General features: G+C 65.7%; 47 protein-coding genes and 1 tRNA gene (1 of these 48 running past the window's edge). 22 read left to right on the top strand and 26 right to left on the bottom strand.

The window, feature by feature from the left end:
* The 12 genes from ACE3P2_RS04540 to queA form a co-directional block, all read right to left on the bottom strand.
* Nucleotides 1-1,597 (bottom strand): retention module-containing protein (locus ACE3P2_RS04540; RefSeq protein ID WP_374261536.1); only part of this gene is annotated, 1,597 nt, incomplete at its 3' end.
* Nucleotides 1,598-1,859: 262 nt separating this feature from the next.
* Nucleotides 1,860-2,489, bottom strand: a complete 630-nt coding sequence (locus ACE3P2_RS04535) for a response regulator transcription factor (protein WP_374261534.1) — start codon at nucleotides 2,487-2,489, stop codon at nucleotides 1,860-1,862.
* 20 nt (nucleotides 2,490-2,509) lie between these two features.
* Complete coding sequence (locus ACE3P2_RS04530; RefSeq protein WP_374261532.1) at nucleotides 2,510-3,949, bottom strand: HlyD family type I secretion periplasmic adaptor subunit; 1,440 nt, start codon at nucleotides 3,947-3,949, stop codon at nucleotides 2,510-2,512.
* 4 nt (nucleotides 3,950-3,953) lie between these two features.
* Nucleotides 3,954-6,158, bottom strand: a complete 2,205-nt coding sequence (locus ACE3P2_RS04525) for a type I secretion system permease/ATPase (protein ID WP_374261530.1) — start codon at nucleotides 6,156-6,158, stop codon at nucleotides 3,954-3,956.
* 212 nt (nucleotides 6,159-6,370) lie between these two features.
* The gene (locus tag ACE3P2_RS04520; protein WP_374261528.1) at nucleotides 6,371-6,685 is read right to left on the bottom strand and encodes a hypothetical protein; all 315 of its coding nucleotides are present in this window, start codon (nucleotides 6,683-6,685) and stop codon (nucleotides 6,371-6,373) included.
* 47 nt (nucleotides 6,686-6,732) lie between these two features.
* Complete coding sequence (ispH, locus tag ACE3P2_RS04515; protein WP_374261526.1) at nucleotides 6,733-7,665, bottom strand: 4-hydroxy-3-methylbut-2-enyl diphosphate reductase; 933 nt, start codon at nucleotides 7,663-7,665, stop codon at nucleotides 6,733-6,735.
* Between the two features lie 17 nt (nucleotides 7,666-7,682).
* Nucleotides 7,683-8,114 (bottom strand): peptidylprolyl isomerase, encoded by a 432-nt coding sequence (locus ACE3P2_RS04510; RefSeq protein WP_374261524.1) that lies wholly within the window; start codon nucleotides 8,112-8,114, stop codon nucleotides 7,683-7,685.
* Nucleotides 8,111-8,605 (bottom strand): signal peptidase II, encoded by a 495-nt coding sequence (gene lspA / locus ACE3P2_RS04505; RefSeq protein ID WP_374261522.1) that lies wholly within the window; start codon nucleotides 8,603-8,605, stop codon nucleotides 8,111-8,113. The genes ACE3P2_RS04510 and lspA overlap by 4 nt, the downstream gene beginning before the upstream one ends.
* 26 nt (nucleotides 8,606-8,631) lie before the next feature.
* Nucleotides 8,632-11,436 carry an isoleucine--tRNA ligase gene (gene ileS / locus ACE3P2_RS04500; RefSeq protein ID WP_374261520.1) on the bottom strand — a complete coding sequence of 935 codons (2,805 nt, stop codon included), beginning with the start codon at nucleotides 11,434-11,436 and terminating at the stop codon, nucleotides 8,632-8,634.
* Between the two features lie 22 nt (nucleotides 11,437-11,458).
* A complete protein-coding gene (locus ACE3P2_RS04495) occupies nucleotides 11,459-12,391 on the bottom strand; it encodes a bifunctional riboflavin kinase/FAD synthetase (RefSeq protein WP_374261518.1) in 933 nt (310 codons plus the stop codon).
* Nucleotides 12,392-12,466: 75 nt separating this feature from the next.
* On the bottom strand, nucleotides 12,467-13,585 hold the full coding sequence (tgt, locus tag ACE3P2_RS04490; protein WP_374261516.1) for a tRNA guanosine(34) transglycosylase Tgt: 1,119 nt from the start codon (nucleotides 13,583-13,585) through the stop codon (nucleotides 12,467-12,469).
* A complete protein-coding gene (gene queA, locus ACE3P2_RS04485; RefSeq protein WP_374261514.1) occupies nucleotides 13,582-14,610 on the bottom strand; it encodes a tRNA preQ1(34) S-adenosylmethionine ribosyltransferase-isomerase QueA in 1,029 nt (342 codons plus the stop codon). Before queA ends, tgt begins: the two co-directional genes overlap by 4 nt.
* Nucleotides 14,611-14,669: 59 nt before the next feature.
* Here queA and ACE3P2_RS04480 point away from each other — a divergent pair.
* Together ACE3P2_RS04480 and ACE3P2_RS04475 are read left to right on the top strand one after the other, a co-directional pair.
* Nucleotides 14,670-14,754: transfer RNA gene (locus ACE3P2_RS04480), tRNA-Leu, on the top strand.
* A gap of 144 nt (nucleotides 14,755-14,898) precedes the next feature.
* On the top strand, nucleotides 14,899-15,852 hold the full coding sequence (locus ACE3P2_RS04475) for an alpha/beta hydrolase (protein ID WP_374261513.1): 954 nt from the start codon (nucleotides 14,899-14,901) through the stop codon (nucleotides 15,850-15,852).
* Between the two features lie 47 nt (nucleotides 15,853-15,899).
* Here ACE3P2_RS04475 and ACE3P2_RS04470 read toward each other — a convergent pair whose 3' ends face one another.
* Nucleotides 15,900-16,796: an adenylate/guanylate cyclase domain-containing protein gene (locus tag ACE3P2_RS04470; protein ID WP_374261512.1), complete on the bottom strand. Its 897-nt coding sequence runs from the start codon at nucleotides 16,794-16,796 to the stop codon at nucleotides 15,900-15,902.
* A 259-nt stretch (nucleotides 16,797-17,055) separates the two neighbouring features.
* Here ACE3P2_RS04470 and ACE3P2_RS04465 point away from each other — a divergent pair, with 259 nt between their 5' ends.
* A complete protein-coding gene (locus tag ACE3P2_RS04465) occupies nucleotides 17,056-18,300 on the top strand; it encodes a nitronate monooxygenase (RefSeq protein WP_374261510.1) in 1,245 nt (414 codons plus the stop codon).
* A 52-nt stretch (nucleotides 18,301-18,352) separates the two neighbouring features.
* Here the strand turns inward: ACE3P2_RS04465 and ACE3P2_RS04460 are convergent, their stop codons facing one another.
* A complete protein-coding gene (locus tag ACE3P2_RS04460) occupies nucleotides 18,353-19,342 on the bottom strand; it encodes a CoA ester lyase (protein WP_374261508.1) in 990 nt (329 codons plus the stop codon).
* A 115-nt stretch (nucleotides 19,343-19,457) separates the two neighbouring features.
* Nucleotides 19,458-20,450: a malate dehydrogenase gene (locus ACE3P2_RS04455; RefSeq protein WP_374261506.1), complete on the bottom strand. Its 993-nt coding sequence runs from the start codon at nucleotides 20,448-20,450 to the stop codon at nucleotides 19,458-19,460.
* A 228-nt stretch (nucleotides 20,451-20,678) separates the two neighbouring features.
* Here ACE3P2_RS04455 and ACE3P2_RS04450 point away from each other — a divergent pair, with 228 nt between their 5' ends.
* The 19 genes from ACE3P2_RS04450 to moaE all read left to right on the top strand — a co-directional run bounded on the left by ACE3P2_RS04450 (nucleotide 20,679) and on the right by moaE (nucleotide 40,287).
* Nucleotides 20,679-21,407 carry a GntR family transcriptional regulator gene (locus ACE3P2_RS04450; RefSeq protein WP_374261505.1) on the top strand — a complete coding sequence of 243 codons (729 nt, stop codon included), beginning with the start codon at nucleotides 20,679-20,681 and terminating at the stop codon, nucleotides 21,405-21,407.
* A gap of 119 nt (nucleotides 21,408-21,526) precedes the next feature.
* On the top strand, nucleotides 21,527-21,916 hold the full coding sequence (gene sdhC, locus ACE3P2_RS04445; RefSeq protein WP_374261503.1) for a succinate dehydrogenase, cytochrome b556 subunit: 390 nt from the start codon (nucleotides 21,527-21,529) through the stop codon (nucleotides 21,914-21,916).
* Complete coding sequence (gene sdhD / locus ACE3P2_RS04440; RefSeq protein ID WP_374261501.1) at nucleotides 21,910-22,257, top strand: succinate dehydrogenase, hydrophobic membrane anchor protein; 348 nt, start codon at nucleotides 21,910-21,912, stop codon at nucleotides 22,255-22,257. Before sdhC ends, sdhD begins: the two co-directional genes overlap by 7 nt.
* Nucleotides 22,258-24,051, top strand: coding sequence for a succinate dehydrogenase flavoprotein subunit (gene sdhA, locus ACE3P2_RS04435; RefSeq protein ID WP_374261499.1), 1,794 nt, complete (start codon nucleotides 22,258-22,260; stop codon nucleotides 24,049-24,051). It abuts the gene before it with no gap.
* A gap of 19 nt (nucleotides 24,052-24,070) precedes the next feature.
* Nucleotides 24,071-24,784, top strand: a complete 714-nt coding sequence (locus tag ACE3P2_RS04430) for a succinate dehydrogenase iron-sulfur subunit (protein WP_374261497.1) — start codon at nucleotides 24,071-24,073, stop codon at nucleotides 24,782-24,784.
* Complete coding sequence (locus ACE3P2_RS04425) at nucleotides 24,781-25,017, top strand: succinate dehydrogenase assembly factor 2 (protein ID WP_374261495.1); 237 nt, start codon at nucleotides 24,781-24,783, stop codon at nucleotides 25,015-25,017. Before ACE3P2_RS04430 ends, ACE3P2_RS04425 begins: the two co-directional genes overlap by 4 nt.
* A gap of 53 nt (nucleotides 25,018-25,070) precedes the next feature.
* On the top strand, nucleotides 25,071-26,366 hold the full coding sequence (gene gltA, locus ACE3P2_RS04420) for a citrate synthase (protein WP_374261493.1): 1,296 nt from the start codon (nucleotides 25,071-25,073) through the stop codon (nucleotides 26,364-26,366).
* Between the two features lie 161 nt (nucleotides 26,367-26,527).
* The gene (locus ACE3P2_RS04415) at nucleotides 26,528-29,353 is read left to right on the top strand and encodes a 2-oxoglutarate dehydrogenase E1 component (RefSeq protein ID WP_374261491.1); all 2,826 of its coding nucleotides are present in this window, start codon (nucleotides 26,528-26,530) and stop codon (nucleotides 29,351-29,353) included.
* Between the two features lie 36 nt (nucleotides 29,354-29,389).
* The gene (gene odhB, locus ACE3P2_RS04410; RefSeq protein ID WP_374261489.1) at nucleotides 29,390-30,571 is read left to right on the top strand and encodes a 2-oxoglutarate dehydrogenase complex dihydrolipoyllysine-residue succinyltransferase; all 1,182 of its coding nucleotides are present in this window, start codon (nucleotides 29,390-29,392) and stop codon (nucleotides 30,569-30,571) included.
* 80 nt (nucleotides 30,572-30,651) lie between these two features.
* Nucleotides 30,652-32,073, top strand: a complete 1,422-nt coding sequence (gene lpdA, locus ACE3P2_RS04405) for a dihydrolipoyl dehydrogenase (protein ID WP_374261487.1) — start codon at nucleotides 30,652-30,654, stop codon at nucleotides 32,071-32,073.
* A 102-nt stretch (nucleotides 32,074-32,175) separates the two neighbouring features.
* Complete coding sequence (zapE, locus tag ACE3P2_RS04400) at nucleotides 32,176-33,288, top strand: cell division protein ZapE (protein ID WP_374261485.1); 1,113 nt, start codon at nucleotides 32,176-32,178, stop codon at nucleotides 33,286-33,288.
* Between the two features lie 6 nt (nucleotides 33,289-33,294).
* Nucleotides 33,295-34,083: a hypothetical protein gene (locus ACE3P2_RS04395; RefSeq protein ID WP_374261483.1), complete on the top strand. Its 789-nt coding sequence runs from the start codon at nucleotides 33,295-33,297 to the stop codon at nucleotides 34,081-34,083.
* A 9-nt stretch (nucleotides 34,084-34,092) separates the two neighbouring features.
* Nucleotides 34,093-36,051: an ATP-dependent DNA helicase gene (locus ACE3P2_RS04390; RefSeq protein WP_374261481.1), complete on the top strand. Its 1,959-nt coding sequence runs from the start codon at nucleotides 34,093-34,095 to the stop codon at nucleotides 36,049-36,051.
* A gap of 69 nt (nucleotides 36,052-36,120) precedes the next feature.
* Nucleotides 36,121-36,372 carry a hypothetical protein gene (locus tag ACE3P2_RS04385; RefSeq protein ID WP_374261479.1) on the top strand — a complete coding sequence of 84 codons (252 nt, stop codon included), beginning with the start codon at nucleotides 36,121-36,123 and terminating at the stop codon, nucleotides 36,370-36,372.
* A 21-nt stretch (nucleotides 36,373-36,393) separates the two neighbouring features.
* Nucleotides 36,394-37,773: a hypothetical protein gene (locus tag ACE3P2_RS04380; protein WP_374261477.1), complete on the top strand. Its 1,380-nt coding sequence runs from the start codon at nucleotides 36,394-36,396 to the stop codon at nucleotides 37,771-37,773.
* On the top strand, nucleotides 37,770-38,264 hold the full coding sequence (gene mobB / locus ACE3P2_RS04375) for a molybdopterin-guanine dinucleotide biosynthesis protein B (RefSeq protein WP_374261475.1): 495 nt from the start codon (nucleotides 37,770-37,772) through the stop codon (nucleotides 38,262-38,264). The genes ACE3P2_RS04380 and mobB overlap by 4 nt, the downstream gene beginning before the upstream one ends.
* Nucleotides 38,261-39,484 carry a gephyrin-like molybdotransferase Glp gene (gene glp / locus ACE3P2_RS04370; RefSeq protein ID WP_374261473.1) on the top strand — a complete coding sequence of 408 codons (1,224 nt, stop codon included), beginning with the start codon at nucleotides 38,261-38,263 and terminating at the stop codon, nucleotides 39,482-39,484. Before mobB ends, glp begins: the two co-directional genes overlap by 4 nt.
* 10 nt (nucleotides 39,485-39,494) lie before the next feature.
* Nucleotides 39,495-39,749, top strand: coding sequence for a molybdopterin converting factor subunit 1 (gene moaD, locus ACE3P2_RS04365; RefSeq protein ID WP_374261471.1), 255 nt, complete (start codon nucleotides 39,495-39,497; stop codon nucleotides 39,747-39,749).
* A 73-nt stretch (nucleotides 39,750-39,822) separates the two neighbouring features.
* Nucleotides 39,823-40,287 carry a molybdopterin synthase catalytic subunit MoaE gene (gene moaE, locus ACE3P2_RS04360; RefSeq protein ID WP_374261469.1) on the top strand — a complete coding sequence of 155 codons (465 nt, stop codon included), beginning with the start codon at nucleotides 39,823-39,825 and terminating at the stop codon, nucleotides 40,285-40,287.
* A 90-nt stretch (nucleotides 40,288-40,377) separates the two neighbouring features.
* On the opposite strand, the gene ACE3P2_RS04355 is transcribed toward moaE, so the two are convergent.
* The 11 genes from ACE3P2_RS04355 to ACE3P2_RS04305 form a co-directional block, all read right to left on the bottom strand.
* Nucleotides 40,378-41,364, bottom strand: coding sequence for an N-acetylmuramidase domain-containing protein (locus tag ACE3P2_RS04355; protein WP_374261467.1), 987 nt, complete (start codon nucleotides 41,362-41,364; stop codon nucleotides 40,378-40,380).
* A 28-nt stretch (nucleotides 41,365-41,392) separates the two neighbouring features.
* The gene (locus ACE3P2_RS04350; protein WP_374261465.1) at nucleotides 41,393-42,445 is read right to left on the bottom strand and encodes a hypothetical protein; all 1,053 of its coding nucleotides are present in this window, start codon (nucleotides 42,443-42,445) and stop codon (nucleotides 41,393-41,395) included.
* Complete coding sequence (locus tag ACE3P2_RS04345; protein ID WP_374261463.1) at nucleotides 42,442-42,717, bottom strand: hypothetical protein; 276 nt, start codon at nucleotides 42,715-42,717, stop codon at nucleotides 42,442-42,444. The genes ACE3P2_RS04350 and ACE3P2_RS04345 overlap by 4 nt, the downstream gene beginning before the upstream one ends.
* 654 nt (nucleotides 42,718-43,371) lie before the next feature.
* The gene (locus ACE3P2_RS04340) at nucleotides 43,372-45,171 is read right to left on the bottom strand and encodes a TRAP transporter large permease subunit (protein ID WP_374261461.1); all 1,800 of its coding nucleotides are present in this window, start codon (nucleotides 45,169-45,171) and stop codon (nucleotides 43,372-43,374) included.
* 461 nt (nucleotides 45,172-45,632) lie between these two features.
* The gene (gene dctP, locus ACE3P2_RS04335) at nucleotides 45,633-46,673 is read right to left on the bottom strand and encodes a TRAP transporter substrate-binding protein DctP (RefSeq protein WP_374261459.1); all 1,041 of its coding nucleotides are present in this window, start codon (nucleotides 46,671-46,673) and stop codon (nucleotides 45,633-45,635) included.
* Between the two features lie 10 nt (nucleotides 46,674-46,683).
* The gene (locus ACE3P2_RS04330; RefSeq protein ID WP_374261457.1) at nucleotides 46,684-47,595 is read right to left on the bottom strand and encodes a TRAP transporter TatT component family protein; all 912 of its coding nucleotides are present in this window, start codon (nucleotides 47,593-47,595) and stop codon (nucleotides 46,684-46,686) included.
* A gap of 99 nt (nucleotides 47,596-47,694) precedes the next feature.
* Nucleotides 47,695-48,312 (bottom strand): YitT family protein, encoded by a 618-nt coding sequence (locus ACE3P2_RS04325; protein WP_374261455.1) that lies wholly within the window; start codon nucleotides 48,310-48,312, stop codon nucleotides 47,695-47,697.
* A gap of 73 nt (nucleotides 48,313-48,385) precedes the next feature.
* Nucleotides 48,386-49,054 carry a hypothetical protein gene (locus tag ACE3P2_RS04320; protein ID WP_374261454.1) on the bottom strand — a complete coding sequence of 223 codons (669 nt, stop codon included), beginning with the start codon at nucleotides 49,052-49,054 and terminating at the stop codon, nucleotides 48,386-48,388.
* Nucleotides 49,055-49,206: 152 nt separating this feature from the next.
* Nucleotides 49,207-50,613, bottom strand: coding sequence for an alkaline phosphatase (locus ACE3P2_RS04315; RefSeq protein WP_374261452.1), 1,407 nt, complete (start codon nucleotides 50,611-50,613; stop codon nucleotides 49,207-49,209).
* Between the two features lie 14 nt (nucleotides 50,614-50,627).
* Nucleotides 50,628-52,070 carry an alkaline phosphatase gene (locus ACE3P2_RS04310; protein WP_374261450.1) on the bottom strand — a complete coding sequence of 481 codons (1,443 nt, stop codon included), beginning with the start codon at nucleotides 52,068-52,070 and terminating at the stop codon, nucleotides 50,628-50,630.
* Between the two features lie 208 nt (nucleotides 52,071-52,278).
* Nucleotides 52,279-52,502, bottom strand: partial view of a phasin family protein gene (locus tag ACE3P2_RS04305; protein WP_374261448.1) — the 3' portion only. Its footprint extends 280 nt past the window's final position; the window shows 224 of its 504 coding nt (coding positions 281-504); the start codon falls outside the window, past its right edge — the gene reads right to left on this strand; it ends in the stop codon at nucleotides 52,279-52,281.

Here is a 52,502-nt window from a genome sequence, read left to right as displayed (position 1 = left end):
TGACCGGGCCATTGACGTTGGCGGCCGGGGTGAAGGTCAGGGTGCCGTCGGGGTTCACCACGACGGTGCCCTTGGCCGGGTCGACGCTGGCCGAAGTGACGGTGAGCGTATCGCCATCCGGATCGGTGTCGTTGCCGAGCACGTTGAAGGTGACGGGCTTGTCCTCGTCGGTGGTGGCCGTGTCGGGGGTGGCGACGGGGGCGGTGTTGATCGGCGCGATATTGATCGTGGCGGTGGTGGTGCTGGTGCCGCCCTGGCCGTCGGAGATGGTGTAGGTGACCGTGACCGGGCCATTGACGTTGGCCGCCGGGGTGAAGGTCAGGGTGCCGTCGGGGTTGACGACGACGGTGCCCTTGGTCGGGTCGACCGATGCGCCGGTGACGGTGAGCGTGTCGCCGTCCACGTCGGTGTCGTTACCGAGCACGTTGAAGGTGACGGGCTTGTCCTCGTCGGTGGTGGCCGTGTCGGGGGTGGCGACGGGGGCGTCGTTGATCGGGGTGACGTTGACGATGGCGGTGGTGGTGCTGGTGCCGCCGTGGCCGTCACTGACGGTGTAGGTGACCGTGACCGGCCCATTGACGTTGGCCGCCGGGGTGAAGGTCAGGGTGCCGTCGGGGTTCACCACGACGGTGCCCTTGGCCGGATCGACCGATGCGCCGGTGACGGTGAGCGTGTCGCCGTCCACGTCAGTGTCGTTGCCGAGCACGTTGAAGGTGACGGGCTTGTCCTCGTCGGTGGTGGCGGTGTCGGGGGTGGCGACGGGGAGATCGTTCACCGGGGCGACGTTGATGGTGACCGTGGTGGAGGCGGTGCCGCCCTTGCCGTCGCTGACGGTGTAGGTGACGGTGTCGGTGCCGTTGAAGTTGGGGTTGGGCACATAGCTCAGGGTGCCGTCGGGATTGATGGTGACCTTGCCGTTGGGCGCGCTGGCATTGATGACGGTGAGCGTGTCGCCGTCCGGATCCGTGTCGTTGCCGAGCACGGGGAAGCTCACCGGGGTGTCTTCGGTGGCGGCGACCGCCGGGTCGGGATTGGCGACCGGCGGGTTGTTGGTGGCGGCGACGGTCGGCGTGGTGAGCTGGGTCGCGCCGGTGACGGGCAGGAAGTCGATGCCGTCGGCGCTGGAGGTGTAGTTGAAGGCGAGCGGGGTCACGTCTTCGAGGACGCGCACGAGGCGGACGAAGTCGTGGGTCTGGTCGCCCAGGCCGCCCCCGGCGATGCCGGCGGCCGGGTCTTCGAGGCCGTCGAAGGGATCTTTACCGCTATTGAGGGCCTGGATGACCTTGTCGGCTTCGGCGCCCTGGCTGGAAACCACGTTTTCGGTGCGCTCGGGGGCGCTGGTGGCGAAGAACTCGTCGTTCAGGAGCAGCTCACGCTCGGGGCCGACGCTGACCTTGGCGCCGGTGGGTAGCTGCAGTTCGACGACGGCGCCGGCGGCCGTGACGATGATCTCGCCTTCGCCGACCACGTCGCCCGGTTTGATGGCGGTGAGCTTGCCGCTGCTGTCGCGCAGGTAGGCATCGCCCTGGACGAAGACGACGGTGCCTTTGGCGGTGGCGTTCTGGGTGGCGTTTTGCGGGGCGGACGGGGTGGCCATGACGGTCTCCGGAGACGGGTTTTTCGGTTGAGTGGCAATTTACGGCGTCGCCCGGGTCTTCTGTATTGTCCACGAGGACAGGGGCCGTGATGGATGCCACGGGGATGGGCAGATGCCCCCAACCGTGATGGCGCGGGCTTGAGGACGATGGGGTGGGGGCGTGTTGCCGATGCCGTGTGCCACGGCGGCGCCGCGGCGGGTGAGGCGCCGCGGGCATGGGTGGTCGAGCGCGCGGGCGCTGTGGCGGCGAGGCCGCCGTCGCTCAGCGGACGCCGTGGACGCGCAGGGCGAGCTGCAGCCGGTCGGCGACGTCGAGCTTCTCGAAGATGGCCTTGAGGTGGGCTTTGACGGTGCGTTCGGTGATGCCGAGGGCGTCGGCGATGGCGTGATTGCTCTCGCCGAGGGCGGCGTGCTGGGCGACTTCGCGCTCGCGTTCGGTCAGCGGGCTGGCCCAGTCGGCAAGGCCGATGCGGGGCAGGCGGGTGTCCACGAGGCGCAGCAGGCGCGACAGCAGGGCGCGGCCGACCCACAGCTCGCCGCTGGCGATCACGTCGAGGGCCTGGCGCAGGGTGTCCACCGGGGCGTGGGAGTGGCAGTAGCCGCTGGCGCCGGCGTTGAGGACGGCGAGGCCTTCGTCGTCGCCGGGTTGGGACGAGGTGGCGAGGATGGCGAGGCCGGCGGCGTTGCGCTGCCAGCCCGGGCGGGTCCACAGGGGCGCAGTGCCGCCCTTGGCACTGGCCAGGTCGACGACCACGAGCCGGTGGCCGGCTGCCCGCCAGACGTCGAGCCCGTCGAGGCTGCGGGCGCGCACCGGAGAGGTGGCCAGGGGTTGCCAGCGGTCGGCGAGCAGGTCGTCGTCGGTGAGGAGGAGAAGCGGCTGCTGGGCGTTCATGGGCGGTTCGGACGAAAGCGTCAGCGCTCGGTCAGGGCGTTGGCCTTGGCGCGCAGGACGGGTTTCATCAGGTAGCTGAGGAGGGATTTCTTGCCGGTGAGGATGTCCACTTCGGCGACCATGCCGGGGATGATCGGCATGTGGGCGTCGCCGATGGTGCTTTGCTTGGTGCGTACCCGCACGATGTAGAAGGCATTGCCTTTTTCGTCGGTGATGGTGTCGGCGCCAATGTGTTCGAGGGTGGCTTCGAGTCCGCCGTAGATCGAGAAGTCGTAAGCGGTGAACTTGACGAGGGCCGGCTGGCCGGGCCGCAGGAAGGCGATGTCCTTGGGCTGGACGCGGGCTTCGAGGAGCAGCGCGTCGTCGCTGGGGACGATTTCGATGATCTCCTTGCCGGGCTGCACCACGCCGCCCACGGTGTTGGCGAAGAGCTGCTTGACGGTGCCGTTCATCGGCGCGCGGATTTCGGCCTGCTTGACGCGGTCGGCGAGGCCTTCGCTGCCGGCGGAGAGGGCGGCGATCTTGGCGTTGGTCTCGGAGAGGTCGCTGCGGGCCTGGTTGCGCAGGTTGAGCTCGACTTCCTCGATCTTGCGCTGGGCCTCGGAAATGGAGGCCTGGATGCGCGGGATCTGGGCGCCGGCGGCGTCGCGCTCGCCCCGGTAGCGGGCCACGTCGCGCTCGAGGCGCAGGAGTTCGACTTCGGACACCGCGCCGGTCTTGGCGAGGGGGCGCGTCACTTCGAGTTCCTTGGCGGTGAGGTTGTAGCTCTGGGTGGCCTGTTCGCGTTTGGCGGTGACTTCGTTGAGTTCCTGCCGGCGCTGGGAGAGCTGCTGGCGCGCGACACCGACCGCGGCGTCGAGTTCGAGGCGCTTGGACTCGTAGGCGCTGCGCTCCTGCTCGACGAGGTCGGGGGCTTCCTTCAGGATCTCGGCGGGCGGCACGAAGGGCTTGCCGCTGGCCACAGCCGAGAGGCGCGCGGCCTTGGCGATCAGGGCGATGTACTGGGCGCGGTTTTCGCGCAGGGATGACACGAAGCGGGTCGGGTCGACCTTCAGCAGCAGCTGACCGGCCTTCACCTGCTGGCCTTCCTTGACGAGAATCTCGGACACGATGCCGCCGTCGAGGCTCTGCATCACCTGCACCTGGCGAGAGGGAATCACCTTGCCCTCGCCGCGGGTGACCTCGTCGAGCTGCGCGAAGGCGGCCCAGACGATGAGCACGACGACGGCGGCAAAGGTGGACAGCACCGCGATGCGGCTGCCGCGCAGTTTTTGCTCGGACATGGCCCATTCGGCGTCGGCCATGTAGTCGGCGTCGTCGTGGATTTCCTTCTTCTCGGCGCCGTCGAGGATGCGGTCGAAGGTGCGGGAGGCGCGCTGGTAAAGGGCGTCGTAGGCGGGCTGGATGAGGGCGGCGAGGCGCTGGATGAGGGCGGCGAGGCGCTGGATGAGTGCTTTCATGGTCTTACCCCGCCCGTCCGATGCGGCCCTGCTGGAGGGCTTCGACCACCTGGGCCTTGGGTCCGTCGGCGACGATCTGCCCCTGGTCGAGGACGATCAGGCGGTCCACCAGATCGAGCAGCGAGGTGCGGTGGGTAACGAGAATGATCGTCTTGCCGTCGGCAAAGCGACGCAGGCGCTGCTTGAGGCCTTCCTCGCTCTGGTGGTCCATGCTGCTGGACGGCTCGTCGAGGAGCAGTACTGGCGGGTCGTTGAGCACTGCGCGGGCAATGGCGACAGCCTGGCGCTGGCCGCCGGAGAGCGATTCGCCGCGCTCGCCGATGGGCATTTCGAAGCCCTCGGGGTGGGTGTTGGCAAATTCGCGCACGCCGGCGAGATCGGCCGCCGCGATGATCGCGCTGTCGTCGGCGAAGGGGGCGCCCATGGCGATGTTCTGCTTGAGGGTGCCGTAGAAGAGCGTGACGTCCTGGGGCACGAAGCCGATGGAGCGGCGCAGCTCGGCGGGATCGATCTGGCGCGAGTCGATGCCGTCGATCAGCACGGCGCCCTCGGTGGGCTGGTAGAGGCCGAGGACGAGCTTTTCGATGGTTGTCTTGCCGGAGCCGATGCGGCCGATGATGCCGACCTTCTCCCCCGCCCTGAGGCGGAAGCTGACTTTCTTGAGCACCGCCTGGTCGCGTCCGGGGTAGCAGAAGCTGACGTCCTTGAACTCGATCTCGCCGCTGAAGCTGGGGCGATGGACGAAGCTGGCGCCCTCGGGGCGTTCGACCGGCAGGTTCATGTGGGTGCCGACGGAGGTCAGCGAGGTGCGGGCGTTCTGGTATTGCATCATCAGGCCGGCTACCTGGCCCAGCGGCGCCATCGCGCGGCCGGAGAGCATCGAGGCGGCGATGATGCCGCCCATAGTCATGTTGCCTTCCGAGAGCTCATAGACGCCGACGATGATGACGGCGATGTTGACTAGCTGCTGCATGAGCTGCGCGAAATTGACGGTGCCCGCCGACAGGAGCTTGAGCCGGCCGCCGATCTGCGCGATGAAGAGGGTGGCGCGTTCCCACTGACGCTGCACGCTGCTTTCGGCGCCGAGGGTCTTGAGCGTTTCGAGGCCGACGAGGCTTTCGACCAGGGTGGCATTGCGCTGGGCGCTGGCGCGATAGGTGGTTTCGGTGAGTTCGTGCATCTTGTCCTGGGAGACCAGGGTGACGAACAGCACCAGCAGCATGCCCACCAGCGGCGGCAGCAGCAGCCACGGGGAGATCCACACCATCACGACCAGGAAGAGCAGCACGAAGGGCAGGTCGATCAGGGTTGTGACGGTGGCCGAGGCGATGAAGTCGCGCACGCCCTCGAAGGCCCGCAGGTTGGCGGCGAAGGAGCCGACCGAGGCCGGCCGGGCATCCATGCGCAGGCCCAGCACCCGTTCCATGATGCGCGCCGAGAGCTGGACGTCGATGCGCTTGCCGGCGGTGTCGACGATGTAGGCGCGCAGGGTGCGCAGCATGAAATCGAAGCCGAGCACGAGGATCGCCCCGACGGCCAGCACCCACAGGGTTTCGACCGCGTGGTTGGGCACGACGCGGTCGTAGACCGTCATCGAGAACATCGGGATGGCCAGCGCGAAGAGATTGACCACCAGCGCGGCGAACAGGGTGTCGCGGTAGAGGCGCCAGTTTTCGAAGACCGTGCCCCAGAACCAGTGGCTGGCGCGCACGGCCTTGACCTGCGGAGCGCGGGCTTCGAAGCGGAAGCGCGGCCGCACGAAGCAGGCGAGGCCGGTGTACAGCGCGGCGAGTTCGTCGGCGCCCAGGATGTCGGCCGATTCGCCGGCTTCGGGGAAACGCACCCGGGCGCGGCCGTCGGGCAGGCGTTCGAGCAGGATGCAGGCGCGGCGGTCGTGGAGCAGCAGGATCGCCGGTAGCAGGGCCGGATTGATCGCGTCGACGGGCTTGCGCACGATGCGTGCGGTGAGTCCGGCGCGGGCGGCGGCGCGGGGCAGCAGCGACGGCGTCAGGCGGTTGTCCACCAGCGGCAGGCCGGCGGCAAGGGCAGCCCCGGTGAAGGGGTTGCCGTGGAGCTGGGTGAGGATGACCAGCGCATCGAGGAGCGGGTCTTCGTGGGTGGCGGCTTCGCCCGGATGCCATTGGGCGTCCAGTGGTACGGGGCCATTGGCTTTGGGGGCGGGGGGGGAGGAGGGCGCGGCGTCGGTCATCGGCACAATCTTGGGTGGTCGTCTCTCGTCCCGGCTGGCGACATGCCAGGCCCGGTGAAAACCGCCGGCGAGCCGGCGAACGTCCGGATTGTAGGGATTACGGGCGAGACCGGGGGAACTTGAGCCTTCAGGCGCATGCCGCAGTCGAACGGGATGGCCGGGGTGGGCGAAAAAGTAAGATGGCATGTCCGGCGAAGGCCGGACATGCCGGGTCAGATCACGTCGTCCGGCCCGAGGAGGTTGAGGCCCTGGCGCAGCCGGGCCCGCGCGCCCTTGCGGGCCAGGAGCTTGCGCTGTGCGTCGGGCGGCAGATCGGTGAGGCGCAGCAGGCCACGGTCGATGAGCACGTCGACGACGTCCTCGATGACACGGATCAGGTCGGCGTCGAGGCGGGCGAAGTCGCTGCCGTCGCCGGCGAGGGCGGCAAGATCGGGGTGACCCGCCGGGAGCGGCTCGTCGTGGCCGGGGCCGGGCTGGGCGAAGATTGCGACGACCTGACCAGCGGCATCGCGTTGAACATAGGGCATGGTGACTCCCGAATGGGAAGGGCGGCCGCCGGCGGGCGGCCGCGGGGTCAGGCCGCGGGGGCCTGGAGTTCCTTGGGCAGCGGAAAGGTGATCTTCTCGGGCACGCCTTCGAGCGGCCGCACGCTCGCCGCGCCGAGCGCCTTGAGGCGCGCAATCACCGATTCGACCAGCACCTCGGGCGCCGAGGCTCCGGCGGTGACGCCGACGCGCTGCTTGCCGGCGATCCAGGCGGGGTCGATGGCGTCGGCGTCGTCGATGAGGTAAGCGGGCACCTGCAGCAGCTCGGCCACTTCACGCAGGCGGTTGGAGTTGGAGCTGTTCACCGAGCCGACCACCAGTACCAGATCGGACTGGGGCGCCATGAACTTGACTGCATCCTGGCGGTTCTGGGTGGCGTAGCAGATGTCGTCCTTCTTGGGGCCGACGATGTTCGGAAAGCGCTCGCGCAGGGCGGCGACGATGGCGCCGGCGTCGTCCACCGACAGGGTGGTCTGGGTGACGTAGGCGAGCATGTCGGGGTTGTTGACCTGCAGCCCGGCCACATCGGCGGCGTCTTCGACGAGATAGATGCCGTCCTTGATCTGACCCATGGTGCCTTCCACCTCGGGGTGGCCCTTGTGGCCGATCATGATCAGCTCGCGGCCCTGGTCGCGCATGCGGGCGACTTCGAGGTGCACCTTGGTGACCAGCGGGCAGGTGGCGTCGAACACGCGCAGGCCGCGCGCTTCGGCTTCGCTGCGCACGGACTGGGGCACGCCGTGGGCGCTGAAGATGACGGTGTTGCCGGCGGGAACGTCGGCGAGGTCTTCGATGAAGATGGCGCCCTTGGCGCGCAGGCCTTCGACGACGAAGCGGTTATGCACGACTTCGTGGCGGACGTAGATCGGGGCGCCGAACTGGGCCAGGGCGCGTTCGACGATCTCGATGGCGCGTTCGACGCCAGCGCAGAAACCGCGGGGATTGGCGAGCAGGACTTCCATGGGGCTCCTCGGGCGGCTCAGTTGATGCCGATGACTTCGACTTCGAAGCGGATGGCCTTGCCGGCCAGGGGGTGGTTGAAGTCGATGGTGGCGTGGGTGTCGCCGACTTCGCGGATCAGGCCCGGGTAGCGGGTGCCGTCCGGTGCGGTGAATTCCATGATGACCAGCGGTTCGACGGCGGCGCCGTCGGGGAAGTCTTCGAGGCGGACTTTTTCGATGAGTTCTTCCCGATGGCTGCCGAAGGCGTCTTCGGGCTGGAGCAGGAAGGTGTGGCGCTCGCCGACGGAGATGCCGGCGAGGCAGCGCTCGAGGGTGGGCAGCAGGTCGCCACGGCCCAGCTGCATGGTGGCGGGCGTGGTCTCGAAGGTGCTGATCAGCGACTGGCCGTTGTCGAGGGAGATGCGGTAGTGCAGGGTGACGAGGCTGTCGGGCTGGACGATCTGGGTCATGAGAGTTTCTCTTGGGCGGGGGCGTGGCGGTGTTCGAGGAGCTGGGCGAGGACCATCAGCACCACGCCGACGCAGATGGCGGAATCCGCCACGTTGAAGGCCGGCCAGGTGTAGCGGCCGATGTGAAAGGACAGGAAGTCGACCACTGCGCCGAACACGAAGCGGTCGATGACGTTGCCGACGGCCCCGCCGATGATCAGCGAGAAAGCCAGCGGCTGGACGAACTCGTGCTGATGGCGGGCCAGCAGGCGCAGCAGCCAGCCGCAGATGCCGGCGGCCAGCGCGACGAAGAACCAGCGCTGCCAGCCGGCCTGGTCGGCCAGGAAGCTGAAGGCGGCACCCGGGTTGAAGGCCAGGACGAGATCGAACCAGTCGGTGACGCGGATCACCTCACCGTTGCGCAGCGCGCCGCGCACGAGGTGCTTGGTCCACTGGTCGACCAGTACGACGATGGCCGACAGGCCGATCCAGTTGCCGAGGCGTAGTTTCAAGGGCGAGGCTCCTGTGCGAGGCGGGGTCAGGCGGCGGAGCGGGCTTCGCCCTCGCCGTACAGGTTGGACGTGCAACGGCCGCAAAGTTCCGGATGGGCCGGGTCGTGGCCGACGTCGGCACGGTAGTGCCAGCAGCGGTCGCACTTGGCGTGGGTCGAGGGGGTGACGACGATGGCCTCGGCGGCTTCGTCGGCGGCCTTGACCACGCTGGCCGCGGAGCAGATCAGCACGAAGCGCAGGTCGTCGCCCAGGCTGGCGAGCACGTCGTGACGACCGCCGGCGGCGCGGATCTGCACGTCGGCCTGGAGGGACGAGCCTACCTGGCCGGCGGTGCGGACGTTCTCGATTTCCTTCATGACGTCGGCGCGGATCGCGCGGATGAGGTTCCACTTGTCGAGCAGAACCGCTTCGCCGTCCTGGGCCGGCGCCTTGTAGAAAGTGTGCAGCATCACGCTGTCGTCGGCGTTGCCACCGACGATCTGCCAGATTTCCTCGGCGGTGAAGGAGAGGATCGGGGCCATCAGGCGGGTGATCGACTGGAGCACGTGCCACAGGGCGCTCTGGGCCGAGCGGCGGGCGATGGAGTCGGCTTTGGTGGTGTAGAGGCGGTCCTTGAGGACGTCGAGCCAGAAGCCGCCGAGGTCTTCGGAGCAGAAGGTCTGCAGTGCCTGGACCACCCGGTGGAACTCGAAGCGGGCGTAGTCGGCTTCGGCCTGGGCCTGCATCTGGCGGGTCAGGGCGAGGGCGTAGCGGTCGATCTCGAACCATTGGTCGACCGGCAGGAGATCCTTCCCGGCGTCGAAGTCGGCCACGTTGGCGAGCAGGAAGCGCAGGGTGTTGCGGATGCGGCGGTAGGATTCGACGACGCGGGCGAGGATTTCCTTCGACATCGCCAGCTCGCCCGAGTAGTCGGTGGCGGCGACCCACAGGCGCAGGATCTCGGCGCCCATCTTGTCGGTGACTTCCTGCGGCAGGATGGTGTTGCCGAGGGACTTGCTCATCTTGCGGCCTTGCTGATCGACGGTGAAGCCGTGGGTGAGCAGGGCCTTGTAGGGCGGATGGCCGTCGATGGCGGCGCCGGTGAGCAGGGACGAGTGGAACCAGCCGCGGTGCTGATCGGAGCCTTCCAGGTAGAGATCGGCGCGCGGACCGGTGGCGTGGCCGTCGTTGTGGGAGCCGCGCAGCACGTGCCAGTGGGTGGTGCCGGAGTCGAACCAGACGTCGAGGGTGTCGCTGATCTTGTCGTACTGGCCGGCTTCGGCGCCGAGGAGTTCGGTGGCGTCGAGCTTGAACCAGGCTTCGATGCCTTCCTTCTCGACGCGCTGGGCAACGGCTTCCATCAGCTCGACGGTGCGCGGGTGCAGTTCGCCGGTTTCCTTGTTGAGGAAGAAGGGAATCGGGACGCCCCAGTTGCGCTGACGCGAGATGCACCAGTCGGGACGGTTGGCGATCATCGACTGCAGGCGCGGCTTGCCCCAGGCGGGATAGAAGGCGGTGGCCTCGACGCCCGCGAGAGCCTTTTCGCGCAGGGACTTGCCGTCGCTGGGCAGGCGGTCCATGCCGACGAACCACTGGGCGGTGGCGCGGTAGATCACCGGGGTCTTGTGACGCCAGCAGTGCATGTAGCTGTGGGTAGTGGTGCCGTGAGAGAGCAGGCTGCCCACTTCGGCGAGCTTGTCGCAGATGGCCTGGTTGGCTTTCCAGATCGACTGACCGCCGAAGAAGGGCAGCTCGTCCACGTATACGCCGTCGCCCTTGACGATGGAGATGATCTCGTCGTTACCGCGGCCGTAGGCGCGCCAGGCGTTGAAGTCGTCCACACCGTGGGCCGGGGCGCAGTGGACGATGCCGGTGCCGGCATCCAGGCCCACGTAGTCGGCCAGGAATACCGGCGAGACGCGATCGAAGAAGGGGTGACGGAACTGCAGGTTCTCGAGGGCCTTGCCGGGGGCGGTGGCGATCACCACGCCATCGCGCGCGTAACGCTTGAGGCTGTCGGCGACGAGTTCTTTGGCCAGCACGAGCAGCCGGTCGCCGACGTCCACCAGAGCGTATTCGTGTTCGGGATGAATGTTGAGCGCCTGGTTGGCGGGAATCGTCCAGGGCGTGGTGGTCCAGATCACTGCGCAGGCGGGCTTGGGCAGGGCCGCCAGGCCGAAGGCGGCGGCGAGCCGGGGGGCGTCGGTGTCGCTGATCGGGAAGGCCACGTCGATGGTGGGCGATTTCTTGTCGGCGTATTCGACCTCGGCTTCGGCCAGGGCGGAACCGCAGTCGAAACACCAGTTGACCGGCTTGAGGCCCTTGAACACGTAGCCCTGCTTGACCATCTCGGCCAGGGCGCGGATCTCGCCGGCCTCGTTGGCGAAGTTCATGGTGAGGTAGGGGTTGTCCCAGTCGCCCAGCACGCCCAGGCGGATGAATTCCTTCTTCTGCACTTCGACCTGTTCGGCGGCGTAGGCGCGGCACAGCTCACGCACCTTGTCGGCGGGCAGGTTCTTGCCGTGGGTGACTTCGATCTTGTGCTCGATGGGCAGGCCATGGCAGTCCCAGCCGGGGACGTAGGGGGCGTCGAAGCCGGCGAGGGTCTTGGAGCGAACGATGATGTCCTTGAGGATCTTGTTCAGCGCGTGGCCCAGGTGAAGGTGGCCGTTGGCGTACGGGGGGCCGTCGTGCAGGATGAACTTGGGCCGGCCGGCCGAGGCCTTGCGGATCTTCTGGTAGAGCTTGCGTTGCTGCCAGTCGGCGATCCAGCCCGGCTCGCGCTTGGCGAGGTCGCCCCGCATGGGGAAGGGAGTGTCGGGCAGGTTGAGGTCGTTGCGCTTCTGGGACATGGTTCGTTGCGGCCTGTGGAATTCAGAGAGGATTCTGGGCGAAATAGGCGCGCGCCTCGTCGGCGTCGCGGGCGATCTGGGCGGTGAGGGCGTCGAGGCTGTCGTAGCGCACCTCGTCACGCTGCTTGCGCAGGAAATTGACGCGCAGGTGGGCGTCGTAGCAGTCGGCGTTCCAGTCGAAGAGGTGCACTTCGAGGCTGGGCCGGCCGGCGTCGTTGATGGTGGGGCGGACGCCGACACTGGCGACGCCGGGCCACGGTTTGTCGGCGAGGCCGTCGACGCTGACGGTGTAGATGCCCATCAGCGGCGGGCTGCGGTGCTTGAGCTGGATGTTGGCGGTGGGAAAACCGATGGTGCGGCCGATCTTGTCGCCGTGCAGGACGCGCCCGCTCATGCTGTAGGGGCGCCCGAGCAGACGCGCGGCGTGGGGCATGTCACCCTCGGCGAGCGCTGCGCGCACGGCGGAGCTGGAGACGCGCTCGCCTTCGTGGACGACGGTGTGCATGGCTTCGACCTGAAAACCGACATCGTCGCCGACCGCCTTGAGCATCTCGAAGTTGCCCTTGCGGCCCTTGCCGAAACAGAAATCGTCGCCGATCAGCAGATGGCGGACGCCCAGGCCGCGAATCAGCATTTCGTCGATGAAGGCTTCGGGGGTGAGCTCCGCGAGCTTCTGGTTGAAGCGCGCGATGTAGAGCCGGTCGACGCCCTGGGCTTCGAGGAGCAGGATTTTCTCGCGCAGCGAGGTGAGCCGCCGGGGGCGATTCTCGTGGGCGAAGTATTCGCGCGGGTGCGGCTCGAAGGTGAGCACGCCGGAGGGCAGGCCGGTGGCCCGGGACTTTGCCGTGAGCTTTGCCAGCAAGGCCTGATGGCCGCGATGCACGCCATCGAAATTGCCGATGGTGAGCACGCAGCCGTGTTCGGCACGCTCGGGGATTCCTCGGAAGACCTGCATGGGCGGATGCGGGGAAAAGGCGCAATTATAGCGGCAAGGTGTCGGCGGGCGAAGCAGCCCGCCCTTACATGACGCTTACTTGTCGCCGCCTTCGCCGGCACGCTCGCGGTGGAAGCGGGCGACGTAGTCGGCGAGGGTGCCGCTGGCGATGGCGTCGCGCAGCTCGCGCATCAGCTGCTGGTAGTAGTGCAGGTTGTGGATGGTGGCGAGTCGGGCACCGAGGATTTCGTTGAGGCGGTTGAGGTGGTGCAGGTAGCCCCGCGAGAAGTTGCGGCAGGTGTAGCAGTCGCAGGTTTCGTCGAGCGGGCGGGTGTCGGACTTGTGGCGGGCGTTGCGGATCTTCACGTCGCCGTGGCGGGTGAACAGCCAGCCGTTGCGGGCGTTGCGGGTGGGCATCACGCAGTCGAACATGTCGATGCCGGCCTGCACCGCGAAGACAATGTCCTCCGGCGTGCCGACGCCCATCAGGTAGCGGGGTTTTTCTTTGGGCAGGCGCGGCGCGGTGTGGTGGAGGATGCGCTGCATGTCGTCCTTGGGCTCGCCCACCGACAGCCCGCCGATGGCGTAGCCGTGGAAGCCGATCTCCTCGAGCCCGGCCAGCGATTCGTCGCGCAGGTTTTCAAACATGCCACCCTGGACGATGCCGAAGAGGGCGTTGTTGTTCTCGAGGCGGTCGAACTCGTCCCGCGAGCGGCGCGCCCAGCGCTGCGACAGGCGCATGGAATCGGCGGCCTCGGTGACGGTGGCGGGGTAGGGCGTGCACTCGTCGAAGATCATCACCACGTCGGAGTTGAGCACCTTCTGGATGCGCATGGATTCCTCGGGGGTGAGGAAAAGCTTGTCGCCATTGACCGGCGAGCTGAAGCGCACACCTTCCTCGGTGATCTTGCGCAGCGCGCCCAGCGAGAAGACCTGGAAGCCGCCGGAGTCGGTGAGGATCGGGCCGTCCCAGGCCATGAACTGGTGCAGGCCGCCGAAGGCTTCCATCACCTCGAGGCCCGGGCGCAGCCACAGGTGGAAGGTGTTGCCGAGGCAGATCTGGGCGCCGATGTCGCGCAGGTCCTGCGGCGAGATACCCTTGACCGAGCCGTAGGTGCCCACCGGCATGAAGGCGGGGGTGTCGACGGTGCCGTGGTTGAGGGTGAGGCGGCCCCGGCGGGCGCCGCCGTCGGTGGCGAGGAGTTCGTATTTCATGCGGGAGTCCGGGTCAGGAACATGGCGTCGCCGTAGCTGAAGAAGCGATAGCGCTCGGCGATGGCGTGGGCGTAGGCGCGGCGGATGGTATCGACGCCGGCGAGGGCGGAGACGAGCATCAGCAACGTGGATTTGGGCAGGTGGAAGTTGGTGATCAACGCGTCGGCCACGTTGAAGCGATAGCCGGGCAGGATGAAGAGGTCGCTCTCGGCCTGGCCGGCCTCGAGCCGACCACCCGCCGCGGCGGATTCGAGGGCGCGCATGCTGGTGGTGCCGACGCAGATCACCCGCTTTCCGGCGGCATGGGTGGCCGCGATGGCGTCCACGGTGTCCTGCGGGATCACGTAAGCCTCGGTGTGCATCTTGTGCTCGGCGAGGTGATGCACCCGCACCGGCTGGAAGGTGCCGGCACCGACGTTGAGCGTGACGAAGGCGCGGTTCACACCCTGCTCGGCCAGCCGCGCGAGCAGGGCTTCGTCGAAGTGCAGGCCGGCCGTGGGGGCCGCCACCGAGCCTGGGTGGCGCGCGTAAACGGTCTGGTAGCGGGATTCGTCGGCGTTGCCCGCGGCACGTTCGATGTAGGGCGGCAAGGGCAGGCGGCCGTGGCGTTCGAGCAGCACCACGAGGTCGTCGTCGCCCGGGAAGCGCAGGTGGAAAAACTCGCCCGCCCGGCCGAGGACCTCGGCTTCCAGGGCGCCCTCGAGGATGAGTCGGCTGCCCGCTTTGGGTGACTTGCTCGCGCGCACCTGGGCCAGCGCCTCGTGAGGGCCGAGCGGGCGTTCGATCATGACTTCGACCTGACCGCCGGTTTCCTTGACGCCGAAAAGGCGGGCGTGGATCACCCGCGTGTCGTTGAAGACGAGCAGGTCGCCCGGCTCGAGAAGGGTGGGCAGATCGGCGAACCGGAGATCGGCGAGCTGCGGTGCGACGTGGAGCAGCCGGCTGTCGGTGCGGCGGTCGAGGGGGGCCTGGGCGATGAGATCAGGAGGGAGCAGGTAGTCGAAGTCGTCGAGTGTCCAGGACATGGGCTGATGCAATGAGTTGATGCTAAAGGCGGTTTCGTAGATAATGTGCGGCTTCCCAGGCCGGGATGGCGGAATCGGTAGACGCAGCGGATTCAAAATCCGCCGCCGCAAGGTGTACGAGTTCGAGTCTCGTTCCCGGCACCAATAAAATCAATGGGTTAGAAAATTGTAGCAAAAAACGGGCTGATTTTCCGTTTTTATTGCGAAGCGATCCATTGAACGACTCAATCGAAATGAGTCCGGGCGCTCGCCCGGACTACGTTTTTTGTTGTCCCTCGATTTTCTCCTATGCCCCTCGATCCCAAAGCCCAGGCCCTGCTCGGCATGGTCTATCGCGTCGGTGCGCCGCGTTTTCACGAACTGGATACGCATCAGGCCCGGCGCTCCTTCGAAAAGCTTCAGGCTACGCTCGGTGCGGAACCGCAGCCGGTGTCGTCGATCACTGACGTGCCGATTCCCGGTGGGCATGGGCACGGCGGCGTGATCATGGCGCGTCTTTATCGCCCGCTGGCCGCCGGGCCGGACGAATGCTTGCCGCTGGCGTTCTATTTTCATGGCGGAGGGTGGTGCATCGGCGACATTCAGGGCTATGACAGCCTGTGTCGCGAGCTGGCCAATCACAGCGGTGCGGCGGTCCTGTCGGTCGACTACCGCCTGGCGCCGGAACATCCTTTTCCTGGGGCTGTCGAGGATGCCCTGCAGGCGGTGACATGGAGTCTCGCCAACGCCGGCTTGCTGGGTATCGATCCGGCGCGCTTCGCGCTGGTGGGGGATAGTGCGGGTGGCACCCTGAGTGCCGTCACTGCGCTCCATCTGCGCAACGTGAATGGTCCTCAGGCTTCGTTGCAGCTGCTGATCTACCCCTGCACCGACATCTTGAGTCAGCGCCCGTCCCGTCGCACCTATGCCGACGGTTATTTTCTGGATACCGAGAGTCTCGCCTGGTTCTTCGAGCGTTACCTGCCGGATCAGGACGACTGGCGGGACTGGCGTGCGTCGCCCTTACTGGCCGATCGCTTCGATGGCCTGCCGCCGGCGGCCTTCATCATCGCCGGCTGCGACCCGCTGGCCGACGACTGCAAGGCCTACGCGGAAGCGTTGGGTGCTGCAGGCGTGCCGGTGACGGTGCATGAATTCGAAGGCATGGTTCACGGCTTCTTCACGCTCGGGAAAATGTTCCCGCAGGCCGGCGAAGCCGTCGAGCGTGCCGGCATGGCACTGCGGGCGGCATTGCGGGGTTGAGGCGAGGCTGATCGAGCGGCGCCCCCGGGCGAGGTGCCCGATGGCGTTCAGATGCAGACGAAGTTAACCACCTGCGGGCTGCTCGAGCAGCTACGCCCGAGGGCGAACTGACCGCGACCGCGCAGGACGACTTCTTCGCGCGAGAGCAGGAATTCCCGCTCGCCTTCGATCTGAACAAAGGTGCCGTTGCTGCTGCGATCGATCAGCACGAACTTGTCGCCACGCAGCTCGATCTCGGCGTGCCGTCGGGACGATTGGGTGTCGCCCACGACCAGATCGGCCGCCGGATCGCGTCCAATGCGCGCGCTAGGGCGCATCGAGTTGAGGACCAGGGAGGTCGAGTCGAGGTAGAGCCGCAGTTCCGGTTCGGTGTCGAGCAGGAAGTGATCGCTCTGCACGATGGTGAGCTCGCCCACCGCCTCGCACATCAATTCGAAAAGCTCAACTGGTCGCGTCACGCCGCGGATGACCCGCGGAGGCAGCGGATGCAGCACCGAACGCCATTCCGGTCCGAGTCGCTTGGCGGTGTCGGCGGAGGTGATGGCCTTGCCCGGCGAGGCCAGTTCGGCCAGGCGGGCCGCGAAATTTACGGTGTCGCCAAAGACATCGGTACCGCTGAGGACGACGCCGCCGTACTGGAAGCCCATGCGTACGGCGAGTCGCTGCTGTTCGGGTCCGGTGGGCAGATCCTTGAGCGTCTGATGGATCGCCAGCGCCGCGTCGGCGGCGTTGTCGGCCTCGTTGAAGACCGCCATCAGGCCGTCGCCGGTGTGCTTGACGACGCGACCACGTTTGGTTTCGACGGCAATCCGCATGGCGCGGATGCTGCGGTCCACGAGCTCGAATGCAGACGTGTCGCCCACGCGCTGATACAGCTGCGTGCTACCGACCAGGTCGGCAAACAGGACAGCGCATTCTCTGGCGGGGTGGGGGGAATCCGACATCTGCTTATGGGTGGCTCTGGAGGCGTGATTCTAGCGGACTCTGTGATTTTTGCCGCAGAGGGGAAGGTAACAAATTTTCCCCGTTTCGCGGAGCCGCCCGTCGGTTTGTCGCTCACGGCGGTCGGGCTCGGCGATTTCTTTGAGCTTCGTTGATTTAAACAGCGGCAAGCCGCCTCGCTCAGTGGGATAATATTCTATTCGGTCACTTTCGGTTGGTGGTTTCCCGAGTGGCTCTTTACGTTTGTCCGGAAGGAGTTTCATGAAACGAGTTGATGATTTCCGCCTGCGCTTCGGTAAGCAAGAGCTGGTACCCATCGTTGTCGGCGGCATGGGGGTTGATATCTCCACTGCGGATCTCGCATTGGAAGCAGCGCGCCTTGGCGGGGTTGGTCACATCTCGGACGCAATGGTCAAGACGGTTACTGACCGCCGTTTCAACACCAAATACGTCAAAGAGAAACTCAAGCTCTACAAGTACAACGTTGCCAACCCCGACAAATCGGAAGTGCAGTTCGATCTCGGTCAGCTGGCCGAGGCGACGGCCTTGCATGTCGGCAAGACGATGGAGGCCAAGCGCGGCCCGGGCATGATCTTCGTCAACTGCATGGAAAAGCTGACGATGAACGCCCCGAAGGAAACCCTGCGCGTGCGTCTGGCGAGCGCGCTCGATGCGGGAGCGGACGGCATCACGCTGGCGGCAGGTCTGCATCTGGGCTCGTTCGCGTTGATCGAAGACCATCCGCGTTTCCGCGACGCCAAGCTCGGCATCATCGTGTCGTCGCTGCGGGCGCTGCAGTTGTTCCTGCGCAAGAGTGCGCGCACCAACCGCCTGCCCGATTATGTCGTCGTCGAAGGTCCGCTTGCGGGCGGTCACCTTGGCTTCGGCATGGACTGGGCGCAGTACGATCTGGCGACGATCGTGGCCGAGATTCGGGCCTGGCTGATCGCCGAGAAACTCGACATTCCGCTGATTCCGGCTGGTGGCATCTTCACGGGCAGCGATGCCGCGGCCTTCCTGGAGAGCGGCGCGGCGGCGGTTCAGGTGGCCACGCGGTTTACCGTCACCAAGGAATGTGGTCTGCCCGAGAAGGTTCAGCAGGAATACTTCAAGGCGAGCGAAGAGAACATCATCGTCAATCAGATTTCGCCGACCGGCTACCCGATGCGGATGCTCACGAATAGCCCCGCCATCGGGTCGGGCATCCGGCCGAACTGCGAGGCATACGGCTATCTGCTCGACGCCAACGGCAGTTGCGCTTACATCCAGGCCTATAACCGCGAGGTGGCCGCCCATCCGGACGCCAAGCGTGTTTCGGTGATGGACAAGACCTGTCTCTGCACGCACATGCGCAACTTCGACTGCTGGACCTGCGGCCACTATACCTATCGCCTCAAGGACACCACGACGAAGGCGGAAGATGGCAGCTACCGGATTCTCAGTGCCGAGCATGTCTTCAAGGATTACCAGTTCAGCACCGACAACAAGATCGCGTTGCCAGTCTGAACGCCTGTTCCGCATTCAAAAAAGCCCGGCTGCGTGCCGGGCTTTTTTGTGGTCAGAAGAAGCGGTGGAGAGCTTCGGCGGGAAGGGTCATGCCGGTGCTGCGCGCGCGTTTCAGGAGTTCCCAGTAATAGCGGTAGGAGGCGCGGTCGTGCAGTTTGCCGGCGTGCTGGATCGGCCCCCAAGCCTTGTCCTGGGCGGCGATCAGAATGCTGGCGGCTTCCTCGACCTCCGTGAAATCAGGGCGCATCGCCTCGATGATCGGCACGATCTGATTGGGGTGAATGCTCCACATGCGCAGGTAGCCGAATTCCTTGCGTGCCCGCTCCGCGTCGTGGCGAATGTAGTCGATGTCCTTCAGTTCGGTGGTGACGTTGTGAGAGGGCACGACGCCGTTGGCCAGGGCGGCGGCGGCGATGTCGCATTTGGCGCGGGTGACGAGCGGGTGCTCGAACTGGCCTGGGCTCTTCATTGCTGAGCCCGGAATGGCGCCATGGTGACCGCTGACGAAGTCCATCAGCCCGAAATCGAGGGATTCGACCCGATCCAGGGCTGCGATGTCCCAGGCGTCTCGAAGTGCCCCGTGGGTTTCGATGAGCACATGCACCGGAATTTCGCGTTCGATGCCGTGGCGCTCCTCGGCGCTGCGAATCGCCTCGATCTGGCGGGCGGCGTCGGCCACGCTTCGAGGCTTGGGCAGTGTGAGGAAGGCGAGGCGGGTGCCAGCCTGGCCGACGAGAATCTCGACGTCCTGCTCCCAGTGGGCATGGGTAACGTCGTGAATCCGCGCACCGACCCGGCCAAAGCGGTTGTCCTCCGACATGACGACGTCCGCGGCCATGGCTGCGTGCTCCGCTTCGGCGCCGGCGTGGGCACCATCTTCGCAGTCGCAGGTGATGTCGAAGACCGGGCCGAGCGTGTGCTGCAGGGCGAGGGCCTTGCGCATCAGTTTTTCGCTGCCGGCGTAGTGGTCGACGGCGGGGAGGGCGGGGAAGGGCTTTTCACCCTGGAAAAGTACGTGGTCGGGATGGGGCAGAGCGGACATGGTCACTTCTCGGATGGTTCGGGCAAGCAGTGGAGGGTAGCAAAAACGACCGGAAATAAAAAACGCGGGAGCATCGCTGCTCCCGCGTTCGGGATTGCCTGAAGGCCGTACTTGCTTAGGCCAGCAGATCCTTGACGCCGTCACGCTCCTCGAGGAGTTCGTTCAGGGTGTGGGTCATGCGCTCACGGGAGAATTCGTCGATTTCCAGGCCCTGGACGATCTTGTACTCGCCGTTTTCGGTGGTGACCGGGAAGCCGTAGATGATGCCTTCCGGGATGCCGTAGGAGCCGTCGGACGGGATGCCCATGGTGACCCACTCGCCGTTGGAGCCGAGCACCCAGTCACGGATGTGATCGATGGCGGCATTGGCAGCGGAGGCTGCGGACGACAGCCCGCGCGCTTCGATGATCGCGGCGCCGCGCTTGCCCACGGTCGGCAGGAACACGTCGCGGTTCCAGGCTTCGTCGTTGATCAGGTTCTTGACGTTGTCGCCATTGGAGGTCACGGCGCGGTAGTCGGCGTACATCGTGGGGGAGTGGTTGCCCCAGACGACCAGGTTCTTGAGGCTCGAGACTTCACGGCCGGACTTCGAGGCCAGTTGCGACAGGGCGCGGTTGTGGTCCAGGCGCAGCATGCCGGTGAAGTTCTTGGCCTGGACGCGGCCGTACTTGACGGCGATTTCCTTGGCGATGTAAGCGTTGGTGTTGCAGGGATTGCCGACGACCAGCACCTTGACGTTCGGATCGGCGTACTGGCCGATGGCGGCGCCCTGAACGGTGAAGATCTTGGCGTTTTCGGTCAGCAGATCCTTGCGCTCCATGCCGGGGCCGCGCGGGCGGGCGCCGACCAGCAGGCAGACCTGCGCGTCCTTGAAGGCGACATTGGGGTCGTCGGTGGCGATCATGCCGGCCAGCAGCGGGAAGGCACAGTCTTCCAGTTCCATCATGACGCCCTTGACCGCCTTCTGAGCCTGCGGCAGGTCGAGCAGCTGAAGGATGACGGGTTGGTCCTTGCCCAGCATTTCGCCACTGGCGATGCGGAACAGGAGGCTGTAACCGATCTGGCCGGCGGCGCCGGTGACTGCGACACGAACGGGGGCTTTTGCCATTGTTGAAACTCCCTCTAACAAAGAAAGTGGTGTTGGAACGATTCGCTGCTGATTTGCGCCGCCAGCAAGTCGCCGCAATGCGGGTCGTGCGTCGGAGCTGGAACGGTTGCCCGTCAACATTTGAATCGTAGGAGCATTTTGAAGGGCTGTCAATTCAATGTCTTATATCTTATATAAGATATAAGACTGCTTATGGACTGTCTTTCGAAAGTGTGTTCAAATACCCGGATGCGACACGATTCGCCCACCTTCAGTCCTCTGTACCGTCAGATCAAGAATCTGATGCTCAACGCTTTGGAGTCCGGCGAGTGGCGTCCGGGGCAGGCAATTCCCAGCGAGCAGGAACTTGCCCTTCGATTCAACGTAAGTCAAGGGACCGTTCGCAAGGCCATCGACGAGATGGCGGCCGAGAACTTGCTCGTTCGCAAGCAGGGCAAGGGCACCTATGTCGCGTCCCATAACGATCCCCGAGCATTGTTCCGGTTTTTGCGCCTCGTTCCGATGGATGGCGATCTGGCGCATCCGCAGAGCATTCCCCTCGATTGCTGGAAAGCCAAGGCTGGCAACGAGGCGGCGCGCATGCTCGGTATCGAACTCGGCGCTCCGGTCACTATCCTGCGTCGTCTGCTACGTTTTTCCGGCAGGCCGGTTGTGGTTGACGAAATCTATTTGCCAGGTGAAATCTTTCAGGGCCTCACCATGGAGGTGCTGCAGGGTTCGCAGGGGTCGCTTTACGGGCTGTTTGAAAGCCGTTTTGGTGTGCGCATGATTCGTGCCGAGGAGCGGATTCGCGCCGTGGCGGCGGACCGCATGACCAGCGAAACGCTTGGGGTCTCCGAAGGTGTTCCCTTGCTGTCCGTGGAGCGGGTGACCTATACCTACGGGGATCGCCCGGTCGAATGGCGGCGGGGGCTTTATTCGACCGCGGACCACTATTATCTTAATGAACTGAATTGAAGTGCTTGAATTGATGGGATCGCCCGGCCTGTCAGTGGATGGTAAGGGTATATACTTATAATTTTGTTTGTGTGGGAAATGAGCGGCCTTCGGGTTGCTATTAGTTAGAGGGAAATCTTATGACAGAGGTGATTTTGAAGAAGCAGCGCCCGAAGCATCTGGCGCTGAACGAGATCAGGCTCCCGCTTCCCGGGAAGGTCTCGATTCTGCATCGAGTAAGTGGCGCGGGGCTGTTCCTGATGCTGCCCGTGCTGCTCGCGCTGTTTGGCGCCAGCGTGGGTTCTCCGGAGTCCTATGCGGATTTCACTAAGGTTGTCGGCAACCCCCTCGTCAAGCTCATTTTGAGCGGTCTGGTCTGGGCGTACTTGCACCATTTCTGTGCCGGTATTCGATTCCTGCTGCTCGACGTGCATGTCGGTGTCGATAAGGAATCGGCGGTCAAGAGTGCTCGCCTGGTTCTGATCGTCAGTCTCATCCTCACTGCTCTTCTGGTGTCCAAACTATGGTAAAGCCCGTCATTGTTGGTGCTCACTACGGTTTTCGCGACTGGCTGGCTCAGCGCGTCACGGCCGTCGTGATGGCAATCTACACCCTCGTTTTCGCCTTCTGCGTGCTCACCATGCCCGACGCTTCCTTCGAAAGCTGGCGTGCGGTGTTCAGTGGTGGGTTCATGAAGTTCGCGACCTTCCTGTTCTTCATGTCTTTGTTCTTCCATGCCTGGATCGGCGTGCGTGACATCTTCATGGATTACATCAAGCCGACGGGCATCCGTCTGGCGCTGCATTCGATCGTTGCCCTGCTGCTCATCGGTTACGCCGGTTGGGCTGCTCAGATTCTCTGGAGGCTGTAAGTGAAAGTCGCTAAGCATACTTTTGACGCGGTTATCGTCGGTGCCGGTGGCGCCGGTCTGCGGGCGGCGCTGCAGCTCTCGGAGGCTGGCCTGAAGACGGCCGTCCTGACCAAGGTGTTCCCGACCCGCTCGCACACTGTGGCGGCACAAGGTGGCGTCGCGGCCTCGCTGGGCAACTCCACCGAGGATAACTGGCACTGGCACATGTACGACACCGTCAAGGGGTCGGACTGGCTGGGTGATCAGGATGCGATCGAGTTCATGGTCAAGAAGGCCAACGAAGTCGTCGTCGAGCTCGAGCACTACGGCATGCCGTTTGACCGTACCGACAACGGCAAGATCTATCAGCGTCCGTTCGGCGGTCACTCGCAGAATTACGGCCAGACTCCGGTGTCCCGCTCCTGTGCGGCCGCCGACCGTACCGGCCACGCGATGCTGCACGCGTTGTACCAGCGCAATGTGCGTGCCAACACCCAGTTCTTCGTCGAATGGATGGCGATGGACCTGATCCGCAATGCGGATGGCGACGTGCTCGGCGTGACCGCGATGGAAATGGAGACCGGTGAGGTTTCGATCTTCCACGCCAAGGCCACGATCTTCGCCACCGGCGGTGCCGGTCGCATCTATTACAGTTCCACCAACGCCTTCATCAACACCGGTGACGGTGTCGGCATGGCGGCCCGTGCCGGCATCCCGCTCGAGGACATGGAGTTCTGGCAGTTCCACCCGACCGGCGTGGCCGGTGCGGGCGTGCTGATCACCGAAGGCGTGCGTGGCGAAGGCGGCATCCTGCGCAACTCGTCCGGTGAGCGTTTCATGGAGCGCTATGCGCCGAACCTGAAGGATCTGGCTTCCCGCGACGTCGTGTCCCGTTCGATGGTTACCGAGATCAACGAAGGCCGTGGTTGCGGTTCCGAGAAAGATCACGTTCTCCTCGATATCACCCACCTGTCTCCCGAGACCATCATGAAGCGCCTGCCCGGCATTCGTGAAATCTCGATCCAGTTCGCCGGCGTCGATCCGATCAAGGCGCCGATTCCGGTCGTCCCGACCTGCCACTATCAGATGGGCGGCATCCCGACCAACTACAAGGGTCAGGTCGTCGTTCCGAAGGATGGCAACCCGAACGTGCCGGTGGCCGGTTTCTATGCCGCGGGCGAATGTGCGTGCGCTTCGGTGCACGGCGCGAACCGCCTCGGTACCAACTCGCTGCTCGATCTGCTGGTGTTCGGCAAGTCTGCCGGCGAAACCGTCGTGTCCGACTTCAAGTCTGGCCAGCTGACGCTCAAGCCGCTGCCGGACGACGCTGCTGACGTGTCCCTGGCGCGTATCGCCCGCCTCGAAACCCAGACCAACGGCGTCGAAGTCAACGACGTGCGTCTGGACATGCAGCGCACGATGCAGAAGCACGCCGGCGTGTTCCGTTTTGCGGACATGCTCAAGGAAGGCGTCGAGAAGATCCTCGAGGTGGCCGAGCGCGCCAAGCACACCCAGATCAAGGACAAGTCCAAGGTCTGGAACACTGCCCGCACCGAGGCCCTCGAACTCGACAACCTGATCGAAGTTGCCAAGGCGACCATGATCTCTGCCGAGGCCCGCAAGGAATCCCGTGGCGCCCACGTGCGCGACGATGCGATCGATTGTGCCGAGACCCCCAACGGCCGTGACGACAAGAACTGGCTCAAGCACACGTTGTGGTACAGCGAGGGCAACCGCCTCGACTACAAGCCGGTCAACCTTCAGCCGATGTCCGCCGACGTCGAGCCGATCGCGCTGGCCAAGCGTACCTACTGAGCGTTCCGGAGAATAGAAGATGAGCAGCAAGCGAACCGTACAGTTCAAGATCTACCGCTACAATCCGGACAAGGACGACAAGCCGTACATGCAGGACATCTCCGTCGAACTCGAAGAGTCCGACAAGAAGCTCCTCGACGCGCTGGTCCGCCTGAAGGCCAAGGACGATACCCTGTCCTTCCGTCGCTCCTGCCGAGAAGGTGTGTGTGGCTCTGACGCCATGAACATCAACGGCAAGAACGGTCTGGCCTGCCTGACCAGCATTGACGAACTGGCCCAGCCTATCACCATTCGCCCGCTGCCCGGCCTGCCGGTCATCCGCGATGTGATCGTCGACATGACCCAGTTCTTCAAGCAGTACCACTCGATCAAGCCGTACCTCATCAACAACGAACCGGCGCCCGAGCGCGAGCGGCTGCAGACCCCGGAAGATCGCGAGGAGCTCAACGGTCTTTACGAGTGCATCCTGTGCGCCTGCTGCTCCACGAGCTGCCCGTCGTTCTGGTGGAATCCGGACAAGTTCGTCGGTCCTGCCGGTCTTCTGGCCGCTTATCGCTTCCTGGCCGACACGCGCGACCAGGCGACCAGCGAGCGTCTGGACAACCTTGAAGATCCGTACCGTCTGTTCCGTTGCCACTCCATCATGAACTGCGTCGATGTCTGCCCGAAGGGTCTCAACCCGACCAAGGCGATCGGCAAGATCAAGGACATGATGGTCCGTCGCGCGGTATGACGCTCAATCGGGGGCGTGTGCGCTGGCAGTGCCGTCGGGCTCTCCTTGAGCTCGATCTGGTGTTCACGCGCTTCCTGGAACGGCACTTCGACCGTCTGGACGACGGTCAGCTGGCCGATTTGGATGACCTGCTGCGTGTTGAAGACCATGACCTCTGGGCCATGGTCAACGGCAGTCAGCCGGTCACCAATGAGCGCTGGAAGAAAATGGTGGATCTGCTGCGGGCCGACTGACTGCAGATCCACCGGTGGGAGTTGGAGTTTCAACAGGGAAAAGGGACCAAAATATGACCACGCAACGTACTGCTACACTGACCGTAGATGGCAAGGGCTTTGATTTTCCGATTATGTCGGGGACTCATGGCAATGATGTGATCGATATCCGCACGCTCGGCGGAAAGACCGGCTACTTCACGTATGACTCCGGTTTCCTGTCCACGGCCAGTTGCCAGTCCAAGGTCACCTATATCGACGGTGACAAGGGCGAGCTGCTCTATCGTGGTTATCCGATCGAGCAACTGGCCGAAAACTGCAACTTCCTCGAAGTCACCTACCTGCTGAAGAACGGCGAACTGCCGAACGCCGCGCAGAAGACCGATTTCGAAAACACCATCAAGCGTCACACGATGGTGCACGAGCAGCTGTCCAAGTTCTACTCCGGCTTCCGCCGCGATGCGCACCCGATGGCCGTCATGACCGGTGTGGTCGGCGCGCTGTCCGCGTTCTACCACGATGCGATGGACTTCTCGGACGCAGAGCACCGCAATGTCAGCTTCAACCGTCTGGTCGCCAAGCTCCCGACGATCGTCGCGATGGCGTACAAGTACAATACCGGCATGCCGTTCATGTATCCGGACAACGAGCTGGACTACACCGCGAACTTCATGCGCATGATGTTCGGCAATCCGTGCGAGAAGTATGTCCCGAACCCGGTGCTGGTGCGCGCGCTCGACGTCATTTTCACCCTGCACGCCGATCACGAGCAGAACGCCTCCACCTCCACCGTCCGTCTGGCCGGCTCCTCCGGTGCCAACCCGTTCGCCTGTATCGCCGCTGGCATCGCCTGCCTGTGGGGCCCGGCCCACGGTGGTGCGAACGAAGCCTGCCTGAAGATGCTGGAAGAGATCGGTGACGTGTCCCGCGTCGGCGAATACATCAATCGCGCCAAGGACAAGAACGACAGCTTCAAGCTGATGGGCTTCGGCCATCGCGTCTACAAGAACTTCGATCCGCGCGCCAAGCTGATGCGCAAGGTTTGCTACGACGTGCTGACCGAGCTGGGTCTGGAGAACGATCGTCTCTTCAAGCTCGCCATGGAACTCGAGAAGATCGCCCTCGAAGATCCGTACTTCGTCGAGAAGAAGCTCTACCCGAACGTCGACTTCTACTCCGGCATCGTGCAGAAGGCGCTCGGCATCCCGACCGAAATGTTCACCTGCATCTTCGCGCTGGCGCGTACCGTCGGCTGGATGACTCAATGGGAAGAAATGATCACCGATCCGGAATACAAGATCGGTCGTCCGCGCCAGCTGTACATCGGCGCCGCCCGCCGCGACGTTCCGCCGCTGTCCCAGCGCGGCTAAGTAATACCCGGAAGGGGAGGGGAAGAACGAGAGGCGAATGCGGGATGGTCGGTTAGTGCTTGGCCATCCCGCATCGTTTCGACAAAACAAAAGATCAGGGATTCTCCCCACCGCACGAACACTCAAAAGACAAGAGACAAGACAAAGCCAGGTGGTCGCCCATGATGAAAAAGCTTTTTGAGAGCTCCCAACTGTTCGGCAGCAACGCGCCGTTCATCGAGGAACTTTACGAGAACTATCTCGATAACCCCGATTCCGTCTCCGACGAGTGGCGGAGCTATTTTGATGCCATGCAGAACACCCCGGGCAACGGCCGGGATGTCGCGCATTACCCGATCATCAACGCCTTTGCCGACATGGCGAAGCGTGGCCCCGTCCGTACCGTGGTGGCCTCGGGCGGCGACCAGAAGCAGGTCAGCGTCCTGCAGCTGATCAATGCACACCGTTTCCTCGGCACCCGCTGGGCTCAGCTCGATCCGCTCAAGCGCACCGAGCGTCCGGAGATCCACGAGCTCGAACTCTCCCATTACGGCTTCACCGAAGCGGACCTCAACGAGACCTTCAATACGGGTTCGTTCCATGGTCTTCCGGGCGACCGCGCGACCCTGCGGGAGATCCTCGACGCCGTTCGCCAGACCTACTGCGGCTCGATCGGCGCCGAGTACATGTACATGACGGACATCGGCGAGAAGCGCTGGATTCAGGCCCGTCTCGAACCGAACCGCGGGCGTCCGTCCTTCGACGCCCAGAAGCAGCGCCGCATCCTCGAGCGCCTGACGGCCGCCGAGACCATGGAGCGTTACCTGCATACCAAGTATGTCGGTCAGAAGCGTTTCTCGCTCGAAGGGGGTGAGAGCACCATCGTCGCCATGGACGAGCTGATCCGCGTGGCCGGCAGCAAGGGCGTCCAGGAAATCGTGATCGGCATGGCCCACCGCGGCCGTCTCAACGTGCTGGTGAACACCCTCGGCAAGTCGCCGAGCATGTTGTTCTCGGAATTCGAAGGCAAGGCCGTTTCCGATCTGTCGGCCGGCGACGTGAAGTACCACATGGGCTTCTCGAGCGACGTGATGACTGCCGGCGGTCCGGTTCACCTCACCCTGGCCTTCAACCCGTCCCACCTCGAAATCGTCAACCCGGTGGTCGAGGGTTCCGTCTATGCCCGTCAGACCCGTCGCGGCGAAAACGGCAAGGCGCAGGTGGTTCCGGTCATCATCCACGGCGACGCCGCGGTGGCTGGTCAGGGCGTTAATCAGGAAATGCTCAACTTCGCGCAGACCCGCGGCTACGGCACGGGTGGCACGATCCACATCGTGGTGAACAACCAGATCGGCTTCACCACCTCCGATCCGCGCGACTACCGTTCTTCGCTGTACTGCACGGACATCTTCAAGATGGCCGAAGCGCCGATCTTCCACGTCAACGGCGACGATCCGGAGGCCGTTGCCTTCGTGATGGGCTTGGCGGTCGAATATCGTCAGGAATTCAAGAAGGACGTGGTCGTCGACATCGTGTGCTACCGCAAGCTTGGTCACAACGAGGCCGACGAGCCGATGGTGACCCAGCCGCTGATGTACAAGAAGATCGCCAAGCACCCTGGCACCCGCAAGCTGTACGCGGAGAAGCTGGTTGCCCAGGGCGTCTGCAATGCCGACGAGCCGGAACAGTTCATCAAGGATTACCGCGCCGCCCTCGACAAGGGCGAGCTGCTGACCAATCCGGTGCTGTCCGACTTCAAGCGCCAGTTCTCCCAGGACTGGGGCCCTTACGCCAACAAGAAGTACACCGACAAGTGCGACAGCAAGGTGCCGATGGCGGAGCTCAAGCGCCTGTCCAAGGGCCTGACGACCACGCCGGAAGGCTTCGTGCTGCATCCCCGCGTCCAGAAGATCATCGACGATCGCAAGGCGATGGGTGAAGGCAAGCTGGCCCTCGACTGGGGCATGGGCGAGAACCTCGCCTACGCCAGCCTGCTGGTGCAGGGCTTCGGCGTCCGCATCTCCGGTGAAGACGTCGGCCGTGGCACCTTCTTCCACCGTCACGCTGCGCTGCACGACCAGAACCGCGACCAGTGGCACGACGGCACCTACTACCCGCTGCAGAACATCCGTGAAGGTCAGGCTCCGTTCTACTGCTACGACTCCGTGCTGTCCGAAGAGGCCGTGCTGGCCTTCGAATACGGCTACGCCTCTGCCGAGCCGAACCAGCTCGTGATCTGGGAAGCCCAGTTCGGCGACTTCGCCAACGGCGCCCAGGTGGTGATGGACCAGTTCATCAGCTCCGGCGAAGCCAAGTGGGGGCGCCAGTGCGGTCTCGTGATGATGCTGCCGCATGGCTACGAAGGTCAGGGTCCGGAGCACTCTTCCGCCCGTATCGAGCGCTACATGCAGCTTTGCGCCGAGATGAACATGGAAGTGTGCATCCCGTCCGGCCCGGCCCAGATCTTCCACCTGCTGCGTCGTCAGGCGCTGCGCAAGCTGCGCAAGCCGCTGGTGATCATCACGCCGAAGTCGCTGCTGCGTCACAAGGACGCGGTGTCCTCCCTCGAGGATCTGTCCAAGGGTACCTTCCAGACCGTCATCGGCGAAGTCGACGAGCTCGATGCCAAGAAGGTCAAGCGTGTCCTGCTGTGTTCCGGCAAGATTTACTACGAGCTGCTGGCTCACCGTCGTGCCAACAACATCGACGACATCGCGATCGTCCGCATGGAACAGCTCTACCCGTTCCCGGCAGAGGCCTTTGCGGCCGAGGTGAACCGCTATCCGAACGCGAAGGAAGTCGTCTGGGTTCAGGAAGAGCCGCGCAACCAGGGCGTCTGGTACTGGCTGGCTTCCCGTCACCACCTGGACAGCAACCTCGGCGCGGACCACAAGTTCCTGCTGGTGGCCCGTCCGGCAGCGGCATCGCCTGCGGTCGGTTACTACGCCAAGCACAACGCGCAACAAAAGGCAGTCATCGAAAATGCATTCGGCGAAATCAAGGCCTGATGCAATCCACGCCGAACTGAACACAAGGGAGAAAACATGCTGATCGAAGTCAAAGTGCCGCAACTGTCCGAGTCCGTTTCCGAAGCCACGCTGGTCAGCTGGCACAAGAAGGAAGGCGACGCCGTTTCCCGTGACGAGAACCTGATCGACATCGAGACCGACAAGGTCGTGCTGGAGACCCCGGCGCCGGCTGACGGCGTGTTGGTCAAGCTCGTCAAGAATGGTGGCGACTCCGTCACCTCCGGCGAGGTCATTGCCACCATCGATACCGAAGCCAAGGCTGCAGCCGGTGCGCCCGCCGCTGCCGCCGCGCCGGCTGCTGCTCCGGCACCCGCCGCTGCCGCCGCACCGGTGTCCGCCGCCAGCCCGTCCGCACGCAAGATCCTCGACGAGAAGGGCATCGCTGCCGCCGACGTGGCCGGTTCCGGCCGCGGTGGCCGCGTGACCAAGGAAGATGCCGTCGCCGCTCAGCCGAAGGCTGCCGCGGCTGCACCGGCCGTGGCCGTTCCATCCGGCGATCGCGTCGAGCAACGCGTGCCGATGACCCGTCTGCGCGCCCGCATCGCCGAGCGTCTGATCCAGTCGAAGAACGAAAACGCCATCCTCACCACCTTCAACGAGGTGAACATGGCGCCGGTCATGGCCCTGCGCAAGCAGTACGCCGAGAAGTTCGAGAAGGCGCACGGTGTGCGTCTGGGCTTCATGGGTTTCTTCGTCAAGGCTGCGGTTGCCGCCCTTAAGAAGTTCCCGATCCTGAACGCCTCCGTCGATGGCAACGACATCGTCTACCACGGCTACATCGACATCGGCATCGCCGTGGGCTCGCCCCGTGGCCTTGTCGTGCCCATCCTGCGGGACGTGGATCAGATGTCCATCGCCGACATCGAGAAGAAGATCGCCGAATACGGCCAGAAGGCCAAGGACGGCAAGATCTCCATCGAAGAGCTGACCGGCGGTACCTTCTCGATCTCCAACGGCGGTGTGTTCGGTTCGATGATGTCCACCCCGATCATCAACCCGCCGCAGTCCGCGATTCTCGGCATCCATGCCACCAAGGATCGCGCCGTGGTCGAGAACGGTCAGGTTGTGGTTCGCCCGATCAACTACCTCGCCATGTCCTACGACCACCGCATCATTGACGGCCGCGAAGCCGTCCTCGGCCTGGTGGCCATGAAGGAAGCCATGGAAGATCCGGCCCGTCTGCTGCTGGACGTATAAGCTGATTGAACCGAGGCACGGCTGCGGCGGGGGACTGTCGCAGCCGTGCCTTGTTCCAATTCGAAAGAGGAAGAATAAACATGGCGAAGCAATTTGACGTTCTGGTCATCGGCGGTGGTCCCGGTGGCTACGTGGCCGCGATCCGCGCCGCGCAACTCGGTTTCAACACGGCCTGTGCCGAATCGAATCCCTACGCCGATCCGAAGGGCGAGCCCCGTCTGGGCGGCACCTGCCTGAACGTGGGCTGCATTCCGTCCAAGGCGCTGCTGCATACCTCGCACCTGTTCGAGGAAGCTGGCCACGCCTTCGAGGAGCAGGGCATCAGCGTCGGCACGCCGAAGATCGACGTGCCCAAGATGATCGCCCGCAAGGCAAAGGTCGTCGACCAGCTCACCAGCGGCATCAAGGGGCTGTTCAAGAAGAACAAGGTTACCTTCCTGGCTGGCCACGGCAGTTTCGTGGGGCAGGGCGGTGCCGGCTGGCAGGTCAAGGTTGGCGACGAGGTTGTCGAAGCCAAGCAGGTCATCGTTGCGACGGGTTCGTCCGCGCGTCATCTGCCGGGCATTCCGGTCGATAACAAGCTGATCTGCGACAACATCGGCGCCCTCGACATCGACGCGGTGCCGAAGCGTCTGGGCCTCATCGGGTCCGGCGTCATCGGCCTCGAGATGGGCTCGGTGTGGAGCCGTCTGGGGGCCGAGGTGACGATCCTCGAAGCGATGGACTCTTTCCTGGCCGCCGCCGATCAGGACGTGGCCAAGGAAGCGCTCAAGCTGTTCACCAAGCAGGGGCTCGACATCAAACTGTCGGTGAAGGTTGGTAAGGTCACCGCCGGCAAGAAGTCGGTCACCGTCGAATACGAGACCAAGGATGGCGCTCAGAAGGCCGAGTTCGACCGCCTGATCGTCTCCGTCGGCCGTGTGCCGAACACCGCCGGCCTGAACGCCGAAGCGGTGGGCCTCAAGGTCGACGGCCGTGGTTTCATCGAGGTCGACGGTCACTGCAAGACCAACCTGCCGGGCGTGTGGGCGGTGGGTGACGTGGTGCGCGGCCCGATGCTGGCCCACAAGGCGATGGAAGAGGGCGTGATGGTCGCCGAGCTGATGGCGGGCCAGGCCGGTCACTGCAACTTCGACACCATCCCGTGGGTGATCTACACCAACCCGGAGATCGCCTGGGTCGGCAAGACCGAGCAGCAGCTCAAGGCCGAAGGCGTCGAGTACCGTGTCGGCAAGATTCCGTTCCTGGCCAACGGCCGTGCCCTGGGTGCCGGTAACCCGGCGGGTTTCGTCAAGATGATCGCCGATGCCAAGACCGACCGTATCCTCGGCGTGCATATCATCGGTGCCAACGCCTCCGAGCTGATCGGCGAGGCCGTCGTGACGATGGAATTCGCCGGTGCGTCGGAAGACCTCGCCCGCATCTGCCATGCTCACCCGACCCTGTCGGAAGTGGTGCACGAAGCAGCGCTGGCGGTGGACAAGCGTCCGCTGCACTTCTGATGAAGGGGCCGGCCTTTGGGCCGGCCAGCCTTCAGCCGGGGGCGGTCAGGCGGTAAAATGCCTGTCCGCCCCCGATCCTATTGGTTCTACCGAAATACCACGATGCCTCACCGAATCCTGAAAGTCGCCGAGCACGGCATGATCGACGCTTACGAGGCGACCCTCGCGGCTCGCGGCTTCAAGTCCGATCCCGCCCAACGTGCCGCGGCCCAGCGCCTGCAAGGGCTGTACACCGAGCTGGTGGCCTTCAAGGCGGCCCGGCGCGGGACGCTCCGCAAGCTCCTCTCGCGGCCCAAGCAGCCACGTAGCGTGTATTTCTGGGGTGGCGTCGGCCGCGGCAAGAGCTTCCTGATGGATTGCTTCTTCGACTCGGTGCCTTACCAGCGCAAGCGCCGGGTGCATTTCCATGCCTTCATGCAGGAAGTGCAGAACGATCTTAAGAACCTTAACCACGAGCCCGATCCGCTGCAAAAGGTGGCCGACCGCATCGCGCGGCAGACCCGTCTGCTGTGCTTCGACGAGTTCCACGTCTCCGACATCGCCGATGCGATGATCCTCGGCCGGTTGCTCGACGCGCTGTTCGAGCGGGGCACGATCTTCGTGATGACCTCGAATTATCCGCCCGACGGCCTGTACCCCAACGGCTTGCAGCGGATCAATTTCCTGCCCACCATCGAGATGATCAAGCGTCGTTTCGACGTCGTCGAGGTGGATCACGGTACCGACTATCGTCTGCGCACCCTCGAGCAGATGGACGCTTTCCTGGTGCCCGCCGACGACGCAGCCGACCAGCATCTGGCCCGCGATTTCGAGCAGATCGCCGGTGCGCCGGGCGAGCCTGGCGAGATCGAGGTGCTGGAGCGCAAGCTCAAGGTGGTGCGCCGCGCGGCGGGCGTGATCTGGTTCGATTTCGACACCCTGTGCGGCGGCAACCGTTCCCAGAACGACTACCTCGAGATCGCCCGCGAGCACCACACCCTGATCCTCTCCCGCGTGCCCAAGATGAGTCCGGCGATGGCCTCGGAGGCGCGCCGCTTCACCTGGCTGGTGGATGTGCTCTACGACCACCGCGTCAAGCTGCTGGTCAGCGCCGAGTGCCAGGCCTACGACCTCTACGTCGAAGGCCGCCAGGCGAGCGAGTTCCACCGCACCGTGAGCCGCCTGATCGAGATGCGTTCGCGCGATTACCTCGCCGAAGCCCACCGGGTCGACTGACGCCCGATGCGCCGCCTCGCCCTTGGCCTGCTCATCGCGGGGCTGCTGCCGGGCGGGCTGGTGCGCGCCGACAACCCGCTCGAGATCGTCACCCTGCGGCACAAGCCGGCCGAGCAGATCGTGCCGGCGCTGCGTCCGCTCGTCGAGCCCGACGGGGCGATCAGCAGCCTGGGCGACAAGATCCTGCTGCGCGTCTCGCCCCACAACCGCGATCAACTCCTCGCTGCCATTGCCGCCCTCGACACCCCGATCCGACGTCTGGTCGTCTCGGTGCGCCAGGGCACGCGGCTGGAAGGGGAGGGCGCTGGCGTGGGCGTCCAGGGCCGCCTCGCGCCGGGCGACAGCCGCCTGATCGTCGATGGCGGCGTGGGCCGGGTGCGCCGCAGCGACGACGTGAGCCAGCAGGTGCAGGTGGTCGAAGGCGGGCGGGCGTTGATCCAGGTCGGCCGCTCGCTGCCCCTGGCGCTGCGCGAATGGCGTGCAGCGCCGGGCGGTTGGGTGCAGGTCGATTCGGTGCGTTATCTGGATGTGGGCACCGGCTTCTTCGCGTCGCCTCAGGTGACGGGCGAGCGCGTCACCATCGAGATCAGCCCGCAGTCGAGTCGCCTCGAACAGGGCGGAGAGATCGAGTCGTCGCGTCTTGCCACCACCGTGAGCGGCCCGCTCGGTGCGTGGATTCCCCTCGGCAGCAGCGCCGCTACCGGCGACACCACCCGTTACGGCACCGCCGGCTACACCCAGGACGCCCGCCGCAGCGATGCCCAGGTGTGGCTGCGCGTCGATGCCCTCGAATAGATTTTTCCGATGAACGTCGAACACGCCTTTGCCGCCGACGGCCCGCTGGCCGCCGCGATTCCCGGATTCTCGCCGCGCCCCCAGCAGATCGAGATGGCCGAGCACATCGCCCACACCCTCAAAGAGAACGGCGTGCTCGTGGCCGAGGCCGGCACCGGCACCGGCAAGACTTACGCCTACCTCGTGCCGGCGCTGCTGAACGGCGGCAAGGTCATCATCTCCACCGGCACCAAGACGTTGCAGGATCAGCTCTTCAACCGCGATCTGCCCACCGTGCGCGGCGCCCTCAAGGTGCCGGTCGGGGTAGCGCTGCTCAAGGGGCGCGCCAACTACGTGTGCCACTATCACCTCGCGCGCAACCTGGTGGACGGTCGTTTCACCACGCCCGAGGATGCCGCCCACCTGCGCGCCATCGGCCGCTTCATGGAGATCACCCAGAGCGGCGACAAGGCCGAGTGCCCCGAGGTGCCCGAGGACGCCGCCGCCTGGATGTTCGCCACCTCGTCGCGGGACAACTGCCTGGGGCAGGAATGTCCCAACATCAAGGAATGCTTCGTCGCCGCCGCCCGCCGCAATGCGATGGACGCCGACGTGGTGGTGGTCAATCACCACCTGTTCTTCGCCGACGTGATGCTGCGCGACGAAGGCATGGGCGAGCTGCTGCCCTCGTGCAACGCCGTGATCTTCGACGAAGCCCACCAGTTGCCCGAAGTCGCCAGCCTGTTCTTCGGCGAGAGCGTGTCCACCGCCCAACTCCTCGAACTCGCTCGCGACACCCGTTCCGAGACGGTGGCCGCGGCCCGCGACTGCCTCGCCCTCATCGACGCCACCCGCAAGCTCGAAAAGGCCGCCCGCGACCTGCGCCTGTCAGTGCAGGCCGAGAACGCCCGCTTCGGCTATGCCCAGCTGGCCGACAACACCGCCTTCCACGAAGCCATCGACGCGCTGGACGTCGAACTGACCGAATTCTGCACGCTGGTCGAATCCCAGGCCGAGCGTTCCGAGGGCCTTGCCAACTGCCTGCGCCGCACCCAGGAGCTCCAGCAGCGCCTGGCCCGCTGGCAGGTGCCGGAGGGCACCGACTGGGTGCGCTGGGTCGAGGTGTTCAGCCAGACCCTCGCCCTCAACGCCACGCCCCTGTCGATCGCCGCGATCTTCAAGCGCCAGATGGACGGCCACCCGCGCGCCTGGGTGTTCACCTCGGCCACCCTCGCGGTGGGGCGCGACTTCGGGCATTACTGCCGCGAGCTCGGTCTCAACTGGGTGGAGCCACCCATCGAAACCGCGGTGTGGGGCTCGCCCTTCGACTACCCGGCCCAGGCCATGCTCTACGCGCCGCAGAACATGCCCGAGCCCAACAGCCCGGAATACCCCGACGCCGTGGCCAAGGTGGCGATACCGCTGATCCGCGCCGCCCAGGGCCGCACCTTCGTGCTGTGCACCTCGCTGCGGGCGATGCGACGCATCCACGAGCTGATCGCCGACGCCCTCGAGCGCGACAAGCTCGATCTCCCGCTGCTGATCCAGGGCGAGGGCTCCCGTTCGGAGCTGCTGGATCGTTTCCGCCGCCTCGGCAACGCCATCCTGGTGGCCAGCCAGAGCTTCTGGGAGGGGGTGGACGTGCCCGGCGACGCGCTCTCGGTGGTCGTCATCGACAAGCTGCCCTTCGCGCCGCCGGACGATCCGGTGCTCGCCGCGCGCATCGAGCACATGAACAAATCGGGGCTCAACCCCTTCATGCACTACCAGCTCCCGCGGGCCGTCATCAACGTCAAGCAGGGGGCCGGACGCCTGATCCGCACCGAGCGCGACAAGGGCGTGCTCGCCATCTGCGACCCGCGTATGCTCACCAAACCCTACGGGCGCCGCGTCTGGCAGAGCCTGCCGCCGATGCGCCGCAGCAAGGTCGAGGCCGAGGTGGTCGACTTTCTCGAACAGCTTCCGCCGCCCGCCGCGCGTCAGGGCTGAACGCCGGCGTTTTTTGCCGATCAAGCATCGATCAAGGACAGCCCGCCCATCGATGGGTAAAAGCGTGTCATGGATGAATCTTCGCGCCTCACCGATGGGTTGCGGCGGCGCATCGATGAGCAAAATTCACTCATGCGTGGGCGGCGCCCACCCATCGATGCCTGCCTGCCGCTCAAGCATGAGCAGCCACGACGCAGCGATGGCTTGCGGACACGCACCCATGAGCCGCCACTGCGCATCGATGCGCCGATTTCACGCATCCCTGAGTGGCGCGTCTTCAATCAACCCGGTCTGCCCCCGCTGCTACAATCCTGCGCCTGAACACTTGCACCGATGCCGTCCTTGACCGCCCCGAAAACGCCCGTTCCGACCACGCCCGCGCCGTCGTCGCCCGCCGAGCGCATCGCCCGTCTGGCCGATGCCGGGCACGATTGTGTCGATGCCGCACAAGCCCTCAACGCCGGCTGCCAGTGCGTCTCCCTCGACCGTCAGGCGCTGCTCGCCGCGCTGGCCCGCGACCCGCGGGACGGGGCGCTGCAGGCCATGCTCGCCGAATCGCGGCCGCACCTGTTCGCCGAATCCCTCACCTTCGTCTCCGCCGACCACGTGGCGCGCATGGCCGCGCTGATCGCCGCCATCGAGCGGGTGATCGCCTTGCCCGCCTGGGCCGACGCGGTGCTCGGCCGCGCCCCGTCCAGCGCTCGCCGCCCGAGCCGTGCCGCGGGGGTGTTCCTGGGTTACGACTTCCACCTGTCGGCCGGCGGGCCGCAGCTCATCGAGATCAACACCAACGCCGGCGGCGGACTGCTCGCCGCCATCCTCGGGCGCGCCCAGCGGGCCTGCTGCGACGAGGTCGAGGCGGCGATGGCGGCCATGCAGGTCCACGGCCCGGCCGACATCGAGACGGCCTTCGTGGCCATGTTCCGCGCCGAATGGCAGGCCGAACGGGGCGACGCCCCGCTCGCCACGGTGGCCATCGTGGACGACGCCCCCCAGGGCCAGTACCTGCTGCCCGAATTCCTGCTGTTCCAGCGCCTCTTCGAGCGACACGGCATCCAGGCCTGGATCTGCGACCCGTCCGAGCTCGTCCACGATGGGGCCGGGCTCACCCTCCACGGCGCGCGGGTCGACCTCGTCTATAACCGCCTCACCGATTTCGCCTTCGACGAACCCGCCCATGCCGCCCTGCGCGCGGCCTGGGACGCCGGCTCGGCGGTCATCACGCCGCACCCGCGCGCCCATGCTCTGTATGCCGACAAGCGCAACCTGGTGCTGCTTTCCGACGCCGCCACGCTGCGCCGCCTCGGCGCGAGTGAGGCCGACATCGCCACGATCGCCGCCGGCGTGCCCCGCACCGAAGCCGTCAACCCGGCCGCGGCGACCGATTTCTGGGCGCGTCGGCGCGGCCTGTTCTTCAAGCCCGCCAGCGGCTTCGGCAGCCGCGGTGCGTACCGGGGCGACAAGCTCACCCGCCGGGTCTTCGACGACATCCTCGCCGGCGACTACATCGCCCAGGCGCTGGTGCCGCCCTCCGAACGCCATCTGGCGGTGGACGGCGAAACGGTGGCCCTCAAGATGGACCTGCGCAACTACGTCTATCGGGGCGAGGTCCAGCTCGTCACCGCACGCCTCTACCGCGGCCAGACCACCAACTTCCGCACCCCCGGCGGCGGCTTCGCCCCGGTGCTCGCGGTGCCCTGCGCTCACCCGGAGGCGGCATGAAGGTTTTCGGCTTTGCCGGCTGGTCCGGCTCGGGCAAGACGACGCTGATCGAACAGGTCATCCCCGCGATCACCGCGCGGGGGCTGCGCGTGTCGGTCATCAAGCACGCCCACCACGGCTTCGACATCGACAAGCCGGGCAAGGATTCCTGGCGCCACCGCGAGGCCGGCGCCAGCGAGATCCTCCTCGTCTCGGATCAACGCTGGGTGCTGATGCACGAACTGCGCGGCGCCCCCGAACCCGATCTCGACGCCCAGCTCGCCCACCTGTCGCCGTGCGACCTGGTGCTCGTCGAAGGCTTCAAGGCGGTGCAGATTCCCAAGCTCGAGGTGTATCGCCCGGCCCTCGGCAAGCCGCGCCAGTATCCCGACAACCCGGCCATCGTCGCCATCGCCAGCGACGTGGCGCTCGATGCGCCGCTGCCGCGCCTCGACCTCAACGACCCGGCCCGCGTGGCCGATTTCATCCTCCAACACCAGGGCTTGATATGAGCAATCCCATGCGTCCCTTCGAGGACGTGCGGGCGGCGCTGCTGGCTGCCGCCACGCCCGTCCGCGATGTCGAATCCGTGCCCACCGCCGAGGCCCTGGGCCGCGTGCTGGCCATTGACCAGGTGTCGTCCCTCAACGTGCCGCCCCTCGACAATTCCGCGATGGACGGTTACGCGGTGCACAGCGGCGATGTTGCTGCGCCGGGCGCCCGCCTCACCGTCGCTCAGCGCATTCCCGCCGGCAGCGTCGGCCACCTGCTGGCCCGTGGCACCGCCGCGCGCATCTTCACCGGGGCGCCCGTGCCGCCGGGCGCCGACGCCATCGTGATGCAGGAGCTGTGCAGCCTGGACGGCGACGGCGTGACCATCGACCACGTGCCCCGGCCCGGCGAGTGGATTCGCCGCGCCGGCGAGGACATCCGCGCCGGCGCCAGCGTGCTCGTCGCCGGCCAGCGCCTGCAGCCGCAGATGCTCGGCCTCGCCGCCTCGGTGGGCTGCGCCACCCTGCCGGTCTTCCGCCGCCTGCGCGTCGCGCTGTTTTCCACCGGCGACGAGCTGGTGATGCCCGGCGAACCGCTGCCGCCCGGCGCCATCTACAACTCCAACCGCTACGTACTGCGCGGCCTGCTCGAAGCCCTGGGCTGCCAGGTGAGCGACCTCGGCATCGTGCCCGACAGCCGCGACGCCACGCGCGCCGCGCTACGCCAGGCCGCTGCCAGCAACGATCTGATCGTCACCAGCGGCGGCGTCTCGGTGGGCGAAGAAGACCACGTGCGCCCGGCGGTGCTTGCCGAGGGCCGACTCGACCTCTGGCTGGTCGCCATGAAGCCCGGCAAACCGGTCGCCTTCGGCCACGTGAACGATCCGGCCGGCGGGCCTGGCGCGGCCTTCATCGGCCTGCCCGGCAATCCGGTGTCGAGCTTCGTCACCTTCGCGATGCTGGTGCGGCCCTTCGTGCTGCGCGCGATGGGCGTCGAATCCTGCCTGCCGCGCACCCTGCCGCTGGTGGCGGGCTTCGACTGGACGCGCCCCGACCGCCGCCGCGAGTTCCTGCGCGCGCGCATCGGCGACGACGGTCGCGTCGCCCTGTTCGACAACCAGGGGCCCGGCGTCCTGACCTCCACCGTGTGGGCCGACGGCCTGGTGGACAACCCCCCGGGCCAGACGATCGCCGCCGGCGATCCGGTCCGTTTCATTCCTTACTCCGAACTCCTTTCGTAAGTCGTCCGACATGAGCATCAAGGTTCTGTACTTCGCCAGCCTGCGTGAAACCCTCGGTTATTCCCACGAAACCCTGACCCTTCAGCCCAGCATCGCCACCGTCGGCGACCTGCGCGCCCACCTCGCCCGGCGCGGTGGGGTGTGGGAGGCGCTGGGCGAAGGGCGCAACGTGCGCGTCGCGATCAACCAGGAAATGGCCGGCCCCGATGCGGCGGTGGCCGACCGCGACGAGATCGCCTTCTTCCCGCCCGTCACCGGCGGCTGAGCCCCCGCTACGGGCTCCGACCCACGCGGGGCGAGTCCGCTTGCCCCATGACTAGCAGCCAATCGAGGTCCCCATGAACCGGATCAGTGTCCAGGAAGCCGACTTCGATGTCGGTGCGGAAATCGCCGCCCTCTCCGCCGGGCGTCACGAGGTGGGTGCGGTCGCGAGCTTCGTCGGCCTGGTGCGCGCCGACAAGGTGGCGGGGGAGGGGAGCGCCGTCTGCGCGATGACCCTCGAGCACTACCCCGGCATGACCGAGAAGTCGCTCGAGGCCATCGTCGTCGAGGCCCAGGGGCGCTGGGCGCTCGACGCGGTGCGGGTGATCCATCGCTTCGGGCGGCTCGAGCCGGGCGCGCGCATCGTGTTCGTTGGCGTGGCGAGCAGTCACCGCGGCGACGCCTTCGCGGCCTGCGAGTTCATCATGGACTACCTGAAGACCCGCGCGCCGTTCTGGAAGAAGGAGGACACGCCGGAAGGCGGCCGCTGGGTGGACGCCCGTGAGACGGACGACAGTGCCGCCGCCCGTTGGGGCAGCTAAATACCCGTCACCGTGCGTCGCATGGGTCGGTGGGTGCCCGGGGCCTGATCCAAGACGGCAGTGCATCAACTGCCGCCGTCCTGGTGGAGACTAAGTGATCTGACTCAGCGCAAGCAAGGTGGGGTCGTCCAGCTTGCCGGAAACGGGCAGGTTGGATTTTTTTTGGAACTGCATCACTGCTTTCTGGGTGCTCGGTCCGAACCATCCGTCTACCGTGCCGGGGTTATACCCACCGTAACTCAGAAACAGTTGAGCCGCGCGCACATCCAGATCAGGCAGTGGACCCACGCTGTAGCGGGCAAATGCGGTCTTGAGCTTTTGGTCGTATTGATGTTTTTCAAAGCCCTTGCCGTTGTAGCCTGACGCGAAGCCAGCCCAATCTTCGTTCTTTAGATTGCTGGCGAGCCCGTGCGCTTCAATGAAATGAGCCATTGCGAGCACGTGCGCATCCTCGGTCTGGCTCATCGCGCTGACCATCGTCTCCACGTCTGCATAGCCTGCAGCGCCTGCATTGAAGCCCATCACTTGCCCGAGGCCCCACGATGCGCTTTGCAGCGCCGCTGTGCGATCCAGTGCGATAGCGCGGTTCAGACGCTCGTATTGAAACGCGCCGTCTTTTTTCCCATAGCCACGCGGTTTGCCGTTGCTGATATCCGGGGCCTCGGCGTCGAATACGCCTTTCGTTAGCTTATGGAAAACATGGCGCTCGAAGAGAATTTTCGGACGCCGATCCGGCAAGAAACCGCAGCCGCTCGTCTCGACCGTCATGACGGCCCATAGCGCCGGCAGATTCACGCCCAAGCTCGAAGCTGCGCCTCTCAGTCCGTCCTGGGTCAGGGGACTGCCGCGGCCGCTGAAGTCTGCTGAGTGTGTCGCCGGTGTTGCCACCGCCGTGGCCATCGTTTTTTTTACGTTGCTCGAAGTGGCCGTGGTTGATTCGTCGCCTGGGTCGCGATAGCTCAATTCGCACATATCCGGATGGCCGGGAATGGGGGTACAACCATCGACGACAAAACCTTGTTTTTTCAGGCGAGCGGCTTCCTCGTCACATGCCGTGCACAGAACGGTGTTTTTCATGATGTTGTCTCCTTTTGGGGAAGGGGCGTTAACTCCCGAGGGCACAGACCGTGGCTCGATGTACCTTCAGCGTGGTGGTGTAGTCCGGCGACGCGGCATCCAGGGTGGTCATGAATTCAGCGTAAGTCTGGCGTTGAGCGAGAGGAGGGGTGCCGGTGGCGCGAACGGTCTTCAGGAATTTCGGCGCTCTGTCTCCAAACACCTTCTGGGATTCCACATCGCTCCAGACCCGTGACAGGCTCGCATCCGGAACATGAGAGAAGCAGGCGAGCGTGTCGAGGGCGATTCGACCTTGTTCGCCCTGCGTATTTTTGTACATCTGTACTTCGCCCACCGCGGTCTCGGCCCGTGACTTGAACGTATCGCTCACACCCTTCGACAAGGCGAGCTGCTCGGCAGCTACCCCGGTTGCGAAGAATTGTGTCAGGGTAAAGAAGGCCGGGTTGGGGGCATCCCCCGCCGGTGAGTTGCTATTGGCTGCGGGGGGAGAGGCTTTCGCATCTGTTGAGCTGGGGGCATTGACACGAATAACCGCGGCTCCCGTGGTGTCGAGACTTGCCAGAACCGATGGTTGGCGAGTCTCATCAACCGGGATGATGGAGGCTTCCTTGCGTTTGTAGCCAAAGGTGAAGGACTCCGGGGTCAAGCTTGCGGCCTGGAGGGCAATCTTCAACCCCAGCGTCGTGGACGTGGCGAAGAACATTACCGGCAGTTTTTCTTGTGGCACCGGTCGTACATCGTGGTTGCACTCTGGCGCTTTCGGCGCTTCTGGTTTGGTCAGCATTCTTGCCGCGCAACCCGTCGCGTAGGTCTGCTTGACATCCCGGCTCAAGCCCCGTCCTGTTGCCTCGAGGTATCCCACGACCGGATATATATTTCCGTCGTTAAACCGCGGACCGATGTAGCCCTCCGTCCGATCAAACGCCACAGTGACACTCACCGGCATGCTCTCCATGTCAATCACGGACAATGAAGTCTTCGTCACGAAGATGGCGTTCTCCCGTGGCGATGCACACGCCCCCAGCGTCAGTGCCAGCACGACGATGGCCGGCCGGCAGGTTTCAGCTCGACTGTTCATCATTTTTCTCCCTTCTCTGTGGTGGTTGGGGTGGCTGTCGGCGTTGCCATGAGCGTGAATCCGGGGGCGAAACAGGTGTTTTCGCGCACCGCCACGTGGGTGACATCGCTGTAGCCGATGACCAGAGCGCGACTTTCACTGCCGCTACTCACCGTAATTCCCAGGGACTGCACACGCAGGGATTCGCCCCCCCAGGGGATGGCCGGGTTGGCTGCAGGAAGCGCGAGATGCACGAAGCCGATGACGTGATGGGTGCCATCGGGCGATACATACATGTGAGAGCACGCTGTCATGAGCAGTAAGACCGCGCATTCCATCCGGCGCCTGAGGGTGACGCAACAAGGTGGGTGATGGCGAGGTGAGCACATGGACTTCTACTTTCTGACGGGACAACGGAAAAAACGGAGCCGTGAACACGTGCCATCTTGGGTCATTTCATATGCAAAAAATAAATGGCTGCATATGAAAATGTTATAGAGCACAGAACATTCACCTGAAAGAGAAATGTTGCTGTAGGGCGTCTTGTCGGGTCGCCACAAGGGCTCGGGGGCACGGCGGGCTGGTGCTGCGGCGCAGGGCTTGGCGCGGATCGGAACGCGCTATCGGGGCGCTCGGTGGGCGTACGGTGCGAGGTATATGCACGCCGCGCTGCATGGTGTGGATACCGGATCGATTCGCCGCGTATCAAGCACTGGGTGTGAGATGACGGGAGTCGGGCATTGCACGCGCGGCGTCACAAGGCGCAGAAGGACGCGAGGCGTAGCCCGTCCCGGTGGTGATCGATGTGCTGGATCGCCAGGGCCTGACCTGATGCGGAGCAAGGCGACGAGCGGATCTGTTCCGCCGCATCGCCTTCTTGAACAGTGGCCACCGCCGCGACTTAACCTGCGGTGAGGCGCTTTCCTACAGAATGGGAGCGGACGACAACGTCAGCCAAACGCGGTCGGCAGCCACGTCGCCAGCCACGGCGAGGCCGAGATCGCCAGTGCGCCGAGGAAGATGGCGGCCAGCGCCGGCAGTACCGAGGCCGCCACTTCGCGGATCGGCTTGGCGAACATCGCCGACGCGAAGAAGATGTTCATGCCCGCCGGTGGGCACAGGAAGCCCATCTCCATCACCGCCAGGAAGATCACCCCGAAGTGCACCGGGTCGATGCCGTAGCTCAGCGCCACCGGCAGCAGCAGGGGCACCAGCACCACGATGGCGGCGTAGATCTCCATCAGCGCGCCGGCCACGAACAGGAACAGGTTGAGCGCCACCAGGAAGGCGAGCTTGCTGGGCAGGGCCTGCTGTACCCATTCCACCGCCGCGTCGGGGATGCCGGCATCCACCAGATAGTTGGTGAGCCCCAGCGCCATGCCGAGGATGAGCATCACCCCGCCGATCACCTGGGCGCAGTCGGCGAGGCAGCGGCGCAGCAGCGGCCAGTCCAGCTCCCGGTGGGCGACAGCCTGGGTGAGGATCGCGTAGGCGGCGGTGAGGGCGGCGCTCTCGGTGGGGGTGGCGAGGCCGCTGGCCAGGGAGCCGATGGCCACCACCGGGGCGACGATCTCCCAGCGGGCTGCCCAGGCCGCCTTGCGTGCGGCGGCGAAGTCGGCCTTTGGGCGCTCGCCCGCGGCGATGCCGTCGCGGCGCAGGTAGCCGCCGACGGTGAGCAGGAAGGCCACCATCACCAGCGCCGGCAGCACGCCGGCCAGGAACATGGTGTTGATGGGCACCCGGGCGATGATCGCGTACATGATGAGCGGCACCGACGGCGCCAGCAGCACGCCCAGCGCGCTGGCGCTGGTGACGAGGCTGATGCCGCGCTTCTCGGGCAGGCCGGCGTCCTTGAGGAGCGGCAGCAGCAGGCCGCCCAGGGCCAGGATGGTGACGCCGCTGCCGCCGGTGAAGGCGGTGAAGAACGAGCACAACAGCGCCGCGGCGATGGACGAGCCGATGGCGCCGCCGCCAAAGCTGGCGGTGAACAGCGCGCCCAGGCGCACCGCGGCGCCGCTGCGGGCGAACACCAGCCCGGCCAGGGTGAACAGCGGCAGCGCCGGCAGCGAGGGATTGACGGTGATCTGGTAGTGGGAGAGGGGCACCGAGGCGAGCGGCTGCCCTTCCGACCAGAACAGCGCGAGCGCCAGGCCGCCCAGCACCGCGAAGATCGGCGCCCCGGCCAGCAGGGCCAGCAGCAGGGCGACCGCGAAGGGGCCCAGCGGCAGTTGCGCGCCGTCGAAGTGGAGGGCGAAGGCGAAGCCGGCGGCGGTGAGCGCCAGCCCCAGCAGGACACGCGCGACGACCGCGCGGGCGCAGCGGCTGCCGAGCCGGATGCCCAGCGCCACGAAGCCCAGCGGCAGGGTGGTCTGGATCGCCCACACCGGCACGCCGTAGGCCAGCTCGCGCCCGGCGTCGATTTCGCTGGCGACGAACTGCCAGCTGGCCGCGGCGAGGGCGCCGCACAGCACGGCGGCGGCACCCTTGGCGAAGTGGTTGGCGACGGCGCGCAGCAGCGGGTTGCGGGCCGACGCGAAGCTGTTGCCGAGGCTGGTGAGGTGGCCGCCGCGCTCGGCGAGGATCGCGCCGAACATGGCGAGGGCGAGGCCCAGGTGCTGGACGATCAGCGGCGCGTTGGCGATGCCCTTACCGTGCAGCGGGCGCAGGGCGATCTCGACCAGCGGGATCAGGGTCATCAGCGCCAGCGCGGTGGAGGCGATGGCTTCGTCGATAGGGGGCAGTCGGCGCATGGGGGCGGTGGGGGTTTTGGCCGGGCGGATTCGTTTGCCCGGCTCGCGTTGAAATCCGGCAGGTCGTCGTGTTGCTGGCGCGGTGGGCGCGACTTCATTCGGACGGTGCGTATCGAGTGTCGGGCGGTGGGTTTATCGACCTCCGCCGGCGGACGCGTTCGCCCCTGCAGAGGTATGCCGTTGGTCGCGGAGGAAGGTTTTTTGTAGGTGCGAATTCATTCGCACACCACGCGTCGATCGCGGACTTGGAAGGTCCCAAGTCGGAGATGGAGTGTTCCTCCTCGAACTTGGATCGATGCATCTATTTGGTGCATTCTCGCAAGTCCGACTTGCATCGTTTGAAGTTCGACTTGGACTTTCTGCAAGTCGGACTTGCAAGGACGCACCTTTGTCGTGCAAGCGTCCAGGTCAAACTTGAAACCGTGCAAGTTTTCGCCCGGCGTGCCGAGCTGCGGCTTCGATCAGCGCTTGCCGGCGCGGTAGTCCTTGAGCAGGCGCATGACTTCATCGAAGGTGTCGGCCGGCACCATCTTGCCGCGGATGCGCGGGTAGAGCTTGTCGGCGAGCTCGTTCCATTCCTTCATCTGCTCGGGGGTGGGCTTGTGCACCTGCAGGCCGCGCTTCTTCATGGCCTCGACGGCTTCGTCCACCTCCTGGCGGGCCTTGGTGCGCATCGTCAGGCCGGCCTTGGCGCCGGCGGCCTTGAGGGCGTCCTGGGCGGCGGGGCTCATCTCGTCCCAGGCTTTGCGGGTGACCACCAGCGCGCCGACGATGGGCGCCCAGTTGATGTCGAGCATGTGGGGGGCGGTGGCGTAGATCTGGCTGGCCAGGGCGAAGTAGGGGGTGGCCGGCACCGCGGTGATCATGCCGGTCTGGATCGACGGGAGGATGTCGCTGGTCTCGAGGGGCACCGGGGTGTAGCCGAGGCTCTTCATGATGTCCTGCTGCTCGGCCTCGCCGGCCCAGGCGAAGAACTTCATCTTGCGGTAGTCGTCGGGGCGCACCGCCGGATCTTTCGAGAAGAAGCGCACCCAGCCGGCGTCGCCCCAGGCGAGCACCACGAAGCCCTTGTCGGCGAACTTCTTCTCGATGCCGGGGCGCAGCTTCTCGCGCACGTAGTCCACTTCGTCCCAGCTCCTGAACAGCAGCGGCATGTTCTGCAGCGCGGCGATGGAGGGCTCGATCTCGCGCAGGCCGACCACCGACAGCAGGGCGCCCTGCAGCTGGCCGATGCGCATCCGGCGTGCCATGTCGGTCTCGCCGCCCTGGCTGCCGTCGGGATACACCACGTACTTGGCGCCTTCGCCCTGGGCAGCGCGCCAGGCTTCGCCCACTTCCAGCAACTGGCGGTGGTAGAGCGAGTTCTTGGGGGCCAGGGTGCCGATGCGAAGCTGGTTGCCGGCGGCGTGGCCAGGGCCGGCAAAGAAGCCGATCAACAGCCCGAGGAGCAGGCCGATGAGGGAGACGAGGTGCGGGGAGAGGCGTTCGCCGATCTTGTGCATGAGGTTTCCTTCAGAACAAATCGTCGGCCGAGTCGAGCAGCCAGCGGGCGCGCCGGCGCATGACTTCGTTGGAGAGGGTGAGGGGGCTGTCGGGGGCGTCGCGCACGGCCAGGGCCTGGCCCAGCAGGTCGGTGAAGGCGGCCTTGTCGCCGGCGGGCTGGGCGATGCCTTCGGCCTTGGCGACAAAGGCGGCGGCGCTGCGGCCATCGCCCCGGCGCAGGGCCTCGTCGAAATAGGCCTCGGCCCTGGCGCGGCTGCCGCCCGGGCGGGCGGTTTCGAAGCTGCCCATCAGGCTGGCGAGGCTGCCGTCGCCAAAGGCGGGGTCGGTGGCATAGGCGAGGCCGGCGAGGCGGATCGCCAGGGGCAGGTCGGCCACGGTGTCGGGGTCGTCCTTGGAGAGGGAAATCTGCCCGCCCCAGGCAGCGGCGGCCCAGTAGGCGAGCGGCACTTCGTCGGCGCGCAGCCGGATCGGCGCGGCGCGGTCGGCGAGGGCCGCGCGCAGGTTCGGGTGGCGCGCTTCGAGGGCCGTCAAGGCGTGGTCGCGGCCACGGCGGTAGAGCTTTGCGGCGCGCTCGCGCAGGCGCTGGGCGGCCTTGGCGTCGGTGGCCTCGCGGCGGTCGGCCTCGAAGGCGACGAAGGCGTAGGCGTACTGGGTGAAGCCGGCGGCGGTGGCGGCGGCGAGGCCGGCGTGGGCGGGCTGCGGGCGCAGCACCGATTCGGAGAGTTTGAGGTGGTAGGGGGCGGCGTCGCGGGCGAGTTCGAGGTCGTCCTCGGCGGCGTTTTCCTGGCTGGCGAGTGCGTCGGCGAACTGGCTCATCACGAGCTGGCGCGGCGTGCAGGCGGACAGCAGCACGAGGCCGCTCAGGACGGCGCACAGGCGCAGGAAGCGGAAATCGGGATGGGGTAGCGGAAGGAACGCCATGGCCACGGGAACAAGCCGGCGCGTGGCGCCGCCGTAAGTCGGGATGACGTGGAAGATAACGGTGGAATGTTGCGCTGCGGTTAAGCCGCGCCGGCCGCCTCAGAAGCCGTGGTAGCGGTCGGGCCGGTGATTGACGCCGATGACGAGGTTGAGCGCCGCCGCGCCGAGCACCGAGAGGGCGACCTGGGCCGGCGACACCACCAGCAGACCGAGGGCGAGGATCACGCTGTCGAAGCCCATCTGCACCGTGCCGGCACGCCAGCCGCGGGTTTTCTGGAGGTAGATCGCCAGCACGCCGACGCCGCCGAGGCTGGCGCCGTGGCGGATCAGAATGAGGATGCCGATGCCGATCAGCAGCCCGCTCATGATCGCGGCGAACAGCGGGTCGAGGTGCCGGAAGCCGACCAGGCCCGGCAGCAGCTCGGCGTACAGCGACAGCAGGCCGATGGCGCAGAAGGTCTTGACCGTGAAGCGCAGCCCCAGCGCCCGCAGCCCGAACACGTAGAACGGCAGGTTGATGAGGAACAGCACCACCCCGAAGCGCCAGCCGGAAAGATAGTGGCCGATGAAGGCGAGGCCGGTGGTGCCGCCGGAGAGCAGCCGCGCCTCGCGCAGCAGGACCACGCCGAGGGCGGTGAACAGGCAGCCGATGAGCATCGCCTGGATGTCTTCGAGCAGGCTGTGGGCGTGGGGCGGGTGGGCGTCGTGGATCGGCATGGCGGCGCTGGGCGGGAGGGGCTCCGCGGCATGATAGCCGGCGCGGGGCCGCCGCGCACCGCGTGGTGCCCGCTCAGTCGAGCAGGTCGGAGTATTCCTTCTGGGCGTAGCCGGTGAGCGTGGCCCAGGGCAGGGTGGCGGGCATGGCTTCGCGGGTGGCGGTGAGGGTGGCGCGCTGGGTGCCGCTGGCGTTGGTGGATTCGATGCGGCGCGGGTAGCGGGCGCTTTCGTCCCACAGTACCTGCACCTTGGCGTCGCGGGTGCCGCCTTCGTACCAGCGGGCGCCGGCCGGGGCGCTGCGCGGAATGGGCTTCATGCGCTTGATCTGCTCGGGGTCGAGGAGCTGGGCGGCGGTGGTCCAGCGGCCATCGAAGCCGATGTTGGCGTAATCGACGGGGGCGACGTCGACGATCATCTTTTCGTGGCCGTTCACGATGCGCACGCGCAGCTTGCCGTCTTCGCCGCGCTGCACCCAGCGGGAGGCGGCGGAAACGTCCATGTGCTTGTGGGTCTTGCCGCCGGCCTGGTGGTCGGCTTCTTCGTGGGCGCCGGGCGGCAGGATGCGGGCCACCCAGCTCTGGTTGTCACGGCGGATCAGGCGCTCGCCGAAGCGGGTGATGCGGGTGACGCCGTCGGCGCCGAGGGCGACGGTTTCGTGTTCGACCTTGAGGGCGAGGTCGTCGGCGTGGGCGGCGGTGGCGATGAGGGCGCCGCAGAGGGTGCGGATCAGGATCTTGTGCATGACGTGTCGGGCGCAGGCGGTGCGGGCCGGCCGCGCGTTGGGTGGGGCGGTGATCGAAAAAAAGACCCGGCCACGGAGGTGGCCGGGTGAAATGGCATGTCGACGTCGGTTCGTCGTCAAACCCTTGGGATCGATACGGGCGTGCCGGGGGCTCAGAGGCCCATGGCGGACTTCACCAGGCCGAAGACCTTGGTGTTGACCATCGTGCCCTTGAAACCGGCGTTGCCGGCGCCGGTGGAGAACAGCATCACGTCGCCGCCGCCGTGGGTCTCGGAGCCGGCCGAGCCCAGGTTGACGCCCACTTCCTGGAGGTAGTTGTCGTCGGCGGTGTCGACGTTGGTGAGGTCGTCGCGCACGGCCTTGCGGGGGCCGCCGCCGTTGCCGAACACCAGGGCGGTGTAAGGCAGGTTGTCGGCGGCCTTGGCGAGCACCGGGGTCTTCTGGACGGTGGTCTGCTTGATGTCGGTGACCTTGCCGAGGATCGGGTTGCCCTTGTGGGCGTAGCCGTTGAAGGTCATCGTGTGGTCGTGGTCGGCGGTGACGACGATCAGCGTGTTCTTCAGGTCGACCATGCCGAGGGCGCGCTTGATGGCGTCGTCGAAGGCGATGGTGTCCTCGAGGGCGCGCTTGGCGTTGGTGCCGTGCAGGGCGTGGTCGATGCGGCCGCCTTCGACCATCAGGAAGTAGCCCTTGCCGTTCTTCTGGAGGATTTCGATGGCCTTCTGGGTCATGTCGGCGAGGCTGGGCTCGTCGATGGCATTGGCGGGCTTGGCGCGGTCCAGCTCGTAGTTGAGGTGGTCGCGGTTGAACAGGCCGACCAGCTTGGTGGTGCTGGCGGGCAGGGCCTTGAAGGCGGTGCCGCTGTTCACATAGGTATAGCCGGCGCCGACGAGCTTGGCGGTGAGGTCCTGGCCGTCGGTGCGGCTGCCGCCGCTGACGGTGTTGGGCACGAAGAAGCGCCAGCCGCCGCCGAGCAGTACATCCACGCCGGTGCCGAGGGCGGCGTTGTATTTGCCGGAGCCGGGCACGAACTGGGCAGCGATGTCGTTCTCGCCGTCGCGGTGGCAGATGTGGGCGTAGGTGGCGGCCGGGGTGGCGTGGGTGACGCGGGTGGTCGTCACGGCGCCGACCGACTTGCCGGCGGCCTTGGCCAGCTCGAGCAGGGTGGGCACGGCGGTGCCGTTGCCGGTGCCCGGGCAGGTGCTGTTGGCACCGCTCACGTAAGGCGTGGTGCCGTTGTAGGCCTTGGTGTCGGCACTCATGGAGAGCACTTCGTTGTTCATCTTGAGGCCGGTCATGTAGGCGGCCATCGACGGCGCGGAGTCGGTGGTCTGGGCGTCGTTGGAGTAGGTCTTGATGCGCGCGGTGCGCTTCAGGCTTTCCATCGTCAGTGCGCCGGCTTCGCCGTACTTGTAGATGCGGCTGGCGGTGACGGTGGTGGGGCCCATGCCGTCGCCGAGGAAGAAGATGACGTTGGTGGCTTCGCCGGCGGCGAGGGCCGAGCTTGCCGCGCCGATCAGGGCGATGGCGGCGGCGCAGGTCTTGAAGTGGGTTTTCATCGTGGGCTCTCCGCTTACAGGCCGACCGACTTGCGGATCAGGTTGAACACTTCGGTGTTGGTGATGACGCCGGTGAAGTTCTCGGCGCCGCGGCCGATGGCGCCGAGGAAGACGTCGGTGCCGCCGTGGGTCTCGCTGCCGGCCGCCATCGGAATGGCGCCTTCCTGGTGGTAGGCCTTGTCGGCGACCTGGGCGTCGGTGAGGGCGCCGCGGTTGGCGGGGCGGTTTTCGCCGTTGCCGAAGCCGATGATGGTGAAGGGGTTGCCGCCGCTGTCGGTGCCCAGGGCGCCGTTCACGAAGTTCTTCAGCAAGCCGAGCACGCCCGGGTTGCTGGCGGTGGTGGCGCCGGTGCGGGCGGCGTAGCCGTTCAGGACCAGGGTGTGGTCGTGGTCGGCGGTGACGACGATCAGGGTGTTCTTCAGATCGGCGTCGCTGAGCTTCATCTTGTCGATGGCAGCCTTGATGGCGTCGTCGAAGGCCACGGTGTCCTGCAGCGCCTTCTTGGCGGTGGTTTCGTGCAGGGCGTGGTCGATGCGACCGCCTTCGACCATCAGGAAGAAGCCGTTGCTGCCCTTCTTCTGCAGGATGTCGATGGCCTTGGTGGTCATCTCGGCCAGGCTGGGTTCGACGGCGGGATCGCGGTCGAGGTCGTAGCTCATGTGGCTGCTGGTGAACAGGCCGACGAGACGGGTCTTGTCGCTGGCGGCGACGGCGTCGAATTCGGTCTTGTTCTTGACGTAGGTGTAGCCCTTGGCGACGAACTCGGCAGTCAGGTCGCGACCGTCGGTGCGCTTGCCGCCGGCGGCGGTGGGCAGGAAGAACTGGCGGCCGCCGCCCATCAGGACGTCGAGGCCGTCGCCCAGCGCGGTGTTGTAGGCGTTGATGCCGGTGCCGGTGCCGCCGGGCACGACCTGCGCGGCGATGGCGTTCTCACCGTCGCGGTGGCAGATGTGGGAGTAGGTGGCGGCCGGCGTGGCGTGGGTGACGCGGGTGGTGGTGACCACGCCGGTGCTCCAGCCGGCCTTCTTGGCCAGTTCGAGCAGGGTGGTGACGGCGGTGCCGTTGCCGCTGGTCGGACAGGTGCTGTCGGTGCCGGAGAGGTAGTCCTTGCCGGTGGCGTCGAAGGCGGAGGTCTCCGGCGTCATCGAGATGACTTCGTTGTTCATCTTCACGCCGGTCATGTAGGCGGCCATCGAGGGCGCGCTGTCGGTGACCTGGGCGTTGTTGGAGTAGGTCTTGACGAAGGCGGACTCGGGCAGGGTGTCCATCGTCAGTTCGCCGTCTTCACCCACCTTGTAGATGCGGGCGGCGGTTTGGGTGGTCATGCCCATGCCGTCGCCGAGGAAGAAGATGACGTTCTTGGGTGCGTCGGCGGAGCTGCTGTTGTTGCTGTTGCCGCCACAGCCGGCGAGGAGCGCAGTGGCAGCGGCCACGGCGAGAAATACTGGTTTCAACATGCTGCGGAAACCTCCGGAAAGGTACGGGTGAAGGGGAAATCTTGGGGCCCGAACTATCGCATTGCAGTGTTTCCGGGAGGTTACGGGCGTGTGATTCGACGCGGTCGATGAGGAATCAGATGATTTTTCGGGTATCGGCGCGGCGCGCCCAGAAACAAAAACGGCACCCGAAGGTGCCGTTTTCGATGATGCGGAAGAAGCCGTGCGATTACTTCTTGGCGCCCATCTTGGTGAAGGCCTGGAAGGCTTCGGTGGAGGCCTTGGTCATCTGCTCGTAGGCGGCGCGAGCGGTGTCCATGGCGCCCTGGATGGTGCCGAGGGCGTTGTGGTCGCCGATGGGCATGCCCTTGAACATCTTCTGGATGGATTCGAACATGTCGGCGCCGCCGCCGGTGAGCTGCTCGCTGACCATCTTGCCGACTTCGGCCTGGG

It is taken from the genome of Zoogloea sp. (assembly GCF_041911615.1).
Taxonomy (GTDB): Bacteria; Pseudomonadota; Gammaproteobacteria; order Burkholderiales; family Rhodocyclaceae; genus Zoogloea.
This window is presented reverse-complemented; position numbering and strand designations above follow the sequence as displayed.

Excerpts from the sequence above, each read along its gene's own strand:
- ACE3P2_RS04525 (WP_374261530.1), bottom strand. The coding sequence starts at position 6,158 with ATGACCGACGCCGCGCCCTCCTCCCCCCCCGCCCCCAAAGCCAATGGC.
- ACE3P2_RS04330 (WP_374261457.1), bottom strand. The coding sequence starts at position 47,595 with ATGGCGTTCCTTCCGCTACCCCATCCCGATTTCCGCTTCCTGCGCCTG.
- ispH (WP_374261526.1), bottom strand. The coding sequence starts at position 7,665 with ATGGAAGTCCTGCTCGCCAATCCCCGCGGTTTCTGCGCTGGCGTCGAA.
- tgt (WP_374261516.1), bottom strand. The coding sequence starts at position 13,585 with ATGAAATACGAACTCCTCGCCACCGACGGCGGCGCCCGCCGGGGCCGC.
- ACE3P2_RS04495 (WP_374261518.1), bottom strand. The coding sequence starts at position 12,391 with ATGCAGGTCTTCCGAGGAATCCCCGAGCGTGCCGAACACGGCTGCGTG.
- ACE3P2_RS04350 (WP_374261465.1), bottom strand. The coding sequence starts at position 42,445 with ATGATGAACAGTCGAGCTGAAACCTGCCGGCCGGCCATCGTCGTGCTG.
- ACE3P2_RS04465 (WP_374261510.1), top strand. The coding sequence starts at position 17,056 with ATGAAACGAGTTGATGATTTCCGCCTGCGCTTCGGTAAGCAAGAGCTG.
- ACE3P2_RS04460 (WP_374261508.1), bottom strand. The coding sequence starts at position 19,342 with ATGTCCGCTCTGCCCCATCCCGACCACGTACTTTTCCAGGGTGAAAAG.
- ACE3P2_RS04530 (WP_374261532.1), bottom strand. The coding sequence starts at position 3,949 with ATGAAAGCACTCATCCAGCGCCTCGCCGCCCTCATCCAGCGCCTCGCC.
- ACE3P2_RS04470 (WP_374261512.1), bottom strand. The coding sequence starts at position 16,796 with ATGTCGGATTCCCCCCACCCCGCCAGAGAATGCGCTGTCCTGTTTGCC.
- ACE3P2_RS04385 (WP_374261479.1), top strand. The coding sequence starts at position 36,121 with ATGGATGAATCTTCGCGCCTCACCGATGGGTTGCGGCGGCGCATCGAT.
- gltA (WP_374261493.1), top strand. The coding sequence starts at position 25,071 with ATGACCACGCAACGTACTGCTACACTGACCGTAGATGGCAAGGGCTTT.
- lpdA (WP_374261487.1), top strand. The coding sequence starts at position 30,652 with ATGGCGAAGCAATTTGACGTTCTGGTCATCGGCGGTGGTCCCGGTGGC.
- ACE3P2_RS04510 (WP_374261524.1), bottom strand. The coding sequence starts at position 8,114 with ATGACCCAGATCGTCCAGCCCGACAGCCTCGTCACCCTGCACTACCGC.
- ACE3P2_RS04395 (WP_374261483.1), top strand. The coding sequence starts at position 33,295 with ATGCGCCGCCTCGCCCTTGGCCTGCTCATCGCGGGGCTGCTGCCGGGC.
- ACE3P2_RS04325 (WP_374261455.1), bottom strand. The coding sequence starts at position 48,312 with ATGCCGATCCACGACGCCCACCCGCCCCACGCCCACAGCCTGCTCGAA.
- ACE3P2_RS04520 (WP_374261528.1), bottom strand. The coding sequence starts at position 6,685 with ATGCCCTATGTTCAACGCGATGCCGCTGGTCAGGTCGTCGCAATCTTC.
- dctP (WP_374261459.1), bottom strand. The coding sequence starts at position 46,673 with ATGCACAAGATCGGCGAACGCCTCTCCCCGCACCTCGTCTCCCTCATC.
- ACE3P2_RS04390 (WP_374261481.1), top strand. The coding sequence starts at position 34,093 with ATGAACGTCGAACACGCCTTTGCCGCCGACGGCCCGCTGGCCGCCGCG.
- zapE (WP_374261485.1), top strand. The coding sequence starts at position 32,176 with ATGCCTCACCGAATCCTGAAAGTCGCCGAGCACGGCATGATCGACGCT.
- ACE3P2_RS04535 (WP_374261534.1), bottom strand. The coding sequence starts at position 2,489 with ATGAACGCCCAGCAGCCGCTTCTCCTCCTCACCGACGACGACCTGCTC.
- ACE3P2_RS04345 (WP_374261463.1), bottom strand. The coding sequence starts at position 42,717 with ATGTATGTATCGCCCGATGGCACCCATCACGTCATCGGCTTCGTGCAT.
- glp (WP_374261473.1), top strand. The coding sequence starts at position 38,261 with ATGAGCAATCCCATGCGTCCCTTCGAGGACGTGCGGGCGGCGCTGCTG.
- ACE3P2_RS04455 (WP_374261506.1), bottom strand. The coding sequence starts at position 20,450 with ATGGCAAAAGCCCCCGTTCGTGTCGCAGTCACCGGCGCCGCCGGCCAG.
- ACE3P2_RS04320 (WP_374261454.1), bottom strand. The coding sequence starts at position 49,054 with ATGCACAAGATCCTGATCCGCACCCTCTGCGGCGCCCTCATCGCCACC.
- queA (WP_374261514.1), bottom strand. The coding sequence starts at position 14,610 with ATGTCCTGGACACTCGACGACTTCGACTACCTGCTCCCTCCTGATCTC.
- ACE3P2_RS04310 (WP_374261450.1), bottom strand. The coding sequence starts at position 52,070 with ATGTTGAAACCAGTATTTCTCGCCGTGGCCGCTGCCACTGCGCTCCTC.
- ACE3P2_RS04475 (WP_374261513.1), top strand. The coding sequence starts at position 14,899 with ATGCCCCTCGATCCCAAAGCCCAGGCCCTGCTCGGCATGGTCTATCGC.
- sdhD (WP_374261501.1), top strand. The coding sequence starts at position 21,910 with ATGGTAAAGCCCGTCATTGTTGGTGCTCACTACGGTTTTCGCGACTGG.
- odhB (WP_374261489.1), top strand. The coding sequence starts at position 29,390 with ATGCTGATCGAAGTCAAAGTGCCGCAACTGTCCGAGTCCGTTTCCGAA.
- mobB (WP_374261475.1), top strand. The coding sequence starts at position 37,770 with ATGAAGGTTTTCGGCTTTGCCGGCTGGTCCGGCTCGGGCAAGACGACG.
- moaD (WP_374261471.1), top strand. The coding sequence starts at position 39,495 with ATGAGCATCAAGGTTCTGTACTTCGCCAGCCTGCGTGAAACCCTCGGT.
- ACE3P2_RS04340 (WP_374261461.1), bottom strand. The coding sequence starts at position 45,171 with ATGCGCCGACTGCCCCCTATCGACGAAGCCATCGCCTCCACCGCGCTG.
- moaE (WP_374261469.1), top strand. The coding sequence starts at position 39,823 with ATGAACCGGATCAGTGTCCAGGAAGCCGACTTCGATGTCGGTGCGGAA.
- ACE3P2_RS04450 (WP_374261505.1), top strand. The coding sequence starts at position 20,679 with ATGCGACACGATTCGCCCACCTTCAGTCCTCTGTACCGTCAGATCAAG.
- ACE3P2_RS04355 (WP_374261467.1), bottom strand. The coding sequence starts at position 41,364 with ATGAAAAACACCGTTCTGTGCACGGCATGTGACGAGGAAGCCGCTCGC.
- ileS (WP_374261520.1), bottom strand. The coding sequence starts at position 11,436 with ATGTCCCAGAAGCGCAACGACCTCAACCTGCCCGACACTCCCTTCCCC.
- ACE3P2_RS04430 (WP_374261497.1), top strand. The coding sequence starts at position 24,071 with ATGAGCAGCAAGCGAACCGTACAGTTCAAGATCTACCGCTACAATCCG.
- ACE3P2_RS04315 (WP_374261452.1), bottom strand. The coding sequence starts at position 50,613 with ATGAAAACCCACTTCAAGACCTGCGCCGCCGCCATCGCCCTGATCGGC.
- ACE3P2_RS04425 (WP_374261495.1), top strand. The coding sequence starts at position 24,781 with ATGACGCTCAATCGGGGGCGTGTGCGCTGGCAGTGCCGTCGGGCTCTC.
- sdhC (WP_374261503.1), top strand. The coding sequence starts at position 21,527 with ATGACAGAGGTGATTTTGAAGAAGCAGCGCCCGAAGCATCTGGCGCTG.
- ACE3P2_RS04415 (WP_374261491.1), top strand. The coding sequence starts at position 26,528 with ATGATGAAAAAGCTTTTTGAGAGCTCCCAACTGTTCGGCAGCAACGCG.